Origin of the sequence: Leptolyngbya sp. Cla-17 (assembly GCF_016807185.1) — a bacterium.
Taxonomy (GTDB): Bacteria; Cyanobacteriota; Cyanobacteriia; order Leptolyngbyales; family Leptolyngbyaceae; genus ULC077BIN1.
Map to the genome: position 1 here is coordinate 1 of NZ_JAEVYN010000008.1, position 56,050 is coordinate 56,050.

58 protein-coding genes and 2 pseudogenes (1 of these 60 cut by a window edge) are annotated in these 56,050 nt (G+C 49.8%); 37 read left to right on the top strand and 23 right to left on the bottom strand.

The window, feature by feature from the left end:
- The 5 genes from JOY44_RS29795 to JOY44_RS29815 form a co-directional block, all read right to left on the bottom strand.
- Positions 1 to 226: caspase family protein (locus tag JOY44_RS29795; protein ID WP_171577009.1), on the bottom strand; the 226-nt coding region annotated here is incomplete at its 3' end.
- 571 nt (positions 227 to 797) lie between these two features.
- Complete coding sequence (locus JOY44_RS29800) at positions 798 to 2,471, bottom strand: hypothetical protein (RefSeq protein WP_171577010.1); 1,674 nt, start codon at positions 2,469 to 2,471, stop codon at positions 798 to 800.
- 455 nt (positions 2,472 to 2,926) lie between these two features.
- Positions 2,927 to 3,097: a hypothetical protein gene (locus JOY44_RS29805; protein ID WP_171577011.1), complete on the bottom strand. Its 171-nt coding sequence runs from the start codon at positions 3,095 to 3,097 to the stop codon at positions 2,927 to 2,929.
- 44 nt (positions 3,098 to 3,141) lie between these two features.
- A complete protein-coding gene (locus JOY44_RS29810) occupies positions 3,142 to 3,468 on the bottom strand; it encodes a hypothetical protein (RefSeq protein ID WP_171577012.1) in 327 nt (108 codons plus the stop codon).
- A 12-nt stretch (positions 3,469 to 3,480) separates the two neighbouring features.
- Positions 3,481 to 3,687 carry a ribbon-helix-helix domain-containing protein gene (locus JOY44_RS29815; protein ID WP_242541952.1) on the bottom strand — a complete coding sequence of 69 codons (207 nt, stop codon included), beginning with the start codon at positions 3,685 to 3,687 and terminating at the stop codon, positions 3,481 to 3,483.
- A gap of 205 nt (positions 3,688 to 3,892) precedes the next feature.
- On the opposite strand from JOY44_RS29815, the gene JOY44_RS29820 reads away from it, so the two are divergent.
- From JOY44_RS29820 to JOY44_RS29845, 6 genes are read left to right on the top strand one after another with little or no spacing between them, the layout of a single operon-like run.
- Positions 3,893 to 4,432 (top strand): hypothetical protein, encoded by a 540-nt coding sequence (locus JOY44_RS29820; RefSeq protein ID WP_171577013.1) that lies wholly within the window; start codon positions 3,893 to 3,895, stop codon positions 4,430 to 4,432.
- Positions 4,433 to 4,489: 57 nt separating this feature from the next.
- Positions 4,490 to 4,660 (top strand): hypothetical protein, encoded by a 171-nt coding sequence (locus JOY44_RS29825; RefSeq protein WP_171577014.1) that lies wholly within the window; start codon positions 4,490 to 4,492, stop codon positions 4,658 to 4,660.
- Positions 4,650 to 5,153: a CHAP domain-containing protein gene (locus JOY44_RS29830; protein ID WP_171577015.1), complete on the top strand. Its 504-nt coding sequence runs from the start codon at positions 4,650 to 4,652 to the stop codon at positions 5,151 to 5,153. The genes JOY44_RS29825 and JOY44_RS29830 overlap by 11 nt, the downstream gene beginning before the upstream one ends.
- Positions 5,150 to 5,683: a hypothetical protein gene (locus JOY44_RS29835; RefSeq protein WP_171577016.1), complete on the top strand. Its 534-nt coding sequence runs from the start codon at positions 5,150 to 5,152 to the stop codon at positions 5,681 to 5,683. The genes JOY44_RS29830 and JOY44_RS29835 overlap by 4 nt, the downstream gene beginning before the upstream one ends.
- A 31-nt stretch (positions 5,684 to 5,714) precedes the next feature.
- Positions 5,715 to 6,755: a hypothetical protein gene (locus JOY44_RS29840; RefSeq protein ID WP_171577017.1), complete on the top strand. Its 1,041-nt coding sequence runs from the start codon at positions 5,715 to 5,717 to the stop codon at positions 6,753 to 6,755.
- Entirely contained in the window at positions 6,748 to 8,463 is a 1,716-nt protein-coding gene (locus JOY44_RS29845; RefSeq protein WP_171577018.1) for a hypothetical protein, read from the top strand. The genes JOY44_RS29840 and JOY44_RS29845 overlap by 8 nt, the downstream gene beginning before the upstream one ends.
- Positions 8,464 to 8,686: 223 nt before the next feature.
- On the opposite strand, the gene JOY44_RS29850 is transcribed toward JOY44_RS29845, so the two are convergent.
- Positions 8,687 to 9,259 carry a thermonuclease family protein gene (locus JOY44_RS29850; RefSeq protein ID WP_171577019.1) on the bottom strand — a complete coding sequence of 191 codons (573 nt, stop codon included), beginning with the start codon at positions 9,257 to 9,259 and terminating at the stop codon, positions 8,687 to 8,689.
- Between the two features lie 432 nt (positions 9,260 to 9,691).
- On the opposite strand from JOY44_RS29850, the gene JOY44_RS29855 reads away from it, so the two are divergent.
- Entirely contained in the window at positions 9,692 to 10,234 is a 543-nt protein-coding gene (locus tag JOY44_RS29855; protein WP_171577020.1) for a helix-turn-helix domain-containing protein, read from the top strand.
- 1,039 nt (positions 10,235 to 11,273) lie between these two features.
- Here JOY44_RS29855 and JOY44_RS29860 read toward each other — a convergent pair.
- Positions 11,274 to 13,103, bottom strand: a complete 1,830-nt coding sequence (locus JOY44_RS29860) for a hypothetical protein (protein ID WP_171577021.1) — start codon at positions 13,101 to 13,103, stop codon at positions 11,274 to 11,276.
- A 115-nt stretch (positions 13,104 to 13,218) separates the two neighbouring features.
- Between JOY44_RS29860 and JOY44_RS29865 the strand changes: the two genes are divergently transcribed.
- The 3 genes from JOY44_RS29865 to JOY44_RS29875 all read left to right on the top strand — a co-directional run bounded on the left by JOY44_RS29865 (position 13,219) and on the right by JOY44_RS29875 (position 16,591).
- Complete coding sequence (locus tag JOY44_RS29865; RefSeq protein ID WP_171577022.1) at positions 13,219 to 14,397, top strand: site-specific integrase; 1,179 nt, start codon at positions 13,219 to 13,221, stop codon at positions 14,395 to 14,397.
- A 562-nt stretch (positions 14,398 to 14,959) separates the two neighbouring features.
- The gene (locus tag JOY44_RS31970) at positions 14,960 to 15,478 is read left to right on the top strand and encodes an N-acetylmuramoyl-L-alanine amidase (RefSeq protein WP_307822143.1); all 519 of its coding nucleotides are present in this window, start codon (positions 14,960 to 14,962) and stop codon (positions 15,476 to 15,478) included.
- Between the two features lie 39 nt (positions 15,479 to 15,517).
- Positions 15,518 to 16,591: an IS630 family transposase gene (locus tag JOY44_RS29875; RefSeq protein WP_171571797.1), complete on the top strand. Its 1,074-nt coding sequence runs from the start codon at positions 15,518 to 15,520 to the stop codon at positions 16,589 to 16,591.
- Positions 16,592 to 16,654: 63 nt separating this feature from the next.
- Here the strand turns inward: JOY44_RS29875 and JOY44_RS29880 are convergent, their stop codons facing one another.
- Together JOY44_RS29880 and JOY44_RS29885 are read right to left on the bottom strand one after the other, a co-directional pair.
- Positions 16,655 to 19,813 carry an efflux RND transporter permease subunit gene (locus JOY44_RS29880; protein ID WP_171576950.1) on the bottom strand — a complete coding sequence of 1,053 codons (3,159 nt, stop codon included), beginning with the start codon at positions 19,811 to 19,813 and terminating at the stop codon, positions 16,655 to 16,657.
- 5 nt (positions 19,814 to 19,818) lie between these two features.
- A complete protein-coding gene (locus JOY44_RS29885) occupies positions 19,819 to 20,493 on the bottom strand; it encodes a cobalt transporter (RefSeq protein ID WP_171577005.1) in 675 nt (224 codons plus the stop codon).
- Between the two features lie 125 nt (positions 20,494 to 20,618).
- Between JOY44_RS29885 and rppA the strand changes: the two genes are divergently transcribed.
- The 6 genes from rppA to JOY44_RS29915 all read left to right on the top strand — a co-directional run bounded on the left by rppA (position 20,619) and on the right by JOY44_RS29915 (position 25,695).
- Positions 20,619 to 21,311, top strand: a complete 693-nt coding sequence (rppA, locus tag JOY44_RS29890) for a two-component system response regulator RppA (RefSeq protein WP_171577004.1) — start codon at positions 20,619 to 20,621, stop codon at positions 21,309 to 21,311.
- Between the two features lie 73 nt (positions 21,312 to 21,384).
- Positions 21,385 to 21,975 carry a Crp/Fnr family transcriptional regulator gene (locus tag JOY44_RS29895; RefSeq protein ID WP_171576949.1) on the top strand — a complete coding sequence of 197 codons (591 nt, stop codon included), beginning with the start codon at positions 21,385 to 21,387 and terminating at the stop codon, positions 21,973 to 21,975.
- A 68-nt stretch (positions 21,976 to 22,043) separates the two neighbouring features.
- On the top strand, positions 22,044 to 22,769 hold the full coding sequence (locus JOY44_RS29900) for an SDR family oxidoreductase (RefSeq protein ID WP_171576948.1): 726 nt from the start codon (positions 22,044 to 22,046) through the stop codon (positions 22,767 to 22,769).
- A gap of 254 nt (positions 22,770 to 23,023) precedes the next feature.
- On the top strand, positions 23,024 to 24,403 hold the full coding sequence (rppB, locus tag JOY44_RS29905; protein WP_171576947.1) for a two-component system sensor histidine kinase RppB: 1,380 nt from the start codon (positions 23,024 to 23,026) through the stop codon (positions 24,401 to 24,403).
- Positions 24,404 to 24,616: 213 nt separating this feature from the next.
- Positions 24,617 to 25,132: a helix-turn-helix domain-containing protein gene (locus tag JOY44_RS29910; protein WP_171572405.1), complete on the top strand. Its 516-nt coding sequence runs from the start codon at positions 24,617 to 24,619 to the stop codon at positions 25,130 to 25,132.
- The gene (locus JOY44_RS29915; RefSeq protein WP_171572406.1) at positions 25,129 to 25,695 is read left to right on the top strand and encodes an IS630 family transposase; all 567 of its coding nucleotides are present in this window, start codon (positions 25,129 to 25,131) and stop codon (positions 25,693 to 25,695) included. The genes JOY44_RS29910 and JOY44_RS29915 overlap by 4 nt, the downstream gene beginning before the upstream one ends.
- 6 nt (positions 25,696 to 25,701) lie before the next feature.
- Here JOY44_RS29915 and JOY44_RS29920 read toward each other — a convergent pair.
- Positions 25,702 to 26,015: pseudogene (locus tag JOY44_RS29920) on the bottom strand (transposase-like zinc-binding domain-containing protein); the annotation flags it as partial.
- A gap of 59 nt (positions 26,016 to 26,074) precedes the next feature.
- Between JOY44_RS29920 and JOY44_RS29925 the strand changes: the two are divergent.
- From JOY44_RS29925 to JOY44_RS29935, 3 genes are all read left to right on the top strand, one after another.
- A complete protein-coding gene (locus tag JOY44_RS29925; protein WP_171576945.1) occupies positions 26,075 to 26,530 on the top strand; it encodes a hypothetical protein in 456 nt (151 codons plus the stop codon).
- Positions 26,531 to 26,660: 130 nt separating this feature from the next.
- A complete protein-coding gene (locus JOY44_RS29930; protein WP_171576944.1) occupies positions 26,661 to 27,137 on the top strand; it encodes a GNAT family N-acetyltransferase in 477 nt (158 codons plus the stop codon).
- 127 nt (positions 27,138 to 27,264) lie between these two features.
- Positions 27,265 to 27,699, top strand: a complete 435-nt coding sequence (locus JOY44_RS29935) for a DUF4265 domain-containing protein (RefSeq protein ID WP_171575776.1) — start codon at positions 27,265 to 27,267, stop codon at positions 27,697 to 27,699.
- Positions 27,700 to 28,005: 306 nt separating this feature from the next.
- On the opposite strand, the gene JOY44_RS32570 is transcribed toward JOY44_RS29935, so the two are convergent.
- Complete coding sequence (locus JOY44_RS32570; protein WP_281063349.1) at positions 28,006 to 28,134, bottom strand: hypothetical protein; 129 nt, start codon at positions 28,132 to 28,134, stop codon at positions 28,006 to 28,008.
- A gap of 288 nt (positions 28,135 to 28,422) precedes the next feature.
- Between JOY44_RS32570 and JOY44_RS29940 the strand changes: the two genes are divergently transcribed.
- The 3 genes from JOY44_RS29940 (at position 28,423) to JOY44_RS29950 (ending at position 30,110) form a co-directional block, all read left to right on the top strand.
- Entirely contained in the window at positions 28,423 to 29,016 is a 594-nt protein-coding gene (locus tag JOY44_RS29940) for a hypothetical protein (RefSeq protein ID WP_171576943.1), read from the top strand.
- A 268-nt stretch (positions 29,017 to 29,284) separates the two neighbouring features.
- On the top strand, positions 29,285 to 29,632 hold the full coding sequence (locus tag JOY44_RS29945) for a hypothetical protein (protein WP_171576942.1): 348 nt from the start codon (positions 29,285 to 29,287) through the stop codon (positions 29,630 to 29,632).
- A gap of 157 nt (positions 29,633 to 29,789) precedes the next feature.
- Positions 29,790 to 30,110, top strand: a complete 321-nt coding sequence (locus JOY44_RS29950) for a clan AA aspartic protease (RefSeq protein ID WP_171576941.1) — start codon at positions 29,790 to 29,792, stop codon at positions 30,108 to 30,110.
- A 31-nt stretch (positions 30,111 to 30,141) separates the two neighbouring features.
- Here the strand turns inward: JOY44_RS29950 and JOY44_RS32575 are convergent, their stop codons facing one another.
- Positions 30,142 to 30,267 carry a hypothetical protein gene (locus tag JOY44_RS32575; RefSeq protein WP_281063352.1) on the bottom strand — a complete coding sequence of 42 codons (126 nt, stop codon included), beginning with the start codon at positions 30,265 to 30,267 and terminating at the stop codon, positions 30,142 to 30,144.
- 120 nt (positions 30,268 to 30,387) lie between these two features.
- On the opposite strand from JOY44_RS32575, the gene JOY44_RS32580 reads away from it, so the two are divergent.
- The 5 genes from JOY44_RS32580 to JOY44_RS29975 all read left to right on the top strand — a co-directional run bounded on the left by JOY44_RS32580 (position 30,388) and on the right by JOY44_RS29975 (position 35,430).
- Positions 30,388 to 31,245, top strand: coding sequence for a recombinase family protein (locus JOY44_RS32580; protein WP_171577023.1), 858 nt, complete (start codon positions 30,388 to 30,390; stop codon positions 31,243 to 31,245).
- Positions 31,246 to 31,355: 110 nt separating this feature from the next.
- Positions 31,356 to 32,276, top strand: coding sequence for an Rpn family recombination-promoting nuclease/putative transposase (locus tag JOY44_RS29960; RefSeq protein WP_415881153.1), 921 nt, complete (start codon positions 31,356 to 31,358; stop codon positions 32,274 to 32,276).
- A 364-nt stretch (positions 32,277 to 32,640) separates the two neighbouring features.
- A complete protein-coding gene (locus JOY44_RS29965; protein ID WP_242541953.1) occupies positions 32,641 to 33,429 on the top strand; it encodes a ParA family protein in 789 nt (262 codons plus the stop codon).
- Positions 33,426 to 34,361, top strand: a complete 936-nt coding sequence (locus JOY44_RS29970) for a ParB/RepB/Spo0J family partition protein (protein WP_171577024.1) — start codon at positions 33,426 to 33,428, stop codon at positions 34,359 to 34,361. Before JOY44_RS29965 ends, JOY44_RS29970 begins: the two co-directional genes overlap by 4 nt.
- 49 nt (positions 34,362 to 34,410) lie before the next feature.
- Positions 34,411 to 35,430, top strand: a complete 1,020-nt coding sequence (locus JOY44_RS29975; protein WP_171577025.1) for a PDDEXK nuclease domain-containing protein — start codon at positions 34,411 to 34,413, stop codon at positions 35,428 to 35,430.
- Positions 35,431 to 35,658: 228 nt separating this feature from the next.
- Here the strand turns inward: JOY44_RS29975 and JOY44_RS29980 are convergent, their stop codons facing one another.
- From JOY44_RS29980 to JOY44_RS29990, 3 genes and pseudogenes are all read right to left on the bottom strand, one after another.
- Positions 35,659 to 36,501, bottom strand: a complete 843-nt coding sequence (locus tag JOY44_RS29980) for a WYL domain-containing protein (RefSeq protein ID WP_242541954.1) — start codon at positions 36,499 to 36,501, stop codon at positions 35,659 to 35,661.
- A gap of 55 nt (positions 36,502 to 36,556) precedes the next feature.
- Positions 36,557 to 36,964: pseudogene (locus JOY44_RS29985) on the bottom strand (IS630 family transposase); the annotation flags it as partial.
- Between the two features lie 155 nt (positions 36,965 to 37,119).
- The gene (locus JOY44_RS29990) at positions 37,120 to 37,632 is read right to left on the bottom strand and encodes a helix-turn-helix domain-containing protein (RefSeq protein ID WP_171577027.1); all 513 of its coding nucleotides are present in this window, start codon (positions 37,630 to 37,632) and stop codon (positions 37,120 to 37,122) included.
- 541 nt (positions 37,633 to 38,173) lie between these two features.
- Between JOY44_RS29990 and JOY44_RS31980 the strand changes: the two genes are divergently transcribed.
- On the top strand, positions 38,174 to 39,943 hold the full coding sequence (locus JOY44_RS31980; protein WP_242541955.1) for a caspase family protein: 1,770 nt from the start codon (positions 38,174 to 38,176) through the stop codon (positions 39,941 to 39,943).
- A gap of 210 nt (positions 39,944 to 40,153) precedes the next feature.
- Here the strand turns inward: JOY44_RS31980 and JOY44_RS32695 are convergent, their stop codons facing one another.
- Positions 40,154 to 41,401, bottom strand: coding sequence for a COP23 domain-containing protein (locus tag JOY44_RS32695; RefSeq protein ID WP_415881155.1), 1,248 nt, complete (start codon positions 41,399 to 41,401; stop codon positions 40,154 to 40,156).
- Between JOY44_RS32695 and JOY44_RS33190 the strand changes: the two genes are divergently transcribed.
- A complete protein-coding gene (locus JOY44_RS33190; RefSeq protein WP_415881154.1) occupies positions 41,392 to 42,285 on the top strand; it encodes a sensor histidine kinase in 894 nt (297 codons plus the stop codon). The genes JOY44_RS32695 and JOY44_RS33190 overlap by 10 nt on opposite strands.
- A 254-nt stretch (positions 42,286 to 42,539) precedes the next feature.
- Here the strand turns inward: JOY44_RS33190 and JOY44_RS30015 are convergent, their stop codons facing one another.
- From JOY44_RS30015 to JOY44_RS30025, 3 genes are all read right to left on the bottom strand, one after another.
- A complete protein-coding gene (locus JOY44_RS30015; RefSeq protein ID WP_171577030.1) occupies positions 42,540 to 44,222 on the bottom strand; it encodes a hypothetical protein in 1,683 nt (560 codons plus the stop codon).
- A 430-nt stretch (positions 44,223 to 44,652) separates the two neighbouring features.
- On the bottom strand, positions 44,653 to 45,228 hold the full coding sequence (locus tag JOY44_RS30020; RefSeq protein ID WP_171577031.1) for a Uma2 family endonuclease: 576 nt from the start codon (positions 45,226 to 45,228) through the stop codon (positions 44,653 to 44,655).
- A 14-nt stretch (positions 45,229 to 45,242) separates the two neighbouring features.
- On the bottom strand, positions 45,243 to 45,419 hold the full coding sequence (locus tag JOY44_RS30025) for a hypothetical protein (RefSeq protein WP_171577032.1): 177 nt from the start codon (positions 45,417 to 45,419) through the stop codon (positions 45,243 to 45,245).
- Between the two features lie 207 nt (positions 45,420 to 45,626).
- Here JOY44_RS30025 and JOY44_RS30030 point away from each other — a divergent pair, with 207 nt between their 5' ends.
- From JOY44_RS30030 to JOY44_RS30055, 6 genes are read left to right on the top strand one after another with little or no spacing between them, the layout of a single operon-like run.
- Entirely contained in the window at positions 45,627 to 46,166 is a 540-nt protein-coding gene (locus tag JOY44_RS30030) for a hypothetical protein (RefSeq protein WP_171577033.1), read from the top strand.
- 57 nt (positions 46,167 to 46,223) lie between these two features.
- A complete protein-coding gene (locus JOY44_RS30035) occupies positions 46,224 to 46,394 on the top strand; it encodes a hypothetical protein (RefSeq protein WP_171577014.1) in 171 nt (56 codons plus the stop codon).
- Positions 46,384 to 46,887, top strand: coding sequence for a CHAP domain-containing protein (locus JOY44_RS30040; RefSeq protein WP_171577015.1), 504 nt, complete (start codon positions 46,384 to 46,386; stop codon positions 46,885 to 46,887). Before JOY44_RS30035 ends, JOY44_RS30040 begins: the two co-directional genes overlap by 11 nt.
- Complete coding sequence (locus JOY44_RS30045; protein WP_171577034.1) at positions 46,884 to 47,417, top strand: hypothetical protein; 534 nt, start codon at positions 46,884 to 46,886, stop codon at positions 47,415 to 47,417. The genes JOY44_RS30040 and JOY44_RS30045 overlap by 4 nt, the downstream gene beginning before the upstream one ends.
- 31 nt (positions 47,418 to 47,448) lie before the next feature.
- Positions 47,449 to 48,486: a hypothetical protein gene (locus tag JOY44_RS30050; protein WP_171577035.1), complete on the top strand. Its 1,038-nt coding sequence runs from the start codon at positions 47,449 to 47,451 to the stop codon at positions 48,484 to 48,486.
- On the top strand, positions 48,479 to 50,194 hold the full coding sequence (locus JOY44_RS30055) for a hypothetical protein (protein ID WP_171577018.1): 1,716 nt from the start codon (positions 48,479 to 48,481) through the stop codon (positions 50,192 to 50,194). Before JOY44_RS30050 ends, JOY44_RS30055 begins: the two co-directional genes overlap by 8 nt.
- A gap of 223 nt (positions 50,195 to 50,417) precedes the next feature.
- On the opposite strand, the gene JOY44_RS30060 is transcribed toward JOY44_RS30055, so the two are convergent.
- Positions 50,418 to 50,990 carry a thermonuclease family protein gene (locus tag JOY44_RS30060; protein ID WP_171577036.1) on the bottom strand — a complete coding sequence of 191 codons (573 nt, stop codon included), beginning with the start codon at positions 50,988 to 50,990 and terminating at the stop codon, positions 50,418 to 50,420.
- 142 nt (positions 50,991 to 51,132) lie between these two features.
- Here JOY44_RS30060 and JOY44_RS30065 point away from each other — a divergent pair, with 142 nt between their 5' ends.
- Entirely contained in the window at positions 51,133 to 51,678 is a 546-nt protein-coding gene (locus tag JOY44_RS30065) for a helix-turn-helix domain-containing protein (RefSeq protein WP_171577037.1), read from the top strand.
- 424 nt (positions 51,679 to 52,102) lie between these two features.
- Here the strand turns inward: JOY44_RS30065 and JOY44_RS30070 are convergent, their stop codons facing one another.
- Positions 52,103 to 53,482, bottom strand: coding sequence for a site-specific integrase (locus JOY44_RS30070; RefSeq protein WP_171577038.1), 1,380 nt, complete (start codon positions 53,480 to 53,482; stop codon positions 52,103 to 52,105).
- Between the two features lie 904 nt (positions 53,483 to 54,386).
- Positions 54,387 to 55,216, bottom strand: a protein-coding gene (locus tag JOY44_RS30080) for an IS5 family transposase (protein ID WP_242541969.1) whose coding sequence is annotated in 2 segments (ribosomal slippage) — positions 54,387 to 54,826 and positions 54,826 to 55,216 — 831 coding nt in all. Because the reading frame shifts where the segments join, the coding sequence is not laid out codon by codon here.
- 133 nt (positions 55,217 to 55,349) lie between these two features.
- On the opposite strand from JOY44_RS30080, the gene JOY44_RS30085 reads away from it, so the two are divergent.
- Positions 55,350 to 55,802 carry a hypothetical protein gene (locus tag JOY44_RS30085; RefSeq protein WP_203032232.1) on the top strand — a complete coding sequence of 151 codons (453 nt, stop codon included), beginning with the start codon at positions 55,350 to 55,352 and terminating at the stop codon, positions 55,800 to 55,802.
- 43 nt (positions 55,803 to 55,845) lie between these two features.
- Here the strand turns inward: JOY44_RS30085 and JOY44_RS30090 are convergent, their stop codons facing one another.
- Positions 55,846 to 56,050: the final stretch of a hypothetical protein gene (locus tag JOY44_RS30090; protein ID WP_171577040.1), read on the bottom strand. 704 nt of this gene lie beyond the right edge of the window; the window shows 205 of its 909 coding nt (coding positions 705-909); its start codon lies off the right edge, out of view; it ends in the stop codon at positions 55,846 to 55,848.

Here is a 56,050-nt window from a genome sequence, read left to right on the forward strand (position 1 = left end):
TATCGAGAAAGCGATCCAGTTTCGCAAAGGTCGGTAAGGGTTTGAAGGGAGGACCATGCTCCAGTTCGATGTCAGGCGCACCCTCGGCAAAGTAATAGACCTGCTCAAAGCCGATCTCGTTGCGGTAGTAATCCCTCATAGCTTCAGCATCCCGCTTGGCATAGCTAAGGGCTTGCAGATTGTCGTAGTTGTTTATGCCAATGGCGATCGCCCAGTTCTGTCCCATGCCCCATGCCTGACTTTTTTCTTCCCACTACAAGGTAAGCGCTTGGTTAGTCCAGAGGCAAGCGCTTGTCGGGTAGGAGCAGAAGGCGGGTGGGTAGGGAGCTGAGCAAAAAGCTGCGATTACGCGTCGCGTAGGATTAGGGTAGAGAAGCAAGGAAAAGGGTAAAAGGGTTAAGAGCGCAAAGGGCTACAGTTGAGTCACGCGGAGGCGCAGACAACACGAAAACCGATGGCGTCGAATCTATTGCCCGGCACCGGCCAGTAGCGCTCGGCAGAACGGCAATTCCTGGGATTGATGTAACCACGCCCCCCGCGCTATAGCCGATACTTGTCATCGCCTCCGGCTATGCGGCTTAGTTATAGCAACGGAGTTAAGCTCAGCGGAGCAGTCACCCACTCCGCTGAGTTTAACTTAACCCCAACATCCTTTCAATCGGGGTGCTTTTGCTACCTTGACGCATACTCGCTAGGGAAACCAATGGAATGGAAACCACTGAAGGAACACATCATTACCGCTTTTAAGGGATTGTATTGCTTCATCAATCAACCTGAGCGAATGACGAATTAACCTTCTACTCAGACCCCTTTGAAGTCTCCTGTATCAAACCAAAAAACACCTCAGCTTCTGCCACCAGAATGGCATCTCCCGACTCCAACCAGTGCCACATCTTGTCCACATGAGTCACAGAAGCAGTCAATTGCCCCTGCTCCTGTCCATACTGCTGCCAAAGCTCCAATTGAGCCGCTCGTTTATACGCCTGCACCTCCGCCAACGTCTGCCTGACAAACTCAATCCGCTCCTGTTTCTCTTGAGTATTACTACTTATTGCTTGAGTATTCGAGTCTCTTACACCGCTTAACTCCTTGCCAGATGGCACATTACTGGACTTTGACACTAATAAGCTTAGACACTTTGGCGCGTCCCCTTCGCGCTCAATGTCTAAACCTGGGGGGTGCGGGGGGGTATCCACAGGTATCAAGTATTCGGGATGCCATAAATCCTTATGTCTATAAAGCGTCGCCCCACCAATGCCACTTGCCGTTAAGGCGCTAAACCTCGCTGTCGCTCCCATCGGTAGGGTATTCGACTCCAGCATGAGCGCGATCGCCCTGCTAATTCGCCCCCGTGCATCCTCTAACTGCTGCTCATGCCAACTTGGAGTCTCCGCTGGCTGAGAAGACCGATTCGGTTTAGCCCTCCGCCCCTTGTAGGGAAAATAGCGGGTTGTGGTTTCAACCGACTGTGCCCACTCCTCCACCCGCTGCCGAATCTCATGCTGATGCTGGCAAAACTCCCGGTAACCCGGTAGCGCCGTTGCAATCTCCACCATCTTTTCCACCAGCGCCCTGCCCTCCAAGCCATGGCCATAGAGAACCTTGGCAAAGATGTACGTTCTTAAAGCAATCCGTCCCAAAATCCGATTGGTTTGCCCTAGTCCACTCCAACCCGGTTCAATCTCCGCATTCAGGTCATTCAAGAACTTGTCCACCTTGCCTGACAAACTAAAGCGCCGCCGTTTTGCCGCCTTGAGCACCTGCCTGATAGCTCTAGACGTGACCGGGTTGCGCCGTAGGCAAAACCGCCACTGGAGAACAAACTCCGCTGGAGTACTAAAGATCGGTTCCCAATCGGAGTTGAGCAAGTAAGAACCTAACTGCAACGGCAACCGATGCGCCGCATACAGCGTCGGCTTGCCGTCTACAAATCCGCGATCGTTGGGAAACAGTTCCAGCTGACCGGGAGAGAACACAAAGCCCGCGTTCTCCAATAGGGCTTGCACCGCTCCCGCGAGTTCATAAGACTTCTGTGCCCGTTCAAATGGAAAATAGAGATGCAGACCGCCACTGTAGGAGCTGGTCACGGCAATGTGGCTGACCAGTCCCAGCGGTTCCAGGGCCGCCACCAGACGAGCGATCGCAAACGGGTCACGCCGAGGATGGTAGAGACTGCCGCTGTCAATATCGAACAGTAAGTAATGGGTTTTCGGTCCAAAGCGCACCCCGTAAAGGTAGCCGCCTTGAAGGATCAAGCGATCTGAGAGCGGATGACGGCTTTCGGTCTGCCACGCTGGCTTCGCCGTGGGCTGGGGATGCGCTGCCCAGATGTAGTCATGACGATGGGGAAACAGAGCCAGGAAGGTATCTTCCCCTTCCGCTACCGACTGAAACTGAGGACTTGGAGCGGAACGTCTGGTTTGGAGCTTAGCTCCAAACCCCTTGAATGAGGGGGCGAGAGGCAGAGTCATGGTCTGTCCTCCCAATAGTCACAAAATCTTCGATGCATGATCAACTCCCTATGCCTTGTGAACGAACGGCAGATAGGAAGCTATGCAAAATTAGTAAAATTCGTCAAAGATGTTGCACCTTTTGACAAATTGCTACTAAAATTGGCATAGCAAAGCTGGATGACCTAACGTTTGCTTTTCCACGGCTGTTAGTTAGAGTCTCCGAATCCTATCCAAATTAAATAAAGTCTTTTCGCCCCTTCTGTTACTAGCAGTGGGGGTTCTGACTTTTTAAAGGGGTTTCTTCTATGTCACGGGCGGACCTCCTGGGGATTTCAAACGGGAAAACTTGTTGGCTCATCTGCGGCTTTGACGGTTGCCAGTGATCTTTGCTGTAGAGAGTCTGTCTGATCTAACCGCAGATCTGGGGAAATGCCGCACTTTTCGAGAAACTCTTTGGCAAAACGGTCATCGCATCATACTGATTGGGGTATTGCATCATCAGCAAGCATTCCACCTAGGTCAATCAGTTTTAGCCCTGAAACATCTTCCAGAGAAGAATCGATTTCTTCAAGCTGCTCCCAACTGACGTTGTGAATCACTATTGCTCGCTTCGGTTGGGATGTTTGTAGAACTTGGGTGGTCATCAGCGATTGCTCTCCTTACTTGCCTTTACTAATGGGCATTTCTATTAGTTTCTGATTGCCAGCCGATCAACAACTTTAATCAGGTTTGCGACGTTTTCAGCTTGAATTTTTGCCGCTTCATTATGACTTCGGCTCTCTTCAACCAAGCCATCAACAGACCGCTTTTGATCAAGAACCGCACTGGTTAACGCTCCAACCTGTACGGCTAAATCATCAATTTTGCTGCCTAGCCTATCGCCCATCTGGTCAATGCGATCGCTTAACTGCTGATTAGATTGCTGCATTGATTCTCGCAGGTCACTAATTTGACGACCCTGCATAGAAGTAATGTCAGCCAGCGCTTGAATAGCTCGATTAAGTTCGTTTGCCATCGCGATCGCTCCTTACTTGTCCTTGCTAGCAGAATCAGAAATCAAGCCTTGTTTGGCTGCGTCAATCACTGCTCTTTCGATAAGAACAGCGACCATCTGCGACATGGAACGCCTTTCAACGTCTGCGAGTGCTTTCAAGCCTTCTTTAAGGTCTTCTTCGATAAAGGCTGTGATGGTGACCTTTGACATTTCATCATTGCTCAGTTCTGACATCATCATACGCTTCCAATAAGAAAAAGGTGAAAACTCTATCGCTTTGAATGGATTCTAACAAAAGCTATTGTATTTCTAACAAATCTTGTTAGGATGTTGGAACATTCCAGAAACAGCCATAGAACGCTCTGAGACGAACATCCCTTAGTTCGCCTTGTTCCGTGCGCGTTCCAGCCGTTTAAACCCAGTCCTCAAGCCGTTCAGGAGCCACATGAATACATCACTGACCAAATTCTGCAAAGACCATGACTTACCAAAATCCACCGTGCATCGTCGCTGCCAAGAATTGAGAATCGAAACCTCAGATGGGTTAGCCGCTGACGATTGCGATCGCCTATTACATGAATTCGACATCGCCCCATCCGAACCAGAACCTGTGCCCATCCAGACCACCGTCGAAGTGGGCAACCATCAGATCGTGCTCTCTACTCCACAGCTCCCTGCTGCATTCAGCCTGGAATCATTGCGTACTGGGAAATCCATCACCTTTGAAGACCCCCTAGCAGTCGCCTCCCAGTTCATTGAAGTGGCAGATCAAATCTCTGATGCCATGGAAACCGACTTAGATAATCGCAAGGCAAAGTTGAACCAGACTAAGCAAGCCAAAGACGCGATCGCAGCCAAAGCGATGGCATTGAAGCTGCAACAGCAGCGCTATCAGGAGAAAGCCTATCGAATTGACTCTGAGCAGTCTGACCAGACCGACTCCCTCAAAGAAGCACTGGAATTGTTGCAAGCCTTGGGGAAGTAACCGCTTTTCTCTGCTTAGCATTGCTGCTCTTCATCCTTGCTACTCAAAGGAATCCAAATGAAGCGACCCCAGATCAGACCACCCAAACCCGTGCCGCTGCCTTGCCGTGGGCAATTGCCACTTTTTGATCGCGTGACCACTTTGATTATCGAAACCGACGCAGACCCTAACTACGAACGAGCCAAACAAATCTTTGCTGAGTTACTGGAAGAAACCTATGGATCTTGATTTCGCAGTCGCTTTAATGATTGCTGGGTGCATTGCGATCGCCCATCCCATCCAACCAGAACCATCGCCTAAATTCTGCAACTGTGCTGAATATGTACATCGCAAAAATCCCCAAGTGCCCGATCTGAGCAAGTACACCGGGGAATTCGCAGATCACATGATCGCCGCTGGCTACCAGCCAGTTTCCCAGCCGGAAGCTGGGGCAGTCGCTCGAATTCCACCGGGCACACCAGGGCGGACAGGCAATACCGGGCATGTTGCCATCATTCAATCGGTTGATTTTGATGGAGTGCCCATCATCAACTCTGCCAACTCAGGCGGCAACCAATTTGATGCTGGATGCTCCACGTCGCTATTGAGCGCGATGAACGCTATCTCAACGAAGAAGTTACCTACTGGGCAAAAAACTAAGAGAGAGCGATCGCGGAACTTTGGACGGCAACGCGATCGCCCCCTACAAAAAAGCAAACCCTCACAAGGATTCACCCTATGAAACTACCATTTCGTTACCGTCGCCGCCATCAGGCCACCATCATCAAAGTTATTTTGGGTGTGGCTCTAGTCGGATGTGCGATCGCCTCCATCCCTGACACTCAACGCAACTTAGAACGACTCAGCCAGGTGCGAGACCGAGCCGCCGCCATCTCTACCGAACAGGAACTCAAGAAACTAGACGCTGAGAAAGTCGCTGCTGAAGCTAAAACCGCTGATATGCGCCTGATGAAAGGCTGTAGCACTTTCCTGGTATCTGCCAGCAATGCCACCAAGTTTGGCAACGTTTACCCCGGTGGAAAAGTGGTTAATCCTGCCACAGGCTTAAGCCTCGCACCGGGTTCCGTGGTCTGTGACAACCAGGGCGGCACCGCCGTGATGGCAGATATAGGCGGCAGCGGTATTGCCATGACCGACATTGCCATTACTCAAGACTTCCAGCTCGTGCGAAAAGCGATGGACCTGCACGGCATCAACCCGCAAGCAGGCGATGGGCGCGTTGGTGGGGCGAATGCCCGACTTCAACACTAATGATTCAGCCTAACTATGTGGAGAAACCCTCATGACCCAAACCGCCGCCCAGCCTCCCCAGCAGATTGACCCTACTAAACAATATTTGGTATCAGCATCCCACCCAGAGCGGGGTACTTTTTGGGCTTACAAAGCCGAAGGAGAGTACGGATGGCTGCAAGCACCTTTTCAAGATCAAAAGCCCTCTTACCTCAGCCTGTCGGATATCCAGGCGATATCGGAAGGCGACACCCTTTTCAAGTGGTATCTGACCGACTCTGCAAAAACGAGCTATCCCTATCAACCCGAAAAAGCGCAAACCGAAATTTCTGAAAATATGACCCAAACCGCAAACAAATCTAAACGTAAATTCCGCATTCGCCTTGGCAAGAATCAACAGGCTGATGGGAGCAATCCGGAGCAAAAAGAAGAACAGAAAGAAGGCTGGAGTCCTCTCTTGCTACTCGTTTCTCTATTGCTGGGGTTATTGCTATTAATGGCGATCGCCTGGAACGTGCAGCCGTTTCAAGACTTCATCGTTTTGCTAGCCAACCGCATCGACTTCACCAATCTGGCTGAATTCCTGTTTGCCTTGCCCGGTATCGGTGCGTTGTTCCAGGCGATCGCCCGGTTCTTTGCGATCGTGCTGGGAATCCTGCTCTATGCCATTTTTCAAGGCTTAGAACTGGCACCCTATCTGTACAAGCGCAATCCTAAGCGGATGCGGAAAATTATTGAACAGTGGTCAGCCTGGGCAAGATACCGCCAAAGCAAAAATGATGGACGGGCAGTAACTAGCCTGAAACGCTCCTATAACAATCACCCGATCCGCACCTATCAAACCCTTTGCAGCACTCGAAACATCGTCTATGTCCTGGAATTGGGGATTTGTTTTATCACTCATCCGCCCGTGACTGATGGCAACCTGTTCACCTTCCTGTGGTATTTGATCACCTTCCAGGTCGGCAAAATCGATTGGATCAACGTTGCCCTGATGTTCTCAGTGCTGTTCCTGGTCGATCGCATCGTGCGAATTGCCTTATCCATCTACCCTGAAATCTTCCCCAAAAAGGAGGAAGCCACCCATGCATAACACCGCAGAAGATTGGAATGAAACCGCTGTCAGGCAGGCGATGGATGAATGCGATAACGTGCCCTATCTAATGATTGGCAGCTTGGGTTTAGGTGCCGTCGCTTTAGCATTCACCAACTATTTTGTAGCAGGTGCCCTGACCTTGGGCGGAGTGGCACTCTCGCAAAAGAAACAGAACAACGCGATCGCCCGGGCGGAGTTTGCCATCAAGCACAATGGCTCTGCGGTTGCTGCCAGAGGCAATGAGTTGAAGGAGTACACCGAATCGGTTGGCAAGAATGCCGCTGCTGAGCAACTGCTTCATGCGGCTCAAAAAGGGATTCCGCTCAACCGCGATGGCTGGAACCTGCTAGAGGATCACTATGGCGAAAAGCTAGATGGGTTACTAGAGCAGACTGAAACCGAGGCGAAAGGGCATCGCTGGTTTGAGCCTGAGTTAGTACCCATTAATGGCACCACTGCCAATCCACCTGAAACTTTAGATGAGTTAGCGACCGCCTTCGGTGAAACACCGCCCGTTCAGCCGCCCAATGCAATGGAGTTTTTGCGATCGCTGACCTCTGCGCCACTCCAACCTGTCATCCTTGCGGGTCTTCCTGGCAGTGGCAAAGGACTGCTGGCCGCGATCGCCCTGAGTTTGGGTGTGAAAGAACGCGGCTTACGGTATTGGATCTTCAATCCAAAAAACAAGCTAGAGGAAGCGGGATATTGGGCCAGGGCGGAAAAGCATTACCTCAAAGATCGCCTGCAACAGGATGATCAGATATTTTCAGATTTGATGGCAACGCTGGAGCTATTTAGCTACGAAGGAAGCCGCCGCAATAACCAGCCGGGAACCTACGAGCCATTTGTTCTCTTGCTTGAAGAGATCACCGCCCTGATCGGGCTATTCACCCCCAAGCAGAAACAGGCATTCAAATCAAAGATTACAGCTCTAGCTTCCCTGCTGCGAGGCTGCAACATGGCGGTATGGCTGTCGGGTCAGTCGGTCACGCTCGAAGACTTAGGATTTAGTGGCAGATCAAACAGAGCGATGTTTACCGCGATCGCCGCGATCGGACCCGACCGGACTGGATGCAAAAATATCTGTGATACCCTCGCAATTCCCTTTGATGAGACAACCTTACCGCCGGGTAGAGTTTGGCTCACCAGCAACGCTGTTTATTCTGCTTTAGTCGCACCCGGTAACATTCCCCAATATCCCACCTGGGAAGCGGTGCCCAATGTAATTGACTTGCGCCCCGGTGTGGAAGTGTCAGAAGTGGGCACTTCACAAGCCTCGGATATAGCTGATTTATTGGCTTCCCCCAATCTCACCGAAGTGAAGATCCAGCAGATCAGGGATGCTTACAAATTGGAGACTCCAAATACTCAGCGATGTCCTGTGGAGCAACAGGCCGCTCATGAGCTTACCCAAATTCAGGAAGTACACCCCACCTCTGAACCCCTTAAAATCGACTTCGATTTAGAAGATGTGTTGCTAGAATTACGCCCGATTGTTGACTATTCAATCAAGCAAAATGGCTTTATCAAAGCAATTGATGTGAAGCGAAACGTAAAGGAATTCAAATCAGTTTCTACCGAGGATATTCGCAATCACTTTATTGGCTTAGCCAATCAGGGTTTTGGAGTATCACAGGGTGATGGCGACTTCTTAAAATACAGTGCTTTTGGGGGTGTGATGGGGTGTGATGCCATCACAGGGTGATGGGGTGTGATGCGCGTGATATAAGGGTGTGGAGCTATCACAGGGGGTGTGATGTCACACCGGTGACAGAAATGCATCACAGGGTGATGTCACACCCCATCACACCCACCCGTCACCCCTTGCCACACCCATCAAACAGCAAACTATCTTAGCTTCAAAGCTAGGGAGTTTCTGTTAGGAGTATCGTTCATGGGCTCAGCGATCGCCAAAAATCTAACGGCTTCTACTTCTCTCCAGCCCATACTCCCAATCGCTTACCCTTCGCTTCCTGCTCAGCCTCAGCCAAAAACTCACTTCCATTGGGGCAGCGATCGCTGTATTGTTGGTAGTGACGCGCCATCCCTACTCGAACCAGCTCGTAATTCAGCAGCTTCTCCTCTTCCGTCCCTTTGCCTGCCGACACAAAAACTTCTGCCAGCAACAGCCCACTTCGATCTCGCTCTGATGGCACCACAATCACCTGATTCCCAACCGCACTGACGAGCGATCTTAACTTTTCACGCGCATCGTTCCCCACCGGCTGACCCAGTGGCGGTGCATCAATACCGCAGAGTCGAATGCGATCATCTTTCCCCTCAGCTTTAACGGTAAGCGTGTCTCCATCTATTACATTCACCACTTCCCACCTTTCCGAGCGTCCTGGGCTGGGAGCCAATCCTTGAGGTCGTTGATTGGGATGGTTGTAGTCCACCGTTGACGCTTGAAAGGTCTGCCATTTTTGAAACGACAGAACTGCTATCAACACCACCAACACCCCCACTGGAATCCAATTAATCGCCTGTTTCATTCGTTTCATCGCAGTAGCGCACTCACCCCTCCTAGGATTCCCGAAAGCGTGTGAGTTTCATAAGACCACTTTGGATAGGAAGTTTATAGTTTTCACCTTCAGCCGCTTCAGTCGGGTGTTTCAACGAACAGATTGCCCATGAAGTGGCTGTAGGTCTGGCTGAATTGCCACCCCGATCGCCACCCCCAGCCAGGACACAGTGTTGCACCGACAAACTGAAACGAATTTGACGCAGAAAACGGGTTGAATCAGCGTCCCTTGATCAACTGATTGTTCTGAGGATCAACCCTGCCATCAAACTACTTCTCCAGCACTAATTCAGTCTTCATCGCTCAGATCTGAACCATTCATGTTGTTCAGTTCGCCTGTCTCTCTTCGCTGCACCTGAGAGATGACGACTGGAGGACTCTCGCAAGCAACTTTTACAAAAGGATAATCACTATGTCTCGTTCTAAAACGTCTCCGCATCCGCTTGACCCAGTCTGGTTAGTGGTAGTGCCCCAACCAGATTTCACCGAACCTCAGTTTCACTTTGGTGAGCGAGTGCAATGGGCGGGTGAAAATGACCAACGGGTCTGGCAGCGCCAAACGGGCTGCATCATCGGCATGACTTTCATCCGTTCCCACGGTTGGGAATACCATATTCAACCCGATTTAGATCCAGTCGCTTCCAACCCCTCTGCCCCTACAACCTTAGTCAGCCTCCCCGTTCATGACCTGACTCGGATCGAAGCCGCAACCTCCATCGAGTCCTATCTACAGCCTCCTTCTGCCTGGTTGCCAACCGCTCAAGCTGCTCAAGTCCTGGGTCTTTCCGCCGAACAGTTGCGTCGGCTCCGGCGTAAAGGACTGTTCAAAGTCGGGCACCACTGTCGAGACACCTCCTTTCCCAACTCAGGGCTGTCTCGTTGGCAGTGGCATGTGGTGCGTTGTGGTCAGGCTTTAGCGGTACCACCTGAGAAACGCGATCTTCCCTGCCCATAGTGCCTGACCGCTTCCAAGTAGCCCTCTTACTACAGACGTTTAGGTCCGTAAGTGCAGGGATTACAGAGGGCTCAACCGGGCGACACGCAGGAACGCGCACCCTCTGCTGTTGAAACTGGACAATCTTTGCTCCCCTGTTAGATCGTTGCCTGACTGATCGGCAAGGGATTGAAGAAAAGGGCAGGAAAATTAACATGCCCCAGCGCAAAAGTTTGCTTGCTTGCCGTATAATTTGGACAAACCGGAGTAGACTGGCCTGCGCCTATACTTAGATCTACCTGCTCTTAAACGTCTCGGTAAGCATATCGAGGCATGGTAGCAAAGAGTTGCGGACACCAGCAGTAAATGTTCGCTATCAGCAACCGCTCCGGACTGCCAAGTACCACGAATAGTCTCGGGCTTGACAAAGCTTCCTTTACGGAAGCGGATGTAAGCTTTGAGGCGTTTATCTAGCCCTTTCCGTCTTGAGAAAAGGTGAGGATATGATTCGTTCATAGACTTTAGTCCGTTTCAAAGCTGTGTTCTGATGCAGAGTTTTTGACAGCGGTTCTATTTTCGTTGAGAGTTTTGCGACTAAAAAGTTAGTGAGCAACGCTCAACTTTGAAGTGACTGCTTTTTTTTACGTGTAGTGCGTTTAAGGCAACACTGGGTGACCTTGTGAGGGCTCAACTCATAGTCGGTCTGACTCAAGGCTTAGGAGAGTGGTCTCAGCCACCGAGCCGTTAGGGAAACTTTAGGGAAACCAAAAAACAAGCAAAAAACAAGCAACCGAAACCCCTGTCTCGCAGGGGTTTGTCTAGGGTGAAAGGTAAATGAAGCGCCTTGAATGGCAAGGCGCTTCATGCACTCGTTGCCTGAGCCTTAAAGCGGCTTAAATGTGCTCAAAGCCTCATCGAATGGGCTTTACAAGGTTAATCCTGTCTTTGAAATATTGGTCAAATCGGTGCAAATAGCATCAAAGATACCCGTGAAAAGAGGGAAAAAAAAGGGAAAATTCGATTGAGCTAAGCCTAGATTGAGGCGGTCACTCCTTCAGTCTTAAACTAGCTGATTTAGAAAGGCTTGCGCGATCACTGCCGCCTTGGACCAGTCCGCAGGGTCGTACTGCTCCTTCTCTATATCGAGTGCAGCAAACGCCTTGCTGAGCACTTCGTCTTCGGAGTCCTGGACAGAGTTGGCTGATGCGAGACTTGAATCCTCCTTGTGCTTTGAATAGGCGGCATAGATCCCCCGCACGGTATGAAAATCAAGCGCTTTCCCAGTGAAGCGATAAGCAGGAAAACGCAGTAACTTGCTAAAGGACACAGCATCTGGATAGGGTTCCCCCTTTTTCAAAGTGAACAGCCGCTGATGGTGTGGATTGAAACAACTACGCAGCCCTGGCACGGCTACAGTTTTGCCTCGCCCATCTTGATAGACATAATGCAGGAGCCACTCCTCCAGGTACTGATAGAAACAACGCCCATCGGTATAGCTCAAGTTGGGCACCAAGACTAAGTCAGGTGATCGCGGACCTTTGAGCTTTTGATCCACCCGCTTGATCCACCAGCCCTGTTGGTCCGGGTAAAGGACACTCGCCTCACCATCCAGTGCTTGAGCTTTACGCACTGGACGGTGAGGCCGCGGCAGTTGTGAAAATGTCAGTTTCCGCAGTTCGTTTGAGCGCCGTGGTGGCATATAAGCCAGGAAAGCGAACAACAAAAACCGTTGATAACTTTGAGCGATCGCCGTCAATGAGCGTGGTGGCGCTAGTGTTACCCCACCTTGCTTTGATTGCGTACTCTGGTGCAATTGAGATACACACTCCCCTCTGAGTGTCTCCACCAGGTTCAAGAATTCAGGCCACTCCAGTCGCTTCTTCGACTCATCGCTGACCGCTTGGTGGGTCTTGAGTTGAGCATACACCACCTTGCGTAACTCTTGCAGAGCCGCAATGGTAACTTGAGCCGGCTCTGCTTCCTGCTCTCCAGCGACACTGTCTTGACGATAAACAAACCGGACCACTGCAAACAAGGCATTGATCACTCGGAGGGCAGTGTAAGGGCTCTGAACCGCTTCACTGCGCCCGTCTAAGTGCTCCTCCTGGGGTGTTCTTAACCACTCTAAGTAAGCTTGCACTAAGGCAACGACTCGCTCGGCTTCCGCTTCAGATGGCAAAACTGGCTGTTCTCTCCCCAGTGAACTAGCACTACCCACCACCAACTGCCGCAAGCTCAACTCCTGTAAAGGCACTCCTCCCTCACTGTGAAGCCAGCCCAAAAATCGCTCCACCTGATGCAAATATTGCTGTGCCGTGGCGGCGCTCACTCCCATCGAGTCTCGCTCCTCTGCTCCTGCTCCCGTCAGAAACTGGGTAAACAGTGCTAACTCTTGCCGAAGTGCCTCTGACTGTTCAGCCTCAACCAAGCGATACCGCTGTCTTGCCCGACGGGTCGTCAGACGAACATCATTCGCCGAGCGCCGGTGCTGTCGTACTCGAGACGCTGGCTCCGCCACTAACGCTGTCTCTAGCCAACCCTGCTGTTGGCACCAGGTCATCAAACGCTGCAAAGCCCAACGGTAAGTGCGCCGACTGTTTCCAGCTACAGCCAGTTGTTCAAACAACCGCTCTTGCACCCCTGGTGCCTCCTGCAACCGCTTAAAGGGCAACTGTTGCAGCAACTGTAATCCCTGCTCATACTCTGCCGGAGACAGACGCTGTCCCTGTGGTGAGGGCAGACCCCACCCAGGCAGCGTATAGCGCCAGAGCGCTGTCCGCACCTGCGCCCATGCCGCTGTTGCCTGCTTCGGCGGCATGGTGGACTGGACATGCGATTCGTAAGCAAGCAAAGCATCGAGCAAAGAACGGGGCGGTTGAGGCTGTGGCATGCGGTTTACAAAATGTAGCGATAAAAAACTTTCCCTAAAGAGACCCTTAGGGTAGAGTTATATGACGGTAGCTAGCTTAGTTATCAGTAAATGTTGTTTCTCTACTTTTCTGACTATGACCAAACACGACTTTTCTGACTTTGATCAAAGGCTCAAGTTCGTTAACTTGAGGCTTAAAGGGGCACAACTACCGGTCTCGCTTACACGCAAGGGCAGTTCTTTATATGCCAGGGCGACCTTGCCCCCTCCACCAGATTCTGACAAATCTTTGCCACATCAACAACACCTAAAGCTAGGAATAAAGGCAAATCTTCTCGCGCTCAAACAGGCGGAGGCGATCGCGAAAAAAATTGGAGCCGCAGTGCTGCTTAAAGAGTTTCGCTGGTCGGACTACGGGCGAGGGGACAAGAAACCGGACAAGCAAACGGCTGCTGCTTGGTGTAAAGCCTTTGAAGTGCATTACTTCGAGGCAACCGAGCGCAATCCCACTACTGAAGAGTCTTTCAAAACGGTTTATCTTGACTATCTAAAGCGGCTGCCTCAAGCCCAAGCGTTGACCCGAGAAAGCTTGGAACGTGTGATTAAAGCAACTCAACCCAATAGCTGTCAGCGTGCCAAAAGCTGCATGGCGTTTAAGCGCTTTGGCCTGTTTGCTGGCATCGATGTCAGCTTTATTAATGACAAGCTTAGAGGCACCTATTCCTCCTTCAAAACCGCTCCGCGAGACTTGCCGTCTGCCCAAGTGATTGTTGAATGGTGGGCCAAAATACCGAACCGAGGCTGGCAATGGGTTTATGGCATGCTCGCGACCTATGGCTTAAGGCCACATGAGGCGTTTCATTTGGATACTCAGGAGCTAGAGCAGGGTGGCTTGATCCTTAAGGTTCTGGACGAGACAAAGACTGGCTATCGAGAGGTTTATCCGCTTTACCCAGAGTGGGTTGAGCAATTGGGCTTGCGACACAAGCAATTACCCAATGTCACCGGTAAAACCAATTCGGCTTTGGGGGAGAGAGTTTCACAAGCTTTTCGGCGCTATCATATCCCTTTCCCAGCCTACAATCTCCGGCATAGCTATGCTGTTCGCTGTGTTGAGTTTGGTTATGATACGTCTCTGGGCGCTCGGTGGATGGGGCATTCCGAGCCGATCCACTCCAGAATCTACCGAGCATGGATCTCTCAAGAGGTTGTGCAGGCGGCCTTTGAGCGGGCACTTAAAAGTCCAAATCGACCACAACCACCGCTTATAGGGGAGTTAAAGCCACCTGAAAGTGACCAGTCAGCAGCGGCTTAAACCACAGGGCATTGCTTCAAATACAGGCTTTCTCGGTTCCGGAGCCGAGAAAGCCTGTGCCTTAGAGGGGGTCGAATCGCTGCTCAACTTACTTCATCACTGGGTTCCCTAGGTTCTATCTCGCCACGGCTATCCAAAGGCGTAGTTTGACCCGGATGAAATGGCTAAAAGCATGAGAAACAGTTGGCAAATGATGGGGTTAGATGAGTAGCCGTACAAAAAATCACGCTAAGGCTATTTCCCTCTATCCGCTGTTCCTGTAGCGACCGGCTTAAAAACAAAGCTCAAGACGTTGTCGATGGCATGACGGCATTGATAAGTGGAGCCCAATCAGTTAAAAAAACGTATTACACAGAGCTTGGACTTGTTTTGGCCTAAGTAGTACAGCCAAGAGGCAGATTACAAACGTAATCTCACGGGTTGCAGGTAGCTGAAAGCCAATAAACTCGTTGACTCATTGCTCGTTTCGCAACTATTCAAGCACTATAAGGCGATTAGCAAAGCCTATGAGTCAAACCTTTCATTAGCAATGCTGATAGTGATTTATACTCCTCCGAGGCAAATGGCTCATTTTTACACTCTCGTTGCCATGCCCCATTTAGGGCTGGCAACGAGAGTGCAAATTGCCAAGCGGATGAATGCAACGCTGTTCGTCAGTATCCATGCCAACGCGATTAGTATGAGCCGCCCTGAAGTGAATGGCCTAGAAACGTATTACTTTTCCAGTGGCGAGAACCTGGCGCGTACCGTGCATGAACGGGTGTTACAAGAGACAGGCATTGGCGATCTCAAGGTGCGTAAAGCGAGATTCTATGTGCTGCGCTATACGGAAATGCTCTCAATTTTGGTGGAAGTAGGGTTTTTAACCGGGCAGAATGGTGCACCAAAGCTGGCAGAGCCGGCTTATCGCAGTCAAACAGCGGCAGCGATCGCCCGTGGGATTATGCAGTATCTGCAAGTCGGTAATCCCCAAGCGATCGCGCCTAATACGGAATTGAGTAGGGGAGTATCATTTAGCAAGATGAAAAAGGTACTCTGTCCATGCCTCGACCCCGCACTCAAATTATACGGAATTGAGTAGGGGAGTATCATTTAGCAAGATGAAAAAGGTACTCTGTCCATGCCTCGACCCCGCACTCAAATTAGCCCTCATCTAGACTACGCAGATCTAACTCAGCGGTATGTTCAGTGCCAAGATGCTGGCGAGAAAAACCGTTGGTTGGTGATTCGATTGCTCAGTCATCCAAAGACTCCGATGAGCATCGAACAAACCGCTGAGATTTGTGGACTCAGTTGTAGTGGAGTGCGGAAAATTGCCCGTCGCTACAACGCCGAGGGTGCGGTCGGACTAGTCAATCGGCAACGCTTGAACCCTGGGGGCAATCGGTTGGCTTTAAGTGATGAACAGCAACGGCTATTGCGGCAACGCTTACAGAGTGCCCCGGATGATGGCGGACTCTGGAGTGGACCGAAAGTTGGGGAGTATATCGAAACCTACTTTGGCATTTGCTTACACCCCTCAACAGCCTGGAAGTATCTACGACGTTTGGGGTTGAGCTTGCAGGTGCCGCGTCCGGTGCATCATCAAAGCGCAACCCTTGAGCAGCAAGCAGAGTTCAAAGCAGGATTAGCAGGTCATGTGGCGTGGTTGCGCTCGTTGTTTCCCAATCGGGAGATTGTAATTTGGGCGGAAGACGAAGCTCGATTAGGCTTGCAACCCATTGTCAGGCGGGTTTGGGCACCCATAGGAGAACGCCCATCAGCGCATCATTCTCGCCGCTATCAATGGGTCTACACCTATGGTTTTGTCCATCCTGCCACTGGAGCGAGCTACTTCCTTTTATTGCCCCGTGCCAATGTCTCCATGATGCAGATGGCGTTAGAGCTATTTGCGGCTCAGGTCAATCCCCATCGTCAGCAGTTGATCATTCTATTGGTTGATCAGGCCGCGTGGCATATGAGCCAAAAACTTCAGGTGCCCCCCGGCATTTTCTTCTACCCGCTATTGCCCTATACCCTCCAACTGCAACCCACTGAATGTGTCTGGTCTTTGCTGCGCGAAGCAATCGCTAATCAAGTGTTTGACAATCTTGATGCTTTAGAGGATGTCTTAGTCAAGCGGTGCCAATGGTTGATGCAGCATCCTGTGATAGTTCAAGGCAAAGTGGGCTTTGATTGGATTCAAGCAATTTAATCTGGTCAAAAAGTACTGCCTTCCGCAATTCCGTATAACATGATACTTGAAAGCCAGTGATGACTAAGATTTCGCCATCGTATTTGCAGGAGCAAAGTCAGAATCGACCGTAATGGACTCGGCTGCTTTGCGCTGAGGAATCAACCACTTGCCAAACTTGGCGTAGATGGCAGGAATCACCAACAGAGTCAACGCGGTTGAGGTGAATAACCCCCCTAACACCACGATCGCCAATGGTTGCAAGATTTCATTTCCGGCTCCACTCGCAAGCACAAGGGGTAATGTTCCCAAGGCTGAAGTGAGAGCAGTCATCAGAATGGCATCAATGCGTTCCAAAGATCCTTTGACAATCACATCTTTTAGGTGCATTCCTTGAGCAAACTTGTTGTTGTAGTTATCGACCAGCAACAAACCATTGCGAACAGCCACTCCAAACAGAGTGATGAAGCCAACCAGGGATGCAATGGACATGACACCCCCACTCAACAGAATGGAGACAATGCCCCCAACGAGTGCCAGCGGTAAGTTGATCATGATGGCGATCGTGGCAGGTAGCGACTTCACGGAGAAGAACATTAAAACGGCAATAGCGATCGCTGCCAGGATGCTATAAATCAGCAGGTTATTCGAGGCATTTTGCTCTGCTTCAAATTGTCCGCCGTACTGGATAAAGTACCCCTTGGGCAACTGCACTTTTTGCTGAATTTGAGCCTGAATATCACCTACCACGCTACCGAGATCACGCCCTGCGACGTTGGTTGAAACCACAATCAAGCGGGAAACATCTTCACGATTGACCACATTGGCTCCCATGCCATACTCAACTGTGGCGACCGTGCCGAGGGGAATAATTTGTCCTGTGGGTGTAGAGATAGGAACCGCGCGAATGGCATCTAAACTGTTACGTGCCGATGCTGGCAGTGAAACTGCAATATCAATCAACTGCTGATTTTCTGCGACCTGCGACACCACGCGACCATTCAGGGCTGTTTCGACTGCATCGGATACCTGCTCCATTTGTAATCCGTAGGTTGCTGCCGCCGTGCGATTGTATTGAATTTGCACCTGGCGAATGGGCAATTGCGGTTCCAGTTGGAGGTCTACAACTCCGGCGATCGGTTGAATCACATCGCGCACCTGTTCCCCAACCTTGCGGAGTTCTACTAAATCGGGTCCAAAGATTTTCACGGCGATCGCACTTCTGACACCCGACAACACCTCGTCCATCCGGTGGGAGATAAATCCACCGATATTCGGCGCAATACCAGGCAACTTCAGGAATGCCTCGCGCAGTTGTTTGATGCTGGCTTCCCGGTCTTTGAGTGCTTCATCGCTCAGTTCCACATCCACATGCGCCATGTTGACCCCGGCTCCATCTGCGTCACCGGGAGTACGTCCAGCGCGTACCTGCACCCACTCATACAGCGGATTATCCTTGAGCGAATTGGCAAGAGCAATACCTGCCCGATTGGTCATATCTAGGGAAACACCCGGAAATAGAACCATCGAGTTGACCATCGATTTTTCCTGAAATTCCGGCAGAAACACCCGTCCCAGTGAGGGCACGATCGCAAACGCAGCCACCAGTGCTGCCAACGCCACACCCAAAATAATTTGGGGCGATCGCAAGGATAGGTTGAGCAGTGGACGGTAGAGCCGCTGCGCCCAGCGAGACACCACTGTATTTTCTTGAGGAAGGGTTTGCTTTGCCAGCAAAATGGCGCACAGGGCTGGAGTGAGCGTCATTGCCACGAATAAGGAAGCCGCGATCGACAGCAAATATGCCCAGCCCATGGGAGCAAAGATATTGCCTTCCACTCCCTGCAAGCTAAAGATCGGCGCAAACACGACGATGATGATCACGGTGGAAAAAACCACTGCCAATCGCACTTCGACAAATGAGTCAAGCACGACCTTGAATGCTGGGATTGGATGCCCTTGCGCCTGATTTTCTCTCAGTTTGCGGTAGCAGTTTTCCATGTAGACGATCGAGTCATCGACGAAACCGCCCAGTGCCACGACCAAACCCCCCAAAGTCATGGTATTGATGCCAAGCCCAAAGGCTTTCATCAGCATGACCCCAATCAACAATGACAGGGGAATGGCACTGAGGGTAATCAGAGCAGTCCGCCAGTTCATCAGAAACAACAGCATCACCACGGAAACAATAACAATGCCCTCCAGTAGCGAACTGCCAACATTCTGAATGGCAGCATCAATAAAGTTCGCTTGCCGGAAGGTTTGTGCCACCTGCACATCCACTGGAAACGTTGGCTGCAACGATCGCATCACCGCTTCTACGGCTTTGGTGACGGTCGGCGTATCCACATCGGGCTGCTTGTTCACCATCATCACGATCGCAGGCTGCCCGTTAAAGCTGCCATCCCCTCGTTTCAAGGCGGCTCCAGTTGTGACTTCTGCCACATCTTTGAGCAAGACGGGTCTACCGTCCTGGACTTTGACAACAGACGCTTGCAAATCCTCAATGGATTTCACCTGTCCCATGCCGCGCACCAAGAGTTCTTGACCACCCCCAATCAAGAAGCCACCCGGAGCATTCGAGTTTGCGCCTCTGGCGGCATCGGTGACTTCCGTGAGGGAAACATTGCGCGATCGCAGTTTGGCTGGATCAACTAACACCTGCTCCTGCCGTTCATCGCCGCCGTAAACAGTGACATCCGTAACTCCGGGCACCGACAAAATCTGGCTGCTAAGGGTGCTATCCACCAAGCGACGCAGATCCATCAGGTCGGTTTGCCCCCGCCCATTCACCGTAAAGGTATACATCAAAATGGTGCCCAACGGCGATGCTAGCGGTGAAATTTCAGGGGGATGCACCCCTTCCGGCAATTGATTCGTCACCTGTTGCAGCCGTTCTGTTACGGATTGCCGTGCTTTGTAAATGTCGGCATCCTGGTCAAACACCACCTGCACCATCGATAAACCCACCTTCGAGGACGATCGCACCGTCGTCACTCCGGGTAAGCCATTCACCGCACGTTCGATCGGCACCGTAATTTGCGATTCAACTTCTTCAGGGGCTAACCCAGTTGCCTCAGTATGAATATCCACTTGGGGCGGTGCGAATTCAGGAAACACATCCAGCGGCATTTGGGTGACGCTAAAGACTCCCCACACCGTAATTAAAATTGCACAAATGACAATGAACCAACGCTGCACTATCGAGGTTTTGAGCGTCTGATCGAGAAGAGAATTGAACATTTAAATTAGAAGTCCCCTTTCTTGTTGGAAAAGGGACTCTTTTTCTTGCGACCGCCCAGCACGGCGATCGCTCCCACCAATAGCACGGCACCTCCGCCCACAGCGGCTAAAAGCCCCACCGGCACTCTACCCGACGGCGGAGTCGGTTCACCCGCTTGAACGAGATTACCAGCCGCATCATTGCTATTCGGGAGTTCCTGAGCATCTGCCTGAGCCTTGGGTGCATCCGGTTGAGGAGAAGCGGCGGCTGGACTGGGCGATGTCGTAGCCGTTTGAGTTTTGCGCGATTCGGCATAGAGCGACAAACTGCCCTGGGTCACGAGCTCTTCCCCAACCGATAAACCTTGAGTCACCTCAACCAGTTCACCCTTCGTTGCGCCAGTCGTGATGGGAACTGGCTCATAAAAATTCTCGTACTGCACAAAAACAAGTTGCCGTCCATTGTCATCCACCAGTGCTGTCGCCGGAACGAAAACCGCCGCACTTCCATTGGTGGCGGGTTCAATCGGCGTGACTTTAATGCCCACCAATGAATCAGTTTCAGCATTCACTTGAACCCGATTAATGCCCCCTTCTGCCTGAAATTCATCCCCATGCCCGACGTGGGCAAAGACAACCGTGGGCGCACTGACCGCTAAACCGAGGGCAAGAATGCAACTCATCAATGGAGTGGGCTTCATCATATTTCCTCACAAGGACATGGGCTGAACAAAAGCCTCCATAGTCTGCCAAAGGGCAGATGAAAATCAGGTGAAATGGTAGCGGGTTCGGTAGAATCAAGCTCGTGGTTGATTTTCCTGAGGCGATGCGAGTTTTGCTGGTGGAAGATGAAGCCGATCTGGGACTGGCGATTAAGCAAGTCTTAGTCAGTGAAAAATATGTGGTGGACTGGGTAACAGGTGGCGCTCAAGCATGGCACTGTCTCGAAAACCAGTGGACGGACTACACAGTGGCGATCGTCGATTGGATGCTGCCAGAGCTATCGGGTCTGGAGTTATGCCAGCGGCTCAGAATACACCAAAACCCCTTACCCGTGCTGATGCTCACGGCTCTGGGTCAACCCGAAAACCGCGTAGCAGGGTTGGATGCGGGAGCCGATGATTATCTGGTCAAGCCGTTTGTGATGGCAGAACTACTGGCACGGCTGCGGGCACTTCAGCGGCGATCGCCGAACCTCCAACCGCCATCGCTGACCGTGGGCAGCTTTACCCTGGATTACGCCAACAATGCTCTGTGCAGTGAGCGAGTGCAGCCGCCTCAAAGGATTCCGTTAACGGTCAAAGAATTTCAAATTCTCGCCTATCTCATGCAAAACCCCGATCGCATCCTTGCGGGCAGTAAAATTCGACAGCAACTCTGGGATCTGGAAGAAGAACCGATCAGCAATGTGGTTGCCGCACAAATGCGATTACTGCGGCGCAAATTAGCCAGCTATGATTGCGATTGCCCAATTGAAACCATTCCGGGGCAGGGCTATCGCTTTAACACCTCCCTGTGAACTGTCACCGCTATTGTGGCATTGCGGTTGGCGTATTGAGCAGCATGAATAACAGGTAAATCGCATCTAAGCTATGCAGACCCAGGAGTTAGACCAATTGATTGCGATCCTGAGATCGCTGACCAATCTACCAGAAGACGAAGCCATCAAAGCGACGAACCTGTTTCAAACTTATCACTTGAAACGAGGTGAGTTTTTTGCTCGTGCGGGTGATGTACCCAAAACAATCGGGTTTGTGCTGTCAGGCATCCTGCGTTTGTATTATGTCGATTGCGAGGGGACTGAATACACGAAGTCATTTTGTGCTGAGAATAGCTTTGTTGCGGCCTACAGTGCCCTGTTACTAAAACAACCTTCACGACTTTTTATTCAGGCATTGGAAGATGCAAAGCTACTCGTTGCCGATTATTCAGCGTATCGATCGCTGTGTGAGAATGATGCCTGCTGGCAAGCACTCAATTGTAAGATTGCTGAAATCTTATTCATCAAAAAAGAGAAGCGGGAAAGTGCTTTATTGTTGGATGATGCCAAAACTCGCTACTTGAGTTTTCAAGCAGAATACCCTGATTTAGAAACTCGACTCAAGCAACATCATATTGCTTCCTACCTCGGCATCACTCCTGTAACCTTAAGTCGAATTCGTTCTCAACTGAAATCGCCTTAACTCATGTTAATGAACGACTACGAACTCCGGTCTAGGATAACTGCAATACCCTAACGGCTGGAATCTTTATGAAGGCGACTCATCATACTATTTTGATTACAGGCGGCACATCAGGCATTGGTTTCGCTCTTGCCCAACGGTTTCTTCGGGAAGGTAATGCTGTAATTGTGACAGGCACCAATTCTCAAAAAGCTGAAGTCGTGAAAAGTCAACTTCCAAAAATTACTATTGAGCTTGCGGATATGCGCGATCGCCAAGCGCTCAGGAAGTTAGCCTACAGTTACCCTGATGTAAATATTCTGATCAACAATGCAGGCGTTCAATACAACTATGACTTCGCTGATGGTGCGATCTCAATAGAGCAAATTGAAACTGAACTAGACATTAACTTGCTTAGCCCTCTGTACCTAACAAAACTTTTTCTCCCGCAACTACTGAGTCATCCCACGGCTGCCATTGTTAACGTTTCGTCAGGGCTTGGTATTGTACCAAAGCAAAGTGCCCCCATCTATTGTGCAAGTAAAGCGGCGCTGCATAGTTTCACCAAAACCTTGCGATGGCAGCTTGAAGCCACCTCTGTCCGAGTCTTTGAAATCATTCCACCGATTGTAGATACGGCGATGACACAAGGGCGGGGACGCGGCAAGCTTAAACCAGAGGCATTAGTCGAAGAATTTTGGCATAATTTTACTCAAGATCGACTGGAAATGCGGATTGGTAAAACCAAATTGCTGTTTGTGCTTGAGCGTCTCATGCCAACCCTTGCAGAACGCATAATGCGACCAGGATTTTGATAGAAACCTCAAAATCAAGTGTGATTCCTAGGAGACAGAAAGATGTGATCTGAATTACCTCTTGTGTGCTCATCACCCAAAAATCATGGTTCGCTATACTGATCGATGCTCCTAAGATTTCCTGCGCTGATTCATGCGTCGCTTTATCTACATGCCAGCAAGCCTATGATGACTGCCACAATAATAGGCAATGGTACACCCCCTCAAACCATTTCAGGGCAGGGCTATCGCTTTAACACAGCCTCATAGCTACTATGAACAGCCACCAGCTTTTTCGCCGTAGTCGTACCCGTTTAGCCCTTTGGTATGCGCTGGTCATGGGTGTGATTCTAAGCCTGTCGGGGTTTGGGATGTATCGATCTCTGGTGCAGTCTAATTGGGCGGCAATGGAACGAGAAATGGAGTCGATCTCGGGCACACTGCATGACAGCCTGGAACCAATGTTGCCTGCTTCAGAAAACCCAACGGCTGTTTTGCGACGCATTTTGCCTGAACTTTGTTTAGCTGGGCAGTCCTGTAACGTCAGCCCCACGTTGATTCAACGTCACACGACTGGCATTAGCGATCGCAGCACTTACTATATTCGTCTGTTTAATCATCAGAGTCATCTGCTTGCCTTCTCCCCCAATCAACCTGTAGACCTACCTCAAACGTTCAACGCTGCTCCCTGGCAAACCTTCCAGAGTGCAAACGGCGTTCGCTACCATCAATTCACCATCATCCTGCATAGCTCTGAAGCTCATCACACAGCGCCTCAGAGCCGTCAAGCGTCTTGGGGCTACTTACAAATTGGACGCACTTTAGAACCCTTTGATGCTGAAGTCAACCGGATGCAATGGATTTTGGTCATCGGGTTTCCCATCGCTTTGGGCGTGGTTGCCGCGTCGAGCTGGTGGCTTTCAGGCTTAGCAATGCAGCCGATTTATCAGTCCTACCAGCAACAGCAACAGTTCACCGCTAATGCTGCCCACGAACTGCGATCGCCCCTTGCCAGCCTCCTGGCGACAGTGGAAGCGATGCTCCGCCTACCGCCAGCCCAGCAGCATGATATCCCCATGATGCTCCATACAGTTGAGCGGCAGGGACGACGACTCAGCCATTTGATTACGGATTTACTCTTTTTAACCAGTCTTGAGCATAGCTCGTCGCCCAAGCCGTTTCAGTCTTGTTGCCTCAATGATTTGATGAGCGATCTGACCGAGGAATTCTTAGAGCTGGCAACTATTGCTGAAATTCACCTCACCCATCACCTGCCCAAGCATGAAATTTATGTTTTGGGGAACGAATCCCAACTGTACCGTCTGGTATCAAACTTAATGGCGAATGCGATTCAATACACGCCCAGCGGGGGGGCGGTGGTCGTTAGCTTAACAGCCCATGATCACACCGCGTTCATTACTGTGAAAGATACAGGCATTGGCATTGCCACCGCAGCACAACCCTACATTTTTGATCGCTTTTACCGCGTTGACAGCGATCGCTCCCGCGAAACAGGAGGCACTGGTTTAGGCTTGGCAATTGCACAGGCGATCGCGCAGGTTCACAAAGGTAGCATTCAGGTGCACAGCGATCTCGGTCAAGGCACGATCTTTACCCTTCTCTTACCCTTGACGGGCGAAGCCGCGATGCCATAAAAACTTCCAAACCGGGTGTGGTGTTTTAGAGGAAAGGGAGTTAGCCAGTTGAACAGTTCAGTAAGCCACCAGTCATGGACATGGACGGGACGCGGGTCGATAAGATTTTGGTCATGCCCATCGCTTCAGAGCCTGTGGTGTAACTGATACCAAATTAAATTGGAGCCATTACAGATCAGATAAACTGAGCGATGTAGAGGTGAGAGTCTAACAATGGCTGGAGTAAGCGCAATCGCAATTAAAGAAAGTCTCGAGGAGCTAGGCACCCGTTTGCGAGCGGTTGAACAGCCGATACTCAAAGAGCGATTGCAAGTGTTGTACTGGCTCAAACAAGCGCACGCACCGAGTGTCAGTCAGATTGCGATTGCAATTGGCAGGCATCGGGGCACGGTGCAAAAATGGTTAGCCCTGTACCGAGCGCAAGGATTAGAAGCATTGCTGGTGGTTAAACCCACTCCAGGAGGAGGCAACCGGGTGATTCCAATGTGGGCGGAGGTTGCCTTAGCCAAGCGATTGCAGGAACCGAGCAATGGGTTTAGCAGCTATGGGAAGGTGCAGCAGTGGCTGTTAGAGAGTTTAGGGGTAGAAGCCGAGTATCATGCGGTCTACCAGATGACGCGCTATCGACTCAAAGCGAAACTCAAGGTCGCCCGTCCTCAAAACATCAAGCAGAACCGAGTCCAGCGAGAGGCATTTAAGCAAACCTCGCAGACGACCTCGACTTATTGAGTCAGTACTATCGGCAGGTGCGCCAGGATGAGCGACCGATTCGTTACTTCGCACAAGATGAGAGTCGCTTTGGACTTCACACGCTCATCGGACGATTAATTACGGCAGTTGGGGTTAAACCCATCGGGGCGTGGCAATGGATATTCAAAGCATTCTGGCTATACGGTGCTGTGGAACCTACCACAGGAGAGTCCTTTTTCTTGCAATTCTCCCATGTCGATACCGCATGCTACCAATGGTTCTTAGATGAGTTCTCCAAGGCTTACCCCGATAGTCTCAACATCCTGCAAGTGGATAACGGACGGTTCCACAAAGGCAAAGACCTTATTGTGCCAGAGAACATTATCTTGGTGTTTCAACCGCCTTACTGCCCAGAGTTAAATCCTATCGAGCGTTTATGGGAACATCTCAAGGCGGATCTCAAGTGGGCTGCGTTCAAAACGCTTGACCAACTGCAATCCAGGGTTGATCAACTCTTAGCCCAGCTAACCCCTCAAGTGATTGCTTCCCTTACAGGCTACCCCTTTATCCTCAATGCACTATCTGTCATTGACACCATTTAAATTGGTATCACACTCAATCGTCAACCGCCCCTTTTTTTGGGTGGCACCTGCACTTGGCGAGGCGCCTTCGCATACTTCTCATTGACGTAGGTTTGCAGCCATTGCTCAGAAACTTGCGCTGCCCGAGCGATTCCAGCTAGAGAAATGCGCTCCAACAGCAAGCGGTCAATCAATTCCCGTGTGGCTTGGTCGATTACTTTTTTAGTCGGTTGTTCGACAAACTGTCGTCCACAGTCCTGGCATTTGAACCGTTGTTTACCGTTGTGGATATGACCATTCTTGACCGTTTGGGACGACGCACAAAGGGTGCAGGCTGGCATGGCAGGAGAGAAGCATAAACTCTACTGCTCCATCATTACATCTTGAGCACTACCAGAATATGAAAGAACAGGCCGAATTTTATAGAGTTGGATTGTTGTTGGGATCAGTCAAATTAGCTGATGTAATCGCTTGGTGTGATTCAGTAATAATGGCGGAAGCATCGCCAGACATCAACATCATTGAAGCGTCAGTATCGGGCAGCAAAGGCATAAATGCCGTTGCCGACGCACTCTCACAGGTGAAAGGAGAGTTTGATAAACGTGCACTAACAAGGCGCATTTTTCGTTCAATGTTTGATTTGGTAAGTCAAGATCGGAAACAAGCTCCAAAAGTTGCAGGCTGGCTTTATCATATGGCTACTGATAACGACGTGCCAAACGATGAAGCCGAGCCGGAAATGTGGTGTTTTTGGGATGCCATTGACCTTGCAGTAGATGGAATTTACGGCGATGAAGAAAAGCTGGTAGATGAAATGCTACAGTTTCTGAAAACACATTCAGAATCAGTGTCATAAACACGTCGCCAAACGTCCTAAAAAGCCGCCGAACAAGGCGCTGCACCCGACCGCCTACAGCCTACGCTCGTTCCTCGCTCCACTCCAGCGGCGGGTGAGCTTGGTCGTTAGGGTGTCACATTCGACGACGATGGAATACTTGATTCGACGGGCGGAAGTAGCAGATGCACCAGGCGCTTGTGAGGCGGTGCGGCAATCGATCGCGGAGTTGTGCATCGAGGATCATCACGGCGATCAGGCAACGATCGCTGCCTGGCTATCGAACAAGACAATTGAGAATGTGGCGTCTTGGATCGCATCGCCAAGAAACATCGCAGCCGTTGCCCAGGCATCCATTGGCATTGTTGGCTTCGGGCTGCTAAGTCAGTCAGGCACGCTCGCCCTCTTGTACGTGTCGCCCCTGGCACGCTTCCATGGGGTCAGCAAGGGATTGATGGCGTTCCTCGAAAGCGAGGCGAGTCGCTTGGGCATTCGTGAGATCAGGCTAGAGCGTTCAGCGACCGCTCGACAGTTCTACGAGGGTCGTGGCTTCTCTCCCGTCGGTGAGTCGTCGCTCGCATTCGGCACCGTCATCTCGTATCCGATGTGGAAGGGTCTTGCGCCCTAACAACCCGGCTGGAGCGGACTGTCGAGAGATCTTGGTTGTGATGCAAAAGTTACTTGCAGCCGCTCAGCCGGAACGTTAGCTGGCTCTGCTCAAAGTCGTTGCACTTGTCCCCTCAATAGATCCCCACATGGATAACGAGAATCGATTAACCGAGTTATTCTGTAACGATGGCGAAGAAGACGCGCCCTATTTCGCCGGTGAATCAATCGGGCAAAATCGTTACATCATTAAAGATATCTATTGGGATTTGTTCTTCCATAGCAATCCTTTAGACCTCGGCTTAAACGACATCATTGAAGCTCAGCCCAATGAGTACGGACATCTCTCGGTCACACAAATCATTGAAAAATCTGGTTATACAACGCTACGTCTGATGGCAAGGGCAGGTTGTCGCGGCGAAGATGCAATTAAATTTAGTGATTATTTAGAAAAAAATGGCTGTGCTTCAGTGGTTTCAATGGCTTCTTTCTGGTTAGTACACATCCCGCCAAATTTTGATTCTCAGACGATATTGAATTATATTCAAACTGAAGCAATTCCACTCCAGCATTATCATATCTGACTACGTTGAGTGCATAACAACGCCCCTGCACGCCGACCGCAGAGAGGTTATCTGTGAGCGTTTGAGGTTATCTATGGCGGGTGAACGGGGACGGTAGCTGGCTCCGCTCAAAGTCCTTGCACTTGTCCCGCGCGGCAATTGACAAGTCCGAAAACGCCAGGAGTCTGGGGTTGCGATCGTCACTCAAAATTTTCTCAGTATCCAAAAGCACTCAGGAGACTGGGGGCGGGGCGGTAGCAAGGGGCGATCGGTGAGTCCGCAAACGCTCAGGAGGCGATCGGTGAGACGGTAGCAAAGGGCGATCGGTCATTCTGAAAGCATCCAGGAGGCGATCGGTGAGACGGTAGCAAAGGGCGATCGGTCAGTCCGCAAACGCCCAGGAGATTTTGGGTGAGGCGTAGTTGGGGGGCGATCGGTGCGTGCTCCAGCTAACACGGCAGTGCAGCGGATTGACGGGAGATCGTTGGGGCATTCGAGGTGATCGGCAACCGCTGACTTGTGCCGTTAGCCTAGCCATCAAAGCCTTGAAAGATACATTATTTTAGGCATGTGTAGTGAGGGTTTCAATCTTTAATCTCTGGGGGAAATTCCCCGTGGCTTGCCACGTCAGCAACTTAGCAAAAATGCGTTCTGAAGGGAGAATTTCTCATCTTTACTCTCTAACTTAAACTAGACTGAAGACTAGGATAGAAAATAAAAACTGATTGATTTATAATTTTGACAATGCGGCAATACCAATTCATTAAAGGTCTAGTAGTTTTAGGATTAAACATTTCGATAGGAGTGGGTATTCAGTCTTCAGCAAATGCAAGCAGACAAGTAATCTTCAATGAAAGTCCTACTATCATTGAAGATTACTTTGGTCAGTATTGGACCCGTTTAACAACTACAAATGCAGCAGGCGATCGCCTTGTGAAATATACCTATAATCCTGGAGCAATACGCTCACTTTTTCTTAACGCAAACAATTTGAGACTGTCCATTGACTTTGTTAATAATCGAGCAGAGCGTATTAAAATCCACCAGAATGGGATGGGATTCAACATTCGTTCAGAGCAACTCGACGAACCAAATTATTATCCAACCTGCTTCAATAATTTGTTTAAGTATATTTTCGGTTACCCACCTTCTACCAATTCTCCAGTTTATCGGCGGTCAGTCTATGACGACTCTGGTGAGGGCGGAACATTGCATATCACGACACACTGCATTAGTGAGGGAATTGCAATCTCTTATGAATGGATCAGTGTCAGAGATTTTGTGCATTTCATCGAAATTTTTCAAGAGCCTGCTTGTATTTCAACACTAAATCGTTAAACGTTTAGTTTTAGGATGCAATTGGCATTTAGGCTAACAAGTCGTTGGAGCAGAACGGCAGAATATACTGTGAGAGACTCAAAGGCGGTTAGCGTCCGCTTAACTTAGTCGTTAGCTGGCTTGGTTATCCGTTGAGACGTTTTTTCAGCTTTTCTGCTGTAAGTTCAGGGTTCAACCGGGCGTTTTGCTAGGAAGCGATTCGCTCATCCAGATAGAGGCTACTTACTAATTTTACAACTCTCTAAAGTATGCAAGTCGAGTTACAAGAATGAGAGACTTAACCTTAATCATTGACGCTTTAATCTTATTCATTAAGGAAAACTGGCATCTCATCTTTTGTTTTCTTTGTTTTACTCTTGCTGCTACTATCGCTATTGGTGCTTTAGTAATTGGAGATTTTCAAGTTAAAAGAGAGAAGCAGAGAATAAGTGATTACCTTCGTCGTAGCAGCTCAACCAATATTGTTATTTCAATGGTGTGGTTTGACATGGATAAAACCACTCGTACTTATAATGTGAAATATACGAACAGTCGGGGTAAACATTGTCAAACTAGTTGTAAGATTCGGACAGGTATCTTTAGTAGTGGTGAAATTTATTGGACAAATCATCCTTAGAACACTTGGTTGAAAAGCAAGGATAATCCATTCAAACACGCTGACTTGATTTCGGGTTCAACAAGCTAAGTTTTGTTCAAAGTTTAGGTGAATTTATGAGGACTGTTGGTGAGTGATTTAGAGAGCATTCAAGTGATAGAAGAGATCGCTTCCCCTTGTGGTCGGTAACGCAAATGGGCAACGCCAAGTGATTGATACTGTGATTGATACCGGGTTCAGTGGATTTCTATCTTTACCATCTGCAATCATCGCCACTCTTGATTTACCTTGGAGTGCCTCTGATATTGTCACATTAGGCGATGGCAGTGAAACTCTTTTTGACTTGTACACTGCTACAGTGATTTGGGATGGGCAGTACCGCGAAATTTATATCGCAGAATCAGAAACGGAACCCCTGCTGGGGATGGCGCTACTCTACGGATATCGATTGCAGGTTGATACCATTGAGGGCGGCATCGTTAAGATTGAAGCATTGTGATCCCATGTAAAAGCGATCTGTGAGGCATGGTCTAACAACTCAAATGCAGCGGACGGAAAAAGGCGGTTGGTTGTATCACCAAGGTTGCTCGTTGCCGCTGATTTGAGCCGTTAATTGTAAAATAAACCACCGTTTGTTTTACAAGTAGGGTTTGCATGGGCAAAGTACCGTTTCAGCCTCTAAACCCTGTAAAACAACTTGTCAATGAATCTATGTATCAAAATAGGGCGGGTTCAACGAGTTCTGATACAGTTGCAGTACATTAGAACGTCTGACCATGTTGATTGTGTACGAACGGGTTTCAACGGATGACCAAAACCTGGCACTGCAAAATGATGCGTTGCAAGTGGCGGGGTGTGACAAAATATTCTCTGACAAACTGAGTGGGGTGAAAGCTGATCGCCCTGGCTTACAGCAAGCACTCAATTATGTGAGACCAGGAGACACCTTAGTCGTATGGCGACTCGATCGCTTGGGGCGATCTCTCAAAGATTTGATTGCGCTGGTGGAGGATCTGGAGCGCCGACAAATTGGATTTCGTTCGCTGCAAGAGAGTATCGATACCACGACCAGTGGGGGCAAGCTGATTTTTCATGTGTTTGGGGCGCTGGCTGAGTTTGAGCGCAATTTGATTCGGGAGCGCACGAAAGCGGGTTTGCAAGCTGCCAGAGCCAGAGGACGAACCGGGGGACGACGACAGAAGTTAACATCAGAGCAGATTGCCATTGGGCGATCACTGGCCAGCGATCCCAACCGAACGGTGACTTCCATTTGTGAACACTTGGAAATTAGTCGTCCCACGTTCTATCGCTACATCATGCCTAAAGTGGAGCCAGCGCCAACCACCAAAACCACACAGGTGCATCTTTGGCTCAGAGTTGAGAATAACAACAAGTTTGTGCGCCGAAAGAAGAAAGTGAGGGAGACGATCGAACGGATGTGTCTATCTCGCTATGGGATGCAAAAGCAGGGGAAGGACAGTTGCGAGTATGAATTGACGATCGCCTATCAGGACGATCAAGACCTCGACAAGCAAATTGAGGATCTGCTGGACGAAATGCACTCTCAAGCAGATTTAGAAGATTGTTTCATTGAGGCAGATGTAACCGAGATTGGCACAGAGCGAAGTTGGTGAGAAAAATACAATAAAGAAATGACTTTGCTGTTGTACAGGGCCAAATTAAATGACGTCGGTGCCTGATTCGCCTATATTTTCACCGAAAGCATCATAACCGTAGTGTAGGTGTGAAAATTAGTGTTTTTGGAGGGGTGATCGCTCCATACAAAGACTCAAAATCATTAACCTCAAGCTGGTACAATCGCACCATGTTTGATAACGTTTCCAAATTCCTTGTTGAGCAATACTCAGCCGATTTTGCCAGTTGGTTGGTGGGTGAACCGATTGCCTTGACTGAATTGAGTCCATCCGAATTGTCGCTAGAACCAATTCGCGCTGATGCCTTGATTTTGCTGCAATCGGCTGACGTGGTTTTACATTGTGAGTTTCAAACCGACCCTGACTCAACAATGCCCTTTCGGATGGCAGATTACGCACTTCGCGTGTTTAGACGGTTTCCTCAAAAACGTTTGGTGCAAGTGGTGATTTACTTACGTCCCACTGACTCCGAGTTAGTGCAGCAAAACACGTTTACTGCTAATCGCTTATATCACGAGTTTCAAGTGGTCAGGCTATGGGAGCAACCCACCGAGTTTTTCTTTCAGCGCCCTGGACTGTTGCCCTATGCTGTGTTGAGTCAAACGAGCGATCGCTCCTCAGTTTTGCGAGAAGTGGCAGAAGCAATTGACGCACTACAAGGCAGACAGCAGCAGAGCAATTTAGCTGCCGCCACTGGCATATTGGCTGGGTTAGTATTAGACAAACAGATGATTCGACGATTGTTACGGAGAGAACTGATGCAAGAGTCTGTAATTTATCAGGAATTGCGGAAAGAGGCACGTGAGGAAGTGCGTCAGGAAGAACGTCTGAAGGGTGAGCAATTGCTCATCCTAGAGCAACTCACAAACCTATTTATAGAGCTGCCTCAGAATATTCAAGATGCGATTGCCTATCTACCGAGTGACCGCCTCAAGGCATTGAGTCTTGCTCTTCTAAGATTTAAGAGCTTAGAAGATTTTGAGCAATGGTTGAAAGAAAATGCAGGCTAGGTGTACAGCGCCAACTTGAATGACGTCGAGACAAATTCGTGTCGTGCAGCAAACTCGTTCTGCTACAGGCTGACAGAAAAAATTTGCTGAGCGACCGAGTCATCAGATCATCAGAATTGGCAGGCGGCTTGCAAGTGGGAAAGCTGCCTGCTCTAGCTTTACTGCTTTAGCGACATTAATGTGTCTCCGCGACAAATAAAAAGTCACTGTACACAAACCCAAGAGACGGGTCAGAAGAGACGACGATAGAAGTATGACTGGTGTAAATTTCAGTTTCATACTCTTGAAAATCGGATATCCTTCAAGCTTCAAAGATGAGTTAACTGCTAAACCAATTCATGTGATCAGAAATCCTTATTAGGGTATGCTGCTCATACGGCAATTGGCATTGAAACAAATGGGAAAAGTCATTGCACTATTTAATCAAGCTGGGGGAGTTGGTAAGTCAACTTTAGCAGTGAATCTAGGATATAGTTTGGCTCAAAGAAAGCATCGCGTGCTATTAGTCGATGTTGATCCTCAGTCATCACTAACTACGTTTATGGGTCTGGAACCAGGCACGTTAGAACGAACAGTCTATAACGCGATCGTGCCAGAAGAAGAACTGCCAATTCATAAACAAATCCACGGTATGGATTTAGTGCCTGCCCAGTTGAAGCTTTCTGATGCGGAGCAGGAATTAGTCACTGCTTATATGCGTGACACTCGCCTCAAAGATGCTTTAGAACCAGTTCGAGACCAGTACGATTTTATCTTGATCGATTGTCCGCCTAGCTTAGGAATGCTGAGCTACATTTCTTTAGTGGCAACGGACTACCTGTTGATTCCAATTCAGACTCAGTTCAAAGCGTTTCAAGGAACTGACATGCTTTTGCAAACCTTGCAAAAGGTAAAAGCCAAATCCAATCGAAATCTCAAAATTGCGGGATTTGTGCCTACGATGTACGACAGACGCAACTCCCACGATGAGCTGACGTTGAAGGCAATCCAAGAACAGCTTGCTCCAATCGCTAAAATTCTTCCATCTATTCCTAAGTCAACTGTCTTCGCAGATGCTTCAATGGACAGAATGCCGTTAGCTATCTATAGCCCTAAGCATCCAGCTAAAAAGGTGTTAGACGGAATTGCTAAAGAGATGGAGAAGCTAGGATGACATCAAAGCGTGAGCGTGTGTTCGGAGGCAAAATCACGGCTCCAGTAACGTTGTTTGGAGATGTTGAAACCATACATACCCCTAACACAGTAGCGATCGCCCGTATTCGACTACCGGATCAACAGCCTCGTCGATATTTCGATCCCCAGAAGATGGAACAGCTCGTACTCTCCGTGAAAGAGCATGGAATTTTAGAGCCATTGCTGGTGCGAACCCTTGATGAATCAGATGTCTACGAGTTAGTCGCTGGAGAACGGCGCTACCGCGCTGCGAAAGAAGCAGGTTTAACTGATGTTCCTGCTGTAATCCGTGACTTGACCGATGAGCAGGCAGTCCAACTGGCTCTGATTGAGAACCTACAGCGAGAGGATCTTAATCCAATTGAAGAAACGGAAGGAGTCTTACAGCTTTTGGCACTCAAGCTAAAAATAAGCGTTGATGAAACACCTAAGCTGCTTTATCGTATGCAGCATGAGGCAAAAGGAAAAGTTGCCCATAACGTTATGGGCAGTTCAGAAGATGAAGCGATACAAGCGGTTTTTGCTTCGCTGGGAACAATGACATGGGAGTCATTCGTCAACAATCGGCTTCCCCTACTTAACCTTCCTGAAGATGTTTTAGAGGCTTTGCAGCAGGGTAAAATTGCCTACACCAAGGCTCAAGCGATCGCTCGTGTCAAAAATGAGGAGCAGCGCAAAGACCTACTTAAGAAAGCGATAGCTCAAGGCTTATCTTTAGCTCAGATTAAAGAGTGTGTTGATAGGTTCAAGTCTAGTGCTGCGGCAGCAGCAGACCAACCCCTTCTGAAAACTCAGATTGATGATGTATTGAAACTCGCCAAGCGATCAAAGATTTGGGATGATCCCAAAAAACAAAAAAAGCTGGAGAAGGTACTGGCTGATTTGCGCTCATTGATTTCTGATACAGTTTAGTTCTGGGCGAGGCATCCAACCTCTTCTATTGAAGTTGGGATTAGATTTAGTGAGCAAATTAGATTCAGGAGAATACGGCAGTCTCCTCATTGAAATAAAACAGCGAATTCGATCTGCTCAATATGAGGCGCTTCGGGCAGTCAATAAAGAGCTGATTGCGCTTTACTGGGACATTGGGCAACTGATCGTGACTCGCCAACAAGGAGAAAGCTGGGGGAAGGCGATCGTTGAACAGCTAGCCAAGGACTTACAGTCAGAGTTTCCAGGAATGAGTGGTTTCTCAGTCCGTAACATCTGGAATATGCGAAGCTTTTACGTCACTTACAGCCAAGATCAAAAACTGCAACCATTAGTTGCAGAAATTGGTTGGACTCATAATTTGGTCATCATGGAGAAATGCAAAGATGACTTAGAGCGAGAGTTCTACATCCGGATGACCCGCAAATATGGCTGGACAAAGAACGTCTTACTGCACCAAATTGAGAATCAAAATTATGAAAAGACTCTATTAAACCAGACAAATTTTGAGGCTACAGTCTCTGAAGAAGTTCGGAACCAAGCTAAATTGGCAGTAAAAGACGAATACACTTTTCCATTTTTGGAGCTAGGGGATAAATACTCGGAGCGTCAACTTGAGACCGCTATTTTGGCAAAAGTTGAACCTTTTCTACAAGAAATGGGCGGGATGTTTACCTTTGTTGGAAGCCAATACCGACTAGAAGTCGGCAACAAGGAATATTTTATTGACATCGTACTTTATCATCGATCGTTGCAATGCTTGGTAGCGATAGATCTCAAGATCGGAGAGTTTGAACCAGAATATATTGGAAAAATGCAGTTTTATCTCGCTGTGCTAGATGACCAGATACGGCTTCCGCATGAACAACCCTCGGTTGGAATTATCCTTTGCAAGACGAAAGATAAAACAACAGTAGAGTATGCATTGAAGGACGCGACCAAGCCAATCGGTGTAGCAACCTACCGCATTTTCTCTTCGCTACCGCAGAACTTACAAGGCCAACTGCCAGCTCCAGCACAAGTCGCTAAATTGTTGGAAGGGTTAAATTAAGTACCGATGAAAGTGCTGTCAAAATACGATCTTTATAAGCCACGGAACAGAGATAAATTAAGACATTGAGACAAATTCGGGTCGTCGAGCAAATCTAATTGCTGTATGCTTCCAGGGATTGAAGCTGATGCAATTTGCCCGTTTCCTGTCCGTACTCGAACTAATCTTTAGAAAACACAAACACCATAGCCTCAATGACCTTGATTTGGCACTACGGCAAATAAAAAGTCACTGTATATCATATTTTCTAACTAAAGCTAAAGCTGCTTGACGGTGTTTTTCCGCTAGACGAGCAGGCGATAAAAACTGAGCGTGTTCCAGGTAGCGGTTCACCCAAAAGCTAAATTCGTTAAGTGATCGCTCCGGTAAGTTGACGCTGTAATCCAAATACACTGGTTCACCTGTTTGTTTGTCTTTAGATCCATACACAATCTTTTGTTTAGGATGTCGCCGCTCTCCTTCTTCCACAAAGCGAGAGGCAGGCGGAAAAAACCGTACCTTCACCGTAATCAAGGGCAAAGTTCCTTGCCGTTCCAATTGTTGCTCTGTGGGATTGCCTAGACTTAACCTCCAGCCATTACCCAACAGGTGATGAGCAATATCTAGACTGTTTCGTTGAGCTTCCAGACCGCGTCCCGTTGAATTGAGCATTTTCAAATGGTTTTTGAAGCGATCAATTCGCGAAATTGCCAGATGACCATTATCGAAATTTTCCATCATCAGATACCAGGCAATATCGTGATAGAGCAGTTGGAGCGGATAAACTTGGCGGTAGGTCGCTTGGCCATTGTATGGAGTCCGAGATAGGTAAACTTCAATGGGTAAACCTCGAAAGATTGCGCTTTCAAGCGCCTCCAATTCATGAAATAGAGTGTTCCGGTTCTGTTGCTTCAGCATCATCTCGCCTGGATCAGTATGGATGATCGCCCGATTGAAGTGGGCACGCACCGGATAAAACAATTCCCCTTTGCTGTCTAAATCCATTGGCTTTAGGCGTTTGCTCAGGGTCTGGTAGATGTGTCTTGCCTGAGAGTCACCTTGATATTTCGCCTGAGATAGCAGTGCATTCAATGCAAACTGCAACTCCTACCGATTCATAGCCCCAGTCGGTCGTACTTATACCAAATCAAAAAATGCGTGCGACAGATAGGGCATCGACAATAAAGCCAAAGCCAGTCACAGAAGCAACGGTTTCGGTCGTTAAATCGGCAATCAATCTGTCCACTTTCGTTTGGAGTTGAGTCAAGTGCTTGAACAGTGCCCAGCGCAAATCCTTTTTCAAGTGCTGCCACAAGCGCTCAATGGGATTCAACTCAGGGCAATAAGGCGGTTGAAACAGCAAGATGATGTTGTCTGGAATCGCCAGGTCTTTGGCTTTGTGGAAGGCTCCATTATCGACTTGGAGGATGTTGAGGCTATCTGGATAGGCTTGCGAAAACTGTTCGAGAAAAAGCTGATAGCACTGCCTATCGACATGGGTAAATTGCAGAAAGAACTGCTCTCCGGTGGTCGGTTCCACGGCACCGTAAATCCAAAAGGCTTTGAACTGTCATTGCCAAGTGCCCAATGGTTTCACGCCTAAACTCGTGATCAAGCGACCAACCGTCGTTTTCAATCCAAAGCGACTCTCGTCAGCCGCAAAGTAGCGAAGCCGTTCAAACTCCGGTTTGACTAGCGCTGCATACTGTTTCAGCAGGATGAGGTCGTCGCTGAGGTTTGCTTAAAGGCCGTAAGGGCTTCTGGGTTCTGTTTGGCATGCACGGGACGGGCGGCTTTCAACTTCGCACCCAAGCGATACCGCACCAGATGATGCACGGTGGCATACTCAGCTTCCACGTTCAAGGTTTCCGATAGCCATTGCTGCACTTGCGTATAGCTGCCAAAGCCTGTTTCAGGGTCATCTAACCGTCGTTTCAGGCTCGCCACTGCCCACGTTGGAATCACCTGCGGTCGTCCTGGGCTTTGGTGCGTTTCAAGTAGTCCGTTCAAGCCTGTTTCCCGGTACTGGCTCAACCACCGTTGTACACTGCCCCGGTGCCGCCCAACCACTTTCGCAATCGCGCTAATACTCATGGCATCCGGTAACTGCAGCAAGTACAACACTTGCAACCGTTCTTTTAGGTTTGGATGAGATTGCTGTTGAATCAATGCTTCCAATTCTGTGACTGTTTCTCGGATTTTGATGCGGGTGACACCGACCATTGCTATTTTTCTCCACAAGCTAGACCTTACTCTCCCATTTGCCACTCCCTTTTTTAGATTTGGTATTAGCAGATCGTAGAGTGTTTTGTCGGACGCTAAATCGATTCGTAAATTCTCTAATGCTTTGCGGGGCAAAATTTGACTAAAAATAGCTCCTTTAGCAGTGGGGACTGGGGTTGCTATAACTAAGCCGCATAGCCGGAGGCGATGACAAGTATCGGCTATAGCGCGGGGGGCGTGGTTACATCAATCCCAGGAATTGCCGTTCTGCCGAGCGCTACTGGCCGGTGCCGGGCAATAGATTCGACGCCATCGGTTTTCGTGTTGTCTGCGCCTCCGCGTGACTCAACTGTAGCCCTTTGCGCTCTTAACCCTTTTACCCTTTTCCTTGCTTCTCTACCCTAATCCTACGCGACGCGTAATCGCAGCTTTTTGCTCAGCTCCCTACCCACCCGCCTTCTGCTCCTACCCGACAAGCGCTTGCCTCTGGACTAACCAAGCGCTTACCTTGTAGTGGGAAGAAAAAAGTCAGGCATGGGGCATGGGACAGAACTGGGCGATCGCCATTGGCATAAACAACTACGACAATCTGCAAGCCCTTAGCTATGCCAAGCGGGATGCTGAAGCTATGAGGGATTACTACCGCAACGAGATCGGCTTTGAGCAGGTCTATTACTTTGCCGAGGGTGCGCCTGACATCGAACTGGAGCATGGTCCTCCCTTCAAACCCTTACCGACCTTTGCGAAACTGGATCGCTTTCTCGATATCCGGTTTGAGCAGCCGTTTCTCCATCCTGGCGACAACTTCTGGTTTTTCTTTGCCGGGCATGGCAAGCGCCACCGCGATCGCGACTACCTGATGCCAAGTGATGTTAACCCCCGCAACATTGAAGGCACCGCCATTGCCCTTAACCATGTGACCGAGCGGCTGCGCCGTTGTGGCGCTGACAACGTCATCCTGCTGCTCGACGCTTGCCGGAATGATGGAGATCGCGACGGTGAAGGGCTTGGAATTGAAAAACAGCAGGGGGTGGTGACGCTGTTTGCCTGTAGCCCCAGCGAGCGATCGTATGAGATTGAGGCATTGCAGCAAGGTGCCTTCACCCATACGCTACTGCAAGGATTACGGCTGCAAGGGGAAGGGAACTGCGCCACCGTGGAACGACTGGATCAGTACCTCCGGTATCGCGTGCCTGAGCTTAATCGGCGTTACAACAAACCCCCGCAAACCCCATATACCAATGCGGAACCGATCGCCAAACGGCATCTAATTCTGTTACCGCAGAAAGCAACTCTGACAGATGTGATGGCACTAAAAAATGATGCTCTAGAAGCAGAAGCAAAACGGAATTGGGAAGTGGCGGAACAACTGTGGGTCAGAGTCTTAGCGGCATCGCCAGCGGATCAGCAAGCGATCTCAGGGATTCGTCGATTGGCACAAATACCAGCGGCATCGCCAGCGGATCAGCAAGCGATCTCAGGGATTCGTCGATTGGCACAAATACCAGCGGCATCGCCAGCGGATCAGCACACGTCAGTGCTGCTCAAACAGACACCCACTGGAGAAGCGACCGTTCAGCCCAAACCGGATGTTCCTTCCCCACCCACCGTTCCGGTTACCACTACTCCTTCTATCAACGAGCCGATCGAGGTGTTTATCTCCTACTCCCATCGGGATGATGATCTACGGCAAGAACTGGACATTCATTTGGCAAACCTGAAACGGCAGAAAAAAATAGAGGCTTGGCACGATCGCGCCATTGAAGCGGGAGAAGAATGGGAAGCCCAGATTAAAGGGAACTTGGAATCGGCGCGAATCATTCTATTGTTGATCAGTCCACCCTTCATGGCGTCTGACTATTGCTACGACATCGAAATGCAGAGGTCGATTGAGCGACATAATGCAGGCACAGCTCGTGTCATTCCTATTATTCTTCGCCCCTGCGATTGGAGAGGCTCGCCTTTTAGCAAACTCCAGATTTTACCGAAAGACGCTAAGCCGGTGACCCAGTGGAGCGATCGCGATGCAGCCTTTCTAGATGTAGTGGAGGGGCTTCGCCAAGTGCTCAATTCCGTAAAAAAAGTAACCAATCCACGGGAGATATACACTCAACCCGTGGATTTTGAGGCAGAACCTCCGAGTGGTCTTTGGCATCATCAAGAAGTAATCTCAGTCCCTTTACCCAGTTCAGATGAGGTAGAAATTACCTTACCTAAATCTCTTACACAACAGGCTTCTCCTGCAAATGCTGTCACCTTTGATGTCATCAAGATTGATTCAATTGGACAGCAAGTAAACTTAGGTCACTAGCCACAGTTGCGCTGTCTCGTCTGCCATGCCTCTTACTCCAGTCTTTTTCTCTATCCTCGCCTGAATGCAGCTCAAATGGCATCCCTGGAGTTATTCGGTGTCTTCATCACGGTGGGTAGCAGCAGATGAATAGAAAACCCTTTGCAGTAAAATCGGGCTTAGATCAAATACACTTTGTCGGCTTGAAACAACCGCTAGTAAAAACAAAGATTACAACTCCACAGGGCTTGCACTGGTATTGCTATTGATTTCTTCTAGTTCCTTGATAATTTCGTCTGGCTTAATTTTTGGAGGAAGAAGTATTAACACTTGTTCAGGGGAGCACTGGGTATCCTTCGATTCACTAGCGCAAATAGCTAGATAACCCTCCGCAGATGGTCTGATGATGTAGTTTAGCTTTCCGTAGTCTTTATTTTTCTGGAATCTACTTGACACTTCTTTACATCGTTCTAAAGGTGTTGATCCTAAGGGAGTCCAGTATTGTTTAGTCCATCGAATAAAAACTATTATTCCTCTATTAGGGTGATCAACCAAAGTAGCAGGAGACCCTTTATCTGTACCGCAATAGAATCTGCCTGGTGCTTGATTTAATGCAGAAGATTTTTGTGAACTAGGACTGGTTGCTGGCATTAGAGCAGGTACAGACCGCCATAGCAACCACACAACAGTACCAAATCCTACTACACCTCCCAAAACCTCTAAAATTTCTTTCACCCTTTTTGAGGGGCGAATGGAACTAGGTTCTGCTGGTATTTGTGCCAATCGACGAATCCCTGAGATCGCTTGCTGATCCGCTGGCGATGCCGCTGGTATTTGTGCCAATCGACGAATCCCTGAGATCGCTTGCTGATCCGCTGGCGATGCCGCTGGTATTTGTGCCAATCGACGAATCCCTGAGATCGCTTGCTGATCCGCTGGCGATGCCGCTAAGACTCTGACCCACAGTTGTTCCGCCACTTCCCAATTCCGTTTTGCTTCTGCTTCTAGAGCATCATTTTTTAGTGCCATCACATCTGTCAGAGTTGCTTTCTGCGGTAACAGAATTAGATGCCGTTTGGCGATCGGTTCCGCATTGGTATATGGGGTTTGCGGGGGTTTGTTGTAACGCCGATTAAGCTCAGGCACGCGATACCGGAGGTACTGATCCAGTCGTTCCACGGTGGCGCAGTTCCCTTCCCCTTGCAGCCGTAATCCTTGCAGTAGCGTATGGGTGAAGGCACCTTGCTGCAATGCCTCAATCTCATACGATCGCTCGCTGGGGCTACAGGCAAACAGCGTCACCACCCCCTGCTGTTTTTCAATTCCAAGCCCTTCACCGTCGCGATCTCCATCATTCCGGCAAGCGTCGAGCAGCAGGATGACGTTGTCAGCGCCACAACGGCGCAGCCGCTCGGTCACATGGTTAAGGGCAATGGCGGTGCCTTCAATGTTGCGGGGGTTAACATCACTTGGCATCAGGTAGTCGCGATCGCGGTGGCGCTTGCCATGCCCGGCAAAGAAAAACCAGAAGTTGTCGCCAGGATGGAGAAACGGCTGCTCAAACCGGANGCAACCTGACCTATGCCGATGAATATGTGAACGAGTTGCTAGATCTACTGGAGATGTATCAACAAGAGTATTCGCCTCCCACAGCCTCAATTCAAGCCAAAGTTGAGGTGATCGATCTTGCGTTTTTACTAGAGGATTTACCCAAGCTGCTGAATTCTATGAAGGTAGGGGCAGAGCGGATTCAGGCGATTGTTGCTTCTTTGCGAACATTCTCACGCATGGATGAGGCAGAAGTGAAGGCAGTCGATATCCACGAGGGGATTGATAGCACATTGATGATTTTGCAAAGCCGTCTGAAAGGTACGCACGAACGCGGTGCAATCTCAGTCGTGAAAAACTACGGCAACTTGCCACTGGTGGAATGCTATGCCGGACAGTTGAATCAGGTGTTTATGAATATCCTCAGCAATGCGATCGACGCATTGGAAGAGAATTCTCAAAACTTCTCACCACCTCACGTCGAAGCCTCAAAAACGCAAAGCGCCGCTGACGCTAACAGCCCTCAAAACTCTTTCGCCTCTCCTGTGATTACCATCCATACCGCGAGAATCTCCCCTGATCGCATAGCCATCTCCGTTACAGACAATGGCTCTGGAATTCCCGACAATGTACAGCAACGATTGTTCGATCCCTTTTTCACTACCAAAGAAGTTGGCAAAGGCACGGGCATGGGATTATCAATTAGCTATCAGATCGTTACTGAAAAACATGGAGGCTCACTGAACTGTGTTTCTGCATTAGGACAGGGAGCAGCCTTTCGGATTGAGATTCCCATTTCTCAAGGCTCTACTTGAGGAGAGTTTAGGAGGAAGTTGGGGTTAAGTTAAACTCAGCGGAGCAGTCACCCACTCCGCTGAGTTTAACTTAACCCCTAATTGAATAGAAACCTGACGCGATCGCAATGCATGAACCCAGCATGATGAAGGTCGCTCCCTACTCGCTAGGGAAACTAATTGAATGGAAATAGCCGAAGGAACCTAACCACTTCAATCGATTGAAGTGGTTAGGTTCCTGACTGAAGCGACCTCAGCGAATGACGAATTAATTTCTACTCAGACCCCTTTGAGTTCTGCTGCATCAGACCAAAAAACACCTCTGCTTCCGCCACCAGAATGGCATCCCCCGACTCCAGCCATTGCCGCATTTTGTCCACCTGAGCCACCGAAGCAGTCAATTGCCCCTCCACCTGCCCATACAGCTGCCAAAGCTCCAGCTGAGCCGCTCGTTTATACGCCTGCACCTGCTCCACCTCAGCCAACTTCTGCCTGACAAATTCAACCCCCTCCTTTTTCTCTTGAGTATTACTACTTATTGCTTCAGCATTCGCATCTCTCGCACCGCTCAAATGCTTGCCAGATGGCGTATTACTGGACTTGAGCGCTAATAAGCTTGGACACTTTGGCGCGTTCCCTTCGCGCTCAATGTCTAAACCTAGGGGGTACGGGGGGTTATCCCCAGGTATCAAGTATTCGGGATGCCATAAATCCTTATGTCTATAGAGCGTCGCCCCACCAATGCCACTTGCCGTTAAGGCGCTAAACCTCGCCGTCGCCCCAATCGGTAGACTATTCGACTCCAGCAGTTGCGCGATCGCCCTGCTAATTCGCCCCCGTGCATCCTCTAACTGCTGCTCATGCCAACTTGGAGTCTCCGCTGGCTGAGAAGACCGATTCGGTTTAGCCCTCCGCCCCTTGTAGGGAAAATAACGAGTTGTGGTTTCAACCGACTGTGCCCACTCCTCCACCCGCTGCCGAATCTCATGCTGATGCTGGCAAAACTCCCGGTAACCCGGTAGCGCCGTTGCAATCTCCACCATCTTTTCCACCAGCGCCTGACCCTCCAGGCAATGGCCATACAGAATCTTGGCAAAGATATACGTTCTCATCGCAATCCGTCCCAGAATTCGATTGGTTTGTCCTGTCCCACTCCAGCCCGGTTCAATCTCCGCATTCAGGTCATTCAAGAACTTGTCTACCTTGCCCGATAGACTAAAGCGCCGCCGTTTTGCCGCCTTCAGCACCCGTTTCAATGCTTTAGACGTGACCGGGTTGCGGCCCAGACAAAACCGCCACTGGTGCACAAACTCCGCTGGAGTGCTAAAGATCGGTTCCCAATCGGAGTCAAGCAAATAAGAACCCAACTGAAGCGGCAGCCGATGCGCCGCATACAGCGTCGGCTTGCCATCGACGAAGCCACGATCATTGGGAAACAGTTCCAGCTGACCAGGAGAGAACACAAAGCCAGCGTTTTCTAATAGGGCTTGCACCGCTCCCGCGAGTTCATAAGACTTCTGCGCCCGTTCAAACGGAAAGTAAAGATGCAGACCCCCACTATAGGAACTGGTCACGGCAATGTAGCTCACCAGTCCCAGCACTTCCAGGGCCGCTACCAGACGCGCGATCGCAAACGGGTCACGCCGGGGATGATAGAGACTACCACTGTCAATATCGAACAGCAGGTAATGGGTCTTAGGTCCAAAGCGCACCCCGTAGAGATAGCCGCCTTGCAGGATCAAGCGATCTGAGAGCGGATGACGACTTTCGGTTTGCCACTCTGGCTTCGCCGTGGGCTGAGGATGCTCTGCCCAGATGTAGTCATGGCGATGGGGAAACAGCGCGAGGAAGGCATCCTCCCCTTCTGCCACTGACTGAAACTGAGGACTGGTATGGGAACGTTTGGGTTGGAGCGAAACTCCAACCCCCTTGAATGAGGGGATGAGAGGCAGAGTCATGGTCTGTCCTCCCAGTAGTTAAAAAATTTTCGATGCACGATGAACTCCCTATGCCTTGTGAACGAACGGCAGATAGGAAGCTATGCAAAATCAGTGAAATTCGTCAAAGATGTTGCACCTTTTGACAAATTGCTACTAAAATTGGCATAGCAAAGCTGGATGACCTAACATTTGCTTTTCGGTGGCGCAGTTAGAGTCTCCAAATCCTATCCAGAACTAAATAAGGTCTTTTCGCCCCTTCTGTTGACGCAGTGGGGGTTCTGACTTTTTAAAGGGTTTTCTATGTCACGGGCTCACCTCCTGGAGTTTCAAACGGGAAAACTGGTTCGTGATCGGGCGCTTATCTACACTCAGCGAGTGGGCTGTAGTGAGTCGCTTGAATGATCTAAGCGCAGATCTGGCAAAATGTCGTAGTTTTTCAAAAACTACTCTAAATCGACTGTTGGAAAACTTGCACCGCTTCGGCAAAATCAGTTTCAGCCATCAAGATGCAGCGCCTTAGTAAGTTCACATCCAACTGATCTAATCCAGGTAATTCACTCCGTTCAATCTGTTCATACCCGTTGCCGCGCAGATGATACAGCGTAAGGACTCCATCCTCCCAGAACCACACTTCAATCACGCCCAAGGCTCTGTATCGCGGTAGCTTATTCGCTCCACTGCTGAAAATGACTTCAATCGACAAATCAGGGATTGGCTTAGAGCCACCCAGACAGTAAGACTCATCGGCCTGAGCAGAAACCTCCCCTGGTTTCTCCTGAGTCTTTGCCCCGGTCATCTTGAATTTGATTCCCTGTTTGAGTAGAAATGTAGTCACCAAATAATGGATGACACGGGAAAAAAACTCGTGGTCTTCTCCAGGCATGAGAATTTCTATCGTCCCTTGGTAGTAAGACAGTTTGGCACCGGGGGTTGCTTCAAAACCCTGCTGGATGAGTGTGAAGTGATCCCATGTTCCTTGGATGACGATGCGCTGGTCAGTGGATTGTTGAAGCAATTGTGCCATCACGATCCTTCCCCTTACTTGCCCTTGTTAGTAGCCGTCTTTTCCACTTTATCTAAATACTCATGTAGAGCCTTTTCAACTACTTCAGACATAGTTACGCCATCGCGAACGGATTGGAGTTTCAGTCGCGTTTTCAGGTCGTCTGGGATGTCTACTTGTAGTCGCATGGCTTCATTTATTGCTTCTGCCATAAATACTATCTCACCTTCCAGGAATAGTGATCATTGCAGTAGTAATACTAGCACTACTATTAAAACATATGTTAGCATTTATTTTAGAAATCGGAACACCTTAGAAACAGCGCTAGAACGCACCCGAAACGAGAGCTACTTGTTTCACACTGTTCCGTGCGTGTTCCAACCGTTCCACCCCAGTACCCACACCGTTCAGAGGCAACCATGAAGACTTCACTGACCAAATTTTGCAAAGACTACTCCCTTGCTAAAACCACTGTTTTTAATCGCTGTAAAGAATTGGGCATGGATACTTCAAAAGGAGTTAGCCCTACTGATTGCGATCGCCTATTACATGAATTCGACATCGCCCCATCCGAACCAGAACCCGTCCCGATTCAAACCACCGTAGAAGTGGGCAACCATCAGATCGTGCTCTCCACTCCACAGCTCCCTGCTGCATTCAGCCTGGAATCATTGCGTACTGGGAAATCCATCACCTTTGAAGACCCCCTAGCAGTCGCCTCCCAGTTCATTGAAGTGGCAGATCAAATCTCTGATGCCATGGAAACCGACTTAGATAATCGCAAGGCAAAGTTGAACCAGACTAAGCAAGCCAAAGACGCGATCGCAGCCAAAGCGATGGCATTGAAGCTGCAACAGCAGCGCTATCAGGAGAAAGCCTATCGAATTGACTCTGAGCAGTCTGACCAGACCGACTCCCTCAAAGAAGCACTGGAATTGTTGCAAGCCTTGGGGAAGTAACCGCTTTTCTCTGCTTAGCATTGCTGCTCTTCATCCTTGCTACTCAAAGGAATCCAAATGAAGCGACCCCAGATCAGACCACCCAAACCCGTGCCGCTGCCTTGCCGTGGGCAATTGCCACTTTTTGATCGCGTGACCACTTTGATTATCGAAACCGACGCAGACCCTAACTACGAACGAGCCAAACAAATCTTTGCTGAGTTACTGGAAGAAACCTATGGATCTTGATTTCGCAGTCGCTTTAATGATTGCTGGGTGCATTGCGATCGCCCATCCCATCCAACCAGAACCATCGCCTAAATTCTGCAACTGTGCTGAATATGTACATCGCAAAAATCCCCAAGTGCCCGATCTGAGCAAGTACACCGGGGAATTCGCAGATCACATGATCGCCGCTGGCTACCAGCCAGTTTCCCAGCCGGAAGCTGGGGCAGTCGCTCGAATTCCACCGGGCACACCAGGGCGGACAGGCAATACCGGGCATGTTGCCATCATTCAATCGGTTGATTTTGATGGAGTGCCCATCATCAACTCTGCCAACTCAGGCGGCAACCAATTTGATGCTGGATGCTCCACGTCGCTATTGAGCGCGATGAACGCTATCTCAACGAAGAAGTTACCTACTGGGCAAAAAACTAAGAGAGAGCGATCGCGGAACTTTGGACGGCAACGCGATCGCCCCCTACAAAAAAGCAAACCCTCACAAGGATTCACCCTATGAAACTACCATTTCGTTACCGTCGCCGCCATCAGGCCACCATCATCAAAGTTATTTTGGGTGTGGCTCTAGTCGGATGTGCGATCGCCTCCATCCCTGACACTCAACGCAACTTAGAACGACTCAGCCAGGTGCGAGACCGAGCCGCCGCCATCTCTACCGAACAGGAACTCAAGAAACTAGACGCTGAGAAAGTCGCTGCTGAAGCTAAAACCGCTGATATGCGCCTGATGAAAGGCTGTAGCACTTTCCTGGTATCTGCCAGCAATGCCACCAAGTTTGGCAACGTTTACCCCGGTGGAAAAGTGGTTAATCCTGCCACAGGCTTAAGCCTCGCACCGGGTTCCGTGGTCTGTGATAACCAGGGTGGCACCGCCGTGATGGCAGATATAGGCGGCAGCGGTATTGCCATGACCGACATTGCCATTACTCAAGATTTCCAGCTCGTGCGAAAAGCGATGGACCTGCACGGCATCAACCCGCAAGCAGGCGATGGGCGCATCGGTGGGGCGAATGCCCGACTTCAACACTAATTATTCAGCCTAACTATGTGGAGAAACCCTCATGACCCAAACCGCCGCCAAGCCTCCCCAGCAGATTGACCCTACTAAACAATATTTGGTATCAGCATCTCACCCAGAGCGGGGTACTTTTTGGGCTTACAAAGCCGAAGGAGAGTACGGATGGCTGCAAGCACCTTTTCAAGATCAAAAGCCCTCTTACCTCAGCCTGTCGGATATCCAGGCGATATCGGAAGGCGACACCCTTTTCAAGTGGTATCTGACCGACTCTGCAAAAACGAGCTATCCCTATCAACCCGAAAAAGCGCAAACCGAAATTTCTGAAAATATGACCCAAACCGCAGACAACTCTAAACGTAAGCTAAAAATCCGATTCGGCAAAAATCGACAGGCTTCTATCGGTGAACCAGGGCAACAGAACGAGCAAGAGGGCTGGAGTCCCCTCTTGCTGGTCATTTGCCTACTGCTGGTATTACTGCTACTAATGGCGATCTTCTTTAACGTGCAGCCATTTGTGGACTTCATCATTCTGCTAGCCAACCGCATCGACTTCACCAATTTTGCTGAATTCCTGTTTGCCTTGCCCGGTATCGGTGCATTGTTCCAGTGGATTGCTGGATTCTTTGCAGCGCTTCTAGGAAGTATGCTCTATGCCATTTTCCAGGGTTTAGAGCTGGCTCCCTACCTCTACAAACGCAATCCTAAACGGATGAGACGAATCATTGAGCAGTGGGCAACATGGGCTACTTATCGTCAAAAGAAAGGAGAGGGTCGGGCAGTAACTAGCCTGAAACGCTCCTATAACAATCACCCGATCCGCACCTATCAAACCCTTTGCAGCACTCGAAACATCGTCTATGTCCTGGAATTGGGGATTTGTTTTATCACTCATCCGCCCGTGACTGATGGCAACCTGTTCACCTTCCTGTGGTATTTGATCACCTTCCAGGTCGGCAAAATCGATTGGATCAACGTTGCCCTCATGTTCTCAGTGCTGTTCCTGGTCGATCGCATCGTGCGAATTGCCTTATCCATCTACCCTGAAATCTTCCCCAAAAAGGAGGAAGCCACCCATGCATAACACCGCAGAAGATTGGAATGAAACCGCTGTCAGGCAGGCGATGGATGAATGCGATAACGTGCCCTATCTAATGATTGGCAGCTTGGGCTTAGGTGCTGTCGCTCTAGCATTCACCAACTATTTTGTTGCAGGTGCCCTGACCTTGGGCGGAGTGGCACTCTCGCAAAAGAAACAGAACAATGCGATCGCCCGGGCGGAGTTTGCCATCAAGCACAATGGCTCTGCGGTTGCTGCCAGAGGCAATGAGTTGAAGGAGTACACCGAATCGGTTGGCAAGAATGCCGCTGCTGAGCAACTGCTTCATGCGGCTCAAAAAGGGATTCCGCTCAACCGCGATGGCTGGAACCTGCTAGAGGATCACTATGGCGAAAAGCTAGATGGGTTACTAGAGCAGACTGAAACCGAGGCGAAAGGGCATCGCTGGTTTGAGCCTGAGTTAGTACCCATTAATGGCACCACTGCCAATCCACCTGAAACTTTAGATGAGTTAGCGACCGCCTTCGGTGAAACACCGCCCGTTCAGCCGCCCAATGCAATGGAGTTTTTGCGATCGCTGACCTCTGCGCCACTCCAACCTGTCATCCTTGCGGGTCTTCCTGGCAGTGGCAAAGGACTGCTGGCCGCGATCGCCCTGAGTTTGGGTGTGAAAGAACGCGGCTTACGGTATTGGATCTTCAATCCAAAAAACAAGCTAGAGGAAGCGGGATATTGGGCCAGGGCGGAAAAGCATTACCTCAAAGATCGCCTGCAACAGGATGATCAGATATTTTCAGATTTGATGGCAACGCTGGAGCTATTTAGCTACGAAGGAAGCCGCCGCAATAACCAGCCGGGAACCTACGAGCCATTTGTTCTCTTGCTTGAAGAGATCACCGCCCTGATCGGGCTATTCACCCCCAAGCAGAAACAGGCATTCAAATCAAAGATTACAGCTCTAGCTTCCCTGCTGCGAGGCTGCAACATGGCGGTATGGCTGTCGGGTCAGTCGGTCACGCTCGAAGACTTAGGATTTAGTGGCAGATCAAACAGAGCGATGTTTACCGCGATCGCCGCGATCGGACCCGACCGGACTGGATGCAAAAATATCTGTGATACCCTCGCAATTCCCTTTGATGAGACAACCTTACCGCCGGGTAGAGTTTGGCTCACCAGCAACGCTGTTTATTCTGCTTTAGTCGCACCCGGTAACATTCCCCAATATCCCACCTGGGAAGCGGTGCCCAATGTAATTGACTTGCGCCCCGGTGTGGAAGTGTCAGAAGTGGGCACTTCACAAGCCTCGGATATAGCTGATTTATTGGCTTCCCCCAATCTCACCGAAGTGAAGATCCAGCAGATCAGGGATGCTTACAAATTGGAGACTCCAAATACTCAGCGATGTCCTGTGGAGCAACAGGCCGCTCATGAGCTTACCCAAATTCAGGAAGTACACCCCACCTCTGAACCCCTTAAAATCGACTTCGATTTAGAAGATGTGTTGCTAGAATTACGCCCGATTGTTGACTATTCAATCAAGCAAAATGGCTTTATCAAAGCAATTGATGTGAAGCGAAACGTAAAGGAATTCAAATCAGTTTCTACCGAGGATATTCGCAATCACTTTATTGGCTTAGCCAATCAGGGTTTTGGAGTATCACAGGGTGATGGCGACTTCTTAAAATACAGTGCTTTTGGGGGTGTGATGGGGTGTGATGCCATCACAGGGTGATGGGGTGTGATGCGCGTGATATAAGGGTGTGGAGCTATCACAGGGGGTGTGATGTCACACCGGTGACAGAAATGCATCACAGGGTGATGTCACACCCCATCACACCCACCCGTCACCCCTTGCCACACCCATCAAACAGCAAACTATCTTAGCTTCAAAGCTAGGGAGTTTCTGTTAGGAGTATCGTTCATGGGCTCAGCGATCGCCAAGAAACTAACGGCTTTTAATACTCTCCAGCCCATACTCCCAACCGCTTACCCTTCGCTACCTGCTCAGCCTCAGCCAAAAACTCACTTCCATTGGGGCAGCGATCGCTGTATTGCTGGTAATGACGCGCCATTCCTACTCGAACCAGCTCGTAATTCAGCAGCTTCTCCTCTTCCGTCCCTTTGCCTGCCGACACAAAAACTTCTGCCAGCAACAGCCCACTTCGATCTCGCTCTGATGGAACCACAATCACCTGATTCCCAACTGCACTGACGAGCGATCTTAACTTTTCACGCGCATCGTTCCCCATCGGCTGACCCAGTTGCGGTGCATCAATGCCGCAGGGTCGAATGAGATCGTCTTTCCCCTCAGCCTTAACGGTAAGCGTGTCTCCATCTATTACATTCACCACTTCCCACCTTTCCGAGCGTCCTGGGCTGGGAGCCAATCCTTGAGGTCGTTGATTGGGATGGTTGTAGTCCAGCGTTGACGCTTGAAAGGTCTGCCATTTTTGAAACGACAGACCTGCTATCAACACCACCAACACCCCCACTGGAATCAAATTCATCGCCTGTTTCATTCGTTTCATCGCAGTAGCGCACTCACCCCTCCTAGGATTCCCGAAAGCGTGTGAGTTTCATAAGGCCAAGTTCGCCTGTCTCTCTTCGCTGCACCTGAGAGATGACGACTGGAGGACTTGCCCAAACAACTTTTATAAAAGGATGATCACTATGTCTCGTTCTAAAACGTCTCCGCATCCGCTTGACCCAGTCTGGTTGGTGGTAGTACCCCAGCCAGATTTCACCGAACCTCAGTTTCACTTTGGTGAACGGGTGCAATGGGCGGGTGAAAATGACCAGGGTATTTGGCAGCGCCAAACGGGCTGCATCATCGGCATGACTTTCATCCGTTCCCACGGTTGGGAATACCACATTCAACCCAATTTAGATCCAGTCGCTTCCAACCCCTCTACCCCTGCAACCTTAGTCAGTCTCCCCGTTCAGGACCTGACTCGGATCGAAGCCGCAACCTCCATCGAGTCCTATCTACAGCCTCCTTCTGCCTGGTTGCCAACCGCTCAAGCCGCTCAAGTCTTGGGTCTCTCCGCCGAACAGTTGCGTAAACTGCGGCGGAAAGGACTGTTCAAGGTCGGGACCCATTGTCGGGACATGACGATTCCTGGCTCTGGGCTACCTCGGTGGCAGTGGCAGGTTGAGCGATGTCAGCAGGCCCTTGCAGTGCCCCCAGCAAAACGGTCCGTTCCAGCCAACGAATAGGATTAGCGCCTATCACCAGAGAATTGAGGAACCGGGGCTGCTCCTGCTTCACGGTTGGTATGGTCTCGTCAACCAGGAATCGGATAGAACTCTCGAGTTCTTTGATTAAGGAGAGATCTACGCAAGGTCAAATTGCATCGGTTCAATCATCGGTGGGGCAGCCGTTTCAAATAGGGGTTAACGCACAAAGAATGTGTTGACTTCCATAGTCCCTGCTCGACTGAAAACCTGTCAAACACTTGCTGAGCGGCGACTCTAAGCCCTTTCCTCTCACGGCTGATTACCGTTGAATACCTGCCATTAGGGCTAGATATACCCCCAAAAAGAAGGAAGAAATCAAGGAAAAAAAGGGGGAAGATCCCCCTTAAATTGGTTGGTATTCGAGGGGTCGGATCGTTTCAGCGATCCGACCTCCTCACCTTTTTTAAGCGCAGTCTCTCCAGCCGTGCGTGGGTTCGCTGTCGGCTTCACCCTCCTTCAATCCCAGGGTCGGGTCATGGGATGGCTGTGGTGTCTGGTCTTCTGGCTCCAGAATCGCCGCTTCCTCCGGCAGGGGTGAGAGGGCAGATGGCTCGGTACCCGCTGCCACCTTTTCCATCGTGCTCTCAGGATCTGAATGCTGGGTCTCTGCCACCGCATCCTCAGGTTGCTGCTCTGATTCCTCTGCCTCGTCGGGCATCCACACCATCGGAGCCTGGGGGCGATTGGGATGATTGATCGTCGCTTCGTAAGCTTGGCGGTCAATGCCCTCCGAAATCCAAGCCTGATAGATCTTGGTGTGGATGTCCACCCCATGCCCCATTCGCCGCGCGGCTAAACTCACCTCCACCCCAAATCGAAGCGACCGGACTGCCCAACAATGCCGCAAGTCATAGGGTTTGAAGGGGACTCCGTATCGTTTAAATGCTACTGAAACCCGGCTTCCAAGCTGCTGGTTGTCTTTGCCAGTCACTTGAGGCATTTGTGGGTGGCGTAGGTTGAATTGTTCAACCCATTCCGGGTAGAGCGGTGGAACTTTGCGCGCCCCCGTTTTCCCGTCTAACACTTCAATCATGTCACCGCCCTCTTCCAGCGCCTGGACATCCAGGTGAAATACTTCGTGGGGTCGCAAGCCATAGGTTGCCATCATGCCCGCCACCCAGCGCCACTTGGGATTCGGAATTTGGCAAATCGCCTGAACGATCGCTTCATCGGTCGGCAGATCCCGGCGAGCGGGTTTAAGAGAAGAGTAACGCCCTTTGAGCGCTTTAATCCCTGTCACATCAAATCCAGCAAATTTTCCTAGAGTGCCACAGGTAAGACTCATTGCGGCTCGGGTGCAACTGTCAGGTTTGGTCTGCCGCACAGCCTGATCGAGCAAGTTGAGCGTCAACGTTTGCGTTTGCGGGAGCCGCCGCAGATACTCTCGATAATGGGCCCTCCAAGTGCATTCACTTTTTGGGGTGCGTTTGCGGCGCTCAAAGTAATCCTTCTCCAGGGCCACGATCCATTGAGTGACCGTTCGCTGGTCAGGTGTTTTGAGTGGACGTGCTGAATAAGTGGACCAGTCAAACTTCTTCAACACCAACGCTGAGCTGATCTCTTTCGCTTTGGCTTCCGCCTCCTTCATTCCGGCGGGGACTGCCTTCACCTTGAGTGCAATTTCTTGCTGATGGGGTTCCGGTTTCTTAGAACCAGGTTTGGGTGGAAAAGTGCCTCTGGCATAAAGGGAATTTCCCTTTTGAATCAACGTCACCCCCGTCTTGGCAATCTTGAGGCGACGATTCACGTCATTGAGTTGGTTCTCAAACAATGGGTAAGCCATGAAAATTCTCCGTAAGTAGATACGCGATCGCGGACTGCTGAGCACGATCGCAGGGCAACCCCTGGAATGAATTCACATTGAATCAAAACAATTAGATAGAACGCTTTAAGGAATTGCGATCAGACATCTCAAAGCCGCTCGTGAATGGCTTTCTATCCTAATGGTTCATTCGTCAATGAAAACTTATAAATCTGACCGTAGCTGCTCGCATGTAACGAAGAGGAGCTGGGCGCAGGTCCAGAAGCTGCTTTAAAAGGTATCCCTTAAATTTAGGGACGCAGCAATTCTCACTAATAAAATCACATTCAATCACCCTTGTCAAGCCTCAAAACCACATTCTTTGAGAAATTTCGAGCTTTTTTTAGTGAAATACTAGCATTTTGCTAAAAAAAGTAGTAAATTGCTTGGTTAAATCATCTTTTTGCACTCTCAAGGACAGGACATGGCAACAGCAGAGTGGTTAGCAACCCATCGGCCAGTGATGGCTTATCTTCAGCCAGAATTTTACGCCCAGCTACAGGAGTACAAAACCACCTCGAAGTTGTCGATGTCAGAGGCGATTAAACAGTTATTAAAGCTGGGACTGCAACAGCAACTAGCTTTACCACCTCAGTCTCAGGACGACGCTTTAGAAGAGACAACGCCACCTCAGCTTGTCGATGGGGCGGATGAACAGCCAGACTTGAGCCACCGAGTTGCCACCCTTGAAGCTGCATTGGTGCACATGCAAGGGGATCTCTCGCTGATGCTATCTAGTTCTTTGGCGGGCAGCGGCCAGCCTGATGCTGTACCTGAGCGGACTACGGCTCAGCCTAGGACTGCTCAGACTAAGCCAGAACACACTGCGTATCGCCTGACACGGTCTGATGCTCAGAAAGTGCGAGAACGAGAACTCTTGCGTGAATCAAGACGAGAGGGCAAGTTCAAAGTTGATGATCGCTGCAATGAGATTGAAGCGCAACCCGAAGCGCTTGCGTCGATTTCGAGACCGTTCAGCAAGAATCCGAAAAATCTTGAGCTTACGATTCACATGCTCAGCGACCACCCGCAATCGGGCTAGATTTCGGTTATGCTGCCGCTCCGCTCTGCTCAGTTTGCCTTGACGCGGTTTTTTGGTTGGAATACAAGCAGAGGGATGGAGCTTTGCAATACCTTGATAGCCCTTATCCGCCAAACACAACTGCTCTGGTAGCATCGGCAGACGATGTAACTTGAACCGTCGAAAGTCATGGACTCGCCCTTTGCCAAACGCCGTACAGATAATCTGTCCAGTGGCTTGATTGACCAGAACTTGAGCTTTTAGCGTATGCCGCTTTTTATTACCGCTGTAGTAGCGTCGCTGTTTTTTTGGGGACGTTCAATTGGACTTTCAGTGACATCGACCGCCCAAACACTCCAGGTACTGGCATTCTGATAAAGTTGCTTTTTGCCGGGTAGCCGGAACTTACCTGACTTTATTAATCGACTTTCAACCTTTTGGATCAAGCGGCACACTGCCGACTCACTCAATCCCCAAGTGGTGGCAATGTGAAACTGGATCCGGTATTCTCGCCAGTACTCAAGTACGACTAGCATTTGGTCTTCCACGCTTAATTTGCACTGTCCACCCCGTTTACCGGTTCGGTCAAGGTCAGGACGCAGCACATCCACCATCTGCGCGAAGGTTTGTGGGTGGATTCCGCAGCGGCGTTTGAATAACTCAGGCTTGAGTTGGCTCAGTTGTTTGTAGGTCATCATTCCTCCTTGACCTATTTGTAGCCACTTACCTCTATTCACGGCAAGAGGTCTACTGTTTATGAAGCTACGATCCTCCATGGAACCTGACCTGCGGCAGACAGGAGATCTCGAGCTTCCAAGATGGCTGCTTATGAGTAAGGTTGCGAATTTGCCGAAGGTTGCTCGCCTAAGTGCTTCAGCCATTCTTTCTCCAGCCCCTGATCCATACGGCTTGCTTCCTCCTGCCAATAGCAAGCAAGCTAAGACGATTAATGCTATTTCAAAAGTGATTTATCCGAGTGCTCCATTGAATGCCGAAATCAGTGAGCCTCATTCTCCATTGGCTTCGGTTCAGGCTCACCTCGTTGAGTCTCAGCCAAACCAGTCCCGTTCTTCAACTGCTGAAGCTCAGGTGACGAGTGAGCCACTTCGGACGGAAGCAGAACAGGTTCAAATGGAGCAATCGCAACCGGTTTCCCGCTCAGAAGGAACCGAACCAACTGATAGAGAAGCGCGACCGCGAAAACAGCCCTCGTCCGATCATGCGGCTGCCCAATCGCCTAAGCAGAAGAAAAAGTGGTCTATAGGATGGTTAGAGTTTTAATGCCTTAGCCAGATCTCATTTTTGTCCTTCATTCTCTCCACCATCACTGCTGGCTTAGAGATTGCTGGCGATTGAAAAAATGTTTTTGCGCTTTGCATGAAAGTAAGTGATGGCCAAAAACATACAGGTTGCACTCTGCTTTAAACACGGGGGTGTGGTGCTTTGCCTGAGAAAGCCGAAAGTACCGTTTAGATTCCTCATTCCTTGAGTCAGAGCATAGTTGGTGATACTGATACACCGTTGTGTAA

Excerpts from the sequence above, each read along its gene's own strand:
- JOY44_RS29800 (WP_171577010.1), bottom strand. The coding sequence starts at position 2,471 with ATGACTCTGCCTCTCGCCCCCTCATTCAAGGGGTTTGGAGCTAAGCTC.
- JOY44_RS29805 (WP_171577011.1), bottom strand. The coding sequence starts at position 3,097 with ATGACCACCCAAGTTCTACAAACATCCCAACCGAAGCGAGCAATAGTG.
- JOY44_RS29810 (WP_171577012.1), bottom strand. The coding sequence starts at position 3,468 with ATGGCAAACGAACTTAATCGAGCTATTCAAGCGCTGGCTGACATTACT.
- JOY44_RS29815 (WP_242541952.1), bottom strand. The coding sequence starts at position 3,687 with ATGATGATGTCAGAACTGAGCAATGATGAAATGTCAAAGGTCACCATC.
- JOY44_RS29820 (WP_171577013.1), top strand. The coding sequence starts at position 3,893 with ATGAATACATCACTGACCAAATTCTGCAAAGACCATGACTTACCAAAA.
- JOY44_RS29825 (WP_171577014.1), top strand. The coding sequence starts at position 4,490 with ATGAAGCGACCCCAGATCAGACCACCCAAACCCGTGCCGCTGCCTTGC.
- JOY44_RS29830 (WP_171577015.1), top strand. The coding sequence starts at position 4,650 with ATGGATCTTGATTTCGCAGTCGCTTTAATGATTGCTGGGTGCATTGCG.
- JOY44_RS29835 (WP_171577016.1), top strand. The coding sequence starts at position 5,150 with ATGAAACTACCATTTCGTTACCGTCGCCGCCATCAGGCCACCATCATC.
- JOY44_RS29840 (WP_171577017.1), top strand. The coding sequence starts at position 5,715 with ATGACCCAAACCGCCGCCCAGCCTCCCCAGCAGATTGACCCTACTAAA.
- JOY44_RS29845 (WP_171577018.1), top strand. The coding sequence starts at position 6,748 with ATGCATAACACCGCAGAAGATTGGAATGAAACCGCTGTCAGGCAGGCG.
- JOY44_RS29850 (WP_171577019.1), bottom strand. The coding sequence starts at position 9,259 with ATGAAACGAATGAAACAGGCGATTAATTGGATTCCAGTGGGGGTGTTG.
- JOY44_RS29855 (WP_171577020.1), top strand. The coding sequence starts at position 9,692 with ATGTCTCGTTCTAAAACGTCTCCGCATCCGCTTGACCCAGTCTGGTTA.
- JOY44_RS29860 (WP_171577021.1), bottom strand. The coding sequence starts at position 13,103 with ATGCCACAGCCTCAACCGCCCCGTTCTTTGCTCGATGCTTTGCTTGCT.
- JOY44_RS29865 (WP_171577022.1), top strand. The coding sequence starts at position 13,219 with ATGACCAAACACGACTTTTCTGACTTTGATCAAAGGCTCAAGTTCGTT.
- JOY44_RS31970 (WP_307822143.1), top strand. The coding sequence starts at position 14,960 with ATGGCTCATTTTTACACTCTCGTTGCCATGCCCCATTTAGGGCTGGCA.
- JOY44_RS29875 (WP_171571797.1), top strand. The coding sequence starts at position 15,518 with ATGCCTCGACCCCGCACTCAAATTAGCCCTCATCTAGACTACGCAGAT.
- JOY44_RS29880 (WP_171576950.1), bottom strand. The coding sequence starts at position 19,813 with ATGTTCAATTCTCTTCTCGATCAGACGCTCAAAACCTCGATAGTGCAG.
- JOY44_RS29885 (WP_171577005.1), bottom strand. The coding sequence starts at position 20,493 with ATGAAGCCCACTCCATTGATGAGTTGCATTCTTGCCCTCGGTTTAGCG.
- rppA (WP_171577004.1), top strand. The coding sequence starts at position 20,619 with ATGCGAGTTTTGCTGGTGGAAGATGAAGCCGATCTGGGACTGGCGATT.
- JOY44_RS29895 (WP_171576949.1), top strand. The coding sequence starts at position 21,385 with ATGCAGACCCAGGAGTTAGACCAATTGATTGCGATCCTGAGATCGCTG.
- JOY44_RS29900 (WP_171576948.1), top strand. The coding sequence starts at position 22,044 with ATGAAGGCGACTCATCATACTATTTTGATTACAGGCGGCACATCAGGC.
- rppB (WP_171576947.1), top strand. The coding sequence starts at position 23,024 with ATGAACAGCCACCAGCTTTTTCGCCGTAGTCGTACCCGTTTAGCCCTT.
- JOY44_RS29910 (WP_171572405.1), top strand. The coding sequence starts at position 24,617 with ATGGCTGGAGTAAGCGCAATCGCAATTAAAGAAAGTCTCGAGGAGCTA.
- JOY44_RS29925 (WP_171576945.1), top strand. The coding sequence starts at position 26,075 with ATGAAAGAACAGGCCGAATTTTATAGAGTTGGATTGTTGTTGGGATCA.
- JOY44_RS29930 (WP_171576944.1), top strand. The coding sequence starts at position 26,661 with ATGGAATACTTGATTCGACGGGCGGAAGTAGCAGATGCACCAGGCGCT.
- JOY44_RS29935 (WP_171575776.1), top strand. The coding sequence starts at position 27,265 with ATGGATAACGAGAATCGATTAACCGAGTTATTCTGTAACGATGGCGAA.
- JOY44_RS29940 (WP_171576943.1), top strand. The coding sequence starts at position 28,423 with ATGCGGCAATACCAATTCATTAAAGGTCTAGTAGTTTTAGGATTAAAC.
- JOY44_RS29945 (WP_171576942.1), top strand. The coding sequence starts at position 29,285 with ATGAGAGACTTAACCTTAATCATTGACGCTTTAATCTTATTCATTAAG.
- JOY44_RS32575 (WP_281063352.1), bottom strand. The coding sequence starts at position 30,267 with ATGCAAACCCTACTTGTAAAACAAACGGTGGTTTATTTTACAATTAAC.
- JOY44_RS32580 (WP_171577023.1), top strand. The coding sequence starts at position 30,388 with ATGTTGATTGTGTACGAACGGGTTTCAACGGATGACCAAAACCTGGCA.
- JOY44_RS29965 (WP_242541953.1), top strand. The coding sequence starts at position 32,641 with ATGCTGCTCATACGGCAATTGGCATTGAAACAAATGGGAAAAGTCATT.
- JOY44_RS29970 (WP_171577024.1), top strand. The coding sequence starts at position 33,426 with ATGACATCAAAGCGTGAGCGTGTGTTCGGAGGCAAAATCACGGCTCCA.
- JOY44_RS29990 (WP_171577027.1), bottom strand. The coding sequence starts at position 37,632 with ATGGTCGGTGTCACCCGCATCAAAATCCGAGAAACAGTCACAGAATTG.
- JOY44_RS31980 (WP_242541955.1), top strand. The coding sequence starts at position 38,174 with ATGGGACAGAACTGGGCGATCGCCATTGGCATAAACAACTACGACAAT.
- JOY44_RS30015 (WP_171577030.1), bottom strand. The coding sequence starts at position 44,222 with ATGACTCTGCCTCTCATCCCCTCATTCAAGGGGGTTGGAGTTTCGCTC.
- JOY44_RS30020 (WP_171577031.1), bottom strand. The coding sequence starts at position 45,228 with ATGGCACAATTGCTTCAACAATCCACTGACCAGCGCATCGTCATCCAA.
- JOY44_RS30025 (WP_171577032.1), bottom strand. The coding sequence starts at position 45,419 with ATGGCAGAAGCAATAAATGAAGCCATGCGACTACAAGTAGACATCCCA.
- JOY44_RS30030 (WP_171577033.1), top strand. The coding sequence starts at position 45,627 with ATGAAGACTTCACTGACCAAATTTTGCAAAGACTACTCCCTTGCTAAA.
- JOY44_RS30035 (WP_171577014.1), top strand. The coding sequence starts at position 46,224 with ATGAAGCGACCCCAGATCAGACCACCCAAACCCGTGCCGCTGCCTTGC.
- JOY44_RS30040 (WP_171577015.1), top strand. The coding sequence starts at position 46,384 with ATGGATCTTGATTTCGCAGTCGCTTTAATGATTGCTGGGTGCATTGCG.
- JOY44_RS30045 (WP_171577034.1), top strand. The coding sequence starts at position 46,884 with ATGAAACTACCATTTCGTTACCGTCGCCGCCATCAGGCCACCATCATC.
- JOY44_RS30050 (WP_171577035.1), top strand. The coding sequence starts at position 47,449 with ATGACCCAAACCGCCGCCAAGCCTCCCCAGCAGATTGACCCTACTAAA.
- JOY44_RS30055 (WP_171577018.1), top strand. The coding sequence starts at position 48,479 with ATGCATAACACCGCAGAAGATTGGAATGAAACCGCTGTCAGGCAGGCG.
- JOY44_RS30060 (WP_171577036.1), bottom strand. The coding sequence starts at position 50,990 with ATGAAACGAATGAAACAGGCGATGAATTTGATTCCAGTGGGGGTGTTG.
- JOY44_RS30065 (WP_171577037.1), top strand. The coding sequence starts at position 51,133 with ATGTCTCGTTCTAAAACGTCTCCGCATCCGCTTGACCCAGTCTGGTTG.
- JOY44_RS30070 (WP_171577038.1), bottom strand. The coding sequence starts at position 53,482 with ATGGCTTACCCATTGTTTGAGAACCAACTCAATGACGTGAATCGTCGC.
- JOY44_RS30085 (WP_203032232.1), top strand. The coding sequence starts at position 55,350 with ATGAGTAAGGTTGCGAATTTGCCGAAGGTTGCTCGCCTAAGTGCTTCA.